Source organism: Acetobacter sp. P5B1 (assembly GCF_018811985.1).
GTDB classification, from domain to species: domain Bacteria; phylum Pseudomonadota; class Alphaproteobacteria; order Acetobacterales; family Acetobacteraceae; genus Acetobacter; species Acetobacter cerevisiae.
The window spans coordinates 1-43916 of record NZ_JACRVS010000023.1; the positions used below are offsets into that span (position 1 = coordinate 1).

Here is a 43916-nt window from a genome sequence, read left to right on the forward strand (position 1 = left end):
TACGCAACCGGGTAATCCGCAGCAGAATGCCTATATTGAACGCTACAACAGAACTGTACGGCAGGAATGGCTGGAGCAGTATTTGTTTGAAAGCATTCAGGACGTGCAGGAGGTCGCAACACAATGGCTCTGGACATATAACCATGACAGACCCAACATGGGGAACAGCGGGCTAACCCCCGCCCAGAAACTAAAAACAGCTGCCTGAATTCTCATTCAATGCCCCACTAAAAATGGGGGGATTACCATCCTGGCTTTCACAGCCAGAAAAGATCTCTCCGGCTTTCTACGTAGTATCGGAAAGAAGAGAGACCAGATGCTCCCGTTACGAGCGAGCATGCAGGGCACAACGCCCCCCCCTGTACTCGTATATAATGACCAGATTATCTTCTTTTAAAACAATCTTACGTTACGGTTTATGCACGAACTGGCTTTGCCGTCCGTCAATACTTACAGGCACATCTCCCTTAACGGTTATACGCCGTAATTCCCGGGCCTGCTGGTCAAAATCTGCGGGGGCGTAATGTTGTGTCGCCCGGTTATCCCATATAGCAACGTCCCCTTCTTCCCAACGCCATGTGACCGTATTTTCTACCTGAGTGATGTAGCCTTGCAGAATATCGACCAGCGCATTGGCTTCACGCGTTGGGAAACCATCCAGCCCAATAATAAAATGACCCAGAATAAGCGTTTTTTCCCCACTTTCCGGGTGTACCCGCACGACCGGATGTTCTGTCACATATAATTTTGAAAGAAACTCCGCACGAAAGGCGGCAATCTCTCCTTTTTTGCCATCAAATTTATAATAGTTCGTATCATAATCATTGGAATGAATGCCCCATGCCGTATCCGCCAGAGCTTTTAAGGGCTGTGGCAAATCATCATAGGCCGTGGCCGTGTTGGCCCAGATTGTGCCGCCCCCATAAGGCGGAATATGAAGAGCCCTCAAAATGGAAGCCTTGGGGTAATCCGGCACAAAAGTTACATCTGTATGCCAGGAATCTGTTGAACGCCCATGCCGGGACTTAAGCTCAAAAGTGTATTTTGTGCCTTTTGGTGCCGCAATGGTTGGATGCAAAATTGGCTCACCAAAAACACGGCTGAGCGCTTCATGCTGGGCATCATCCAAGAACTGCCTTTTAAGGAAAATCACCTTATTTTTAACGAGCTCTGTGCGCAAAAAATCTTTCTGTACGTCTGAAAGCGGCTGTTTGGCATCAATACCATGCAGAACTGCGCCTAAGCGGCTTCCAACTTTTTCGACAGACAGACGTGTTTTTTCAAGAGCAGAAGACATCAGGAAACCCCTTTCTCAGCGTCGCGCAAAAGAAAATGAAGACGGGAGATGAGAACGCGCAGCAGAAGCCGCATCAAGTTCTTCTGGAAGTTTGATAAAGTAGACCAATAAACCGCTTAAGACGAACAACGCCGCATAAACAACCATAACGCCACCAACACCAACAAACGGCTGAAAGACATAAACAATAAGCGGCCCGAGCCAGACACTGCACCCTGCGCCAAAGTTCAGAAAAGACATGGCAAGTCCTTTCCTGTCGGGCAGTAAAGATGGCGCCAAAGCTGAAAGTGGAACATAGCCGGCAAGAGTCAGCCCGAAAAATGCCGCCGAACCGTACAACGCTATGGGAGAGATATGACCGAAATGCGCAGGAACCCAGTAAAGCAATAAACTTGCCAGACCACTCCCTACGCCCCCTACCCACATAATCGTGCCACGCCAGGAAACACGGTCGCTCAAGGCACCGAAAAAGAGATTACAGACAATATTACTCGCAAAAATAGTTTCTAAAAACCGCATCCACTGTGCGCTTGAAAGACCAAGTGTGCTGATGAAGTAAAATGGCATAAAAACAATAATGCCATGCGTTGCGCTCGAATTTATGGCTCGCACAATGCAAGTTAAGACCAGTGAGGGATGAGCACGGATAACACCTACAAGCTCGCTCGGAGCTGGGAGCGCCACCTGAGAAGGAGGAAGAGCGCCTTCGCCTGCCTCTTTATCCCGCAGAACAAGAGCCAGCCCACCGCCTAAAATGACAGCCACAAAGGCCACCCAGAATGTGCCATACTCTCCAAAAACAGGCAGAGAAAAACTGGCCACAACGGTCCCAAGGGTTGGCAGGCCGCATGTAAAGCAGAACCAGAACAGGCCAGAAGCTAACCCCCGCTGGCTTATCCGCACTTCTCTGACCAGCAAGGTCAGAATACCGTAAGCCAGTAACGGGTATCCAAAACCTCTTACGCCGTAGGTCAAAAGTATTTGCCACCCGGAATGGGACGGTACGGCCACGGCAAGAAAAAGAACCTGAGGCACAACCCATAACAAGATGCCGGCAAAAATAACTTTGCGGCACCCAAAACGGTCACACAGAACGCCAGAYCCCCAAGCCGAAACCGCCGCAGCAAGCCCGTAAACTGTAAAGATAAGAGCAACAAAGTGCTCAGTCAGATCATGCCTGACAAGAAAAGGAGAGAGGTAACCAACCTCGACCCCGTCTCCAATCATAAACAGTAAAAGCCCAATATACTGGAAGCTAAAGTCGAAGGGGCTTTTATCGGGAACTTGTGCCAGTCTTGTCATGCCTCCCTCCCCTTTATCCAGCCCGTCTGGCTTCAGGCAGTTCATGCCGTGCAGCCGGGTGATCAGCTGGCGGACGCGCCGTTTGATTTTCAGGAAAAAGAGTTTCCCTCAATGTTGCACCGGCAGAGGCTCTGATACGCCCACGCTTGCGCAATTCCGGCACAACCAGTCTGCCAAAGTCTTCAAAGCTTTCCGGGTTAATCAACTGAACCAGATTAATGCCGTCCGTTTCAGTATCATCAAGCCATTGTTCCAACTGGTCAGCCACATTACTGGCAGAGCCTATAAAAGTGCGAGCCCTCCCAAAACTTCCAGCCGGATTGGCAGCGTTATCCAGGGTCCACTCCCGCCCACTCACGGTCGGGTCAAACTGACGCAGCACAGACTGGCTCGCTTCTGTTTTCTGATAACGAATAACACTCTCGCGTGGAATTTTTGAGAAATCCACGCCTGTCATGGAAGAATAATGAATGATAGATCCTACAGGGTCATAGTATTGATAGTATTCCTTGAACTTTTCCTGTGCGGCTTCATCCGTTTCAGCCACCACAACAGCGACGGCTGTAATGAATTTTACATTCTCCGGCTTACGGCCATGCGTGACCGCTTGCTGCCGAATACGGCGTACATTCCCACGCACACCCTCTGCGCCAGCCCCCACCACAAACACCACTTCTGCATGGCGTGCAGCAAAGTCTGACCCTCGCGCCGATGTCCCTGCCTGCAAAATAACAGGGACGCGCTGCGGGCTAGGTTCTGTGACGTGCCCGTCGGGAACGGTAAAGTAAGTGCCGTTATGCGCAATCGGATGTACTTTATCTGGGTCTGTATACATGCTGTCGTTCAGATCTTTTTCTCGAACAACAGCATCATCCTCCCATGAATCTTGCCAGAGTTTGTAAGTGACTTCCAAAAACTCCTCAGCAACATCATAGCGTTTATCGTGCGCAACCTGCTGCGTTAACCCTAAATTGCGGGCCGCACTCTCTTGTTGAGAGGTCACAACATTCCAGCCAATTCGTCCGTTACTCAGATGGTCTAATGTACTAAACTTTCTGGCTGCCAGATAAGGCTGCTCATATGTTGTGGAAAGCGTAATACCAAAGCCAAGCTTTTCGGTCGCCGCAGCCATGGCAGAAACCAGCAACAAAGGGTCTATCAGGGGGGACTGAATGCCATGCCGCAGTGATGCCTCCGGGCTGCCCCCGTAAACATCTATCTGACCAAGCGCATCCGCAATAAACAGACAGTCAAACCCACTCCGCTCGACTGAACGCGCCAGATCTGTCCAGTATTTTACGCTGGTATAGCGATACGTCTGATCACGCGGATGCCGCCACAAACCATAGTTAAGATGCGAAACGGTCGCCATTGTAAACGCATTTAAAATAATGGGCGCTTGCGTTTTGGCCTGATATGACATTGGTTTACCCTTGAATTCTGGAGGCCGATGGCCGCCGGATAACGCTTTTTCCGAACGGCGCTTTAAACAGCTCCAACCCGCCACTGCTCAGGCGGGAGTTCTCCATTCACCAGAAAATCGCCCACAACCCGTGTGCGATAAACCCTTGGGTTATGACAGCCAATTGTACGGATATTGCGCCAGTAACGGTCCAGCGCCGCCCCACGCAGGGTGGCTGTGCCGCCTAATGTGTCAAACAGTTGAGATGTCGCGTTAAGCGTCAGGGGGAAAATAATTTCTTGCGCCTGCCAGACTTCCAGCTCCGCTTTGATGACAGACGGTCCGCGCTCGTCTTCCTTGCTATCTGCCGCAATTTGCAGCGCATCTGCGGCATGCCGTACAATGGCACGGGCAGCATGCGCGGCAGATGCAACATGGCCTACAATTTCAAGAATTTGAGGGTCATGTGCTGGCAGAGCATGGTTTGCATGGCTAAAGCCGCGCTTGCGGTTTTTAACGGCCTGCGCCACATCCAACGCCGCAGCCTGGGTAATACCGGCGACAGTTGCCAAATGGTACAACTGGAAAAACGCCTGTGAATACGCAAAACCCGTATTGCCTACCCGCAATTCATCATGCTCAACGCTCACATCTCGAAAATGTGCCGTGCCACTCGCAGTCAGCCTCTGTCCGACCCCATCCCAATCGTCGAGAATTTCAAGCCCCGGATCATGCCGTGAGGCAAGGCACTTAACGGTCTCACCGTCCTCATTCGAGCCAGTAACCGTTAGCCAATCAGCATAGAGAGAGCCCGTGGTGAAAAACTTGCTCCCATTAATCACCCAATGACCGTCCTTGCGCGTAAAACGGGTCGCAAACGCATCGCGCGCTGTGCCTTTTTCCGCAGCCGCAGCTCCGGCTGTCTCCCCTTTACCCAGCCGCTCAAACCACCGGCTGGTATAGTCAGATGGCACTTCGGAGCGGAGATGTTCAATAAACCCAAAATGAGCCCGCAAAGCCTGCGCAACATTAGAATCTGCCGTTGCAAGGTCAGTAATGAATGAAAACAGTTCATTCAAAGGTCGACCAAGCCCACCAAACTCTTTGGGGACAGTAAACGCGGTTAAACCACTTTCTTTTAACTGCGCTATCTGTTCAAACGGCAGAATTCTTTCCACTTCCGCTTTTGCGGAATGAGCTCTGATCTCTTCCAGCAGAGATGAGTATTGCGGACTAACCGCATTGTATCCGGTCGAATCCGCCTCACCCCACAGTGTTGCAGCACGGTCCTGCTCAACTGTTCTATTGCGTTTTAACACCCTCATCTCCCACCTTTATGGAAGCAGCCTTTAAAGCCTGCATGCTGACGCAGGGCTTTTTAGAAGCGACTCACGACAAGTGATTTTAGTAAATCAATCAACCCGAATCGCATTTAATCATATTAAACGATTCAAACAAGTTATAAAAATGGCGTATGGAAATTTAATTCACATTGACTCGTGAAATAGACAAACATAATACGATTTTATGTGTGTTAATGGAATCGGAATAATTTAACACCATAAATTATAGTGTAATTGAGCGTGTAGCTCAGGCGGGAGCGTATGGTGGACAGGACATTTTTCGTGTATCTCGTCAGCTCAACAGCGCTGGCCTTCTCTTTCCCTCTTTTGTCGCCTGTCGCAAAAGCACGGGAAACTCTTCTCACAAATCAGCAAGACCAAACCAAAGCCGCAGTAGCGCATCAAAAGGCACGCCAACCCGCACATGCAGGGCGTCCCCATTCGGCCACTAAGGCTCAAACCATTGCACAGGTGGAAGATGTCAACGTGCAGGGGCGCAGGCAGGCCAACTGGGTTGTTACCCCCGTTACAGCCGCAACAATTGCCAATTATGTGCCGGGCACAAACGCACTGAAGGCGCTTACAACCTTGCCGGGTGTTATGTACAATTCAGGAGATCCCCAGGGGTTAAATCTTTGGGGGCAATCTTTCCTGATGCATGGGTTTGACCAAAGCCAGATTGGCATGACACTGGACGGTATGCCTTTGGGGGACCAGCAATGGAGTAACTCCAATGGCTTAAGTCCTTCTGCTGCCATCTCGTCTGAAAATATTACCCGCATGGATGTTTCAGCCTCTGCCGGGTCTGAAGGCGCTGCCAGTATCAGCAATCTTGGCGGCACTGTTCAGTTTGTCTCGCGAGATCCGTCGCACAAAACAGGGGCCACCGTTAACCAAACCTTTGGCAGCAACGCCATGTTTCATACATTTGTGCGTGCAGACAGTGGGGATTTAAACAAACAGGGCACGCGCTTCTGGGTGTCTTATATGCGTAACGACACAAACAAATGGCGTGGCGGCCAAAACCAGTTCATGCAGCAGGTTAACGCCAAATTATTGCATCCCGTTGGAGAAAAAAGCCGCATCACTGCGTTTTTCAACTACGCAGATGAGCAGATGCAAAATTATCAGGACTACAATATGGATATGTTCCGCAATGGCGGCTATCATATTGATAACCTGCTTGGCACGCCTAATGGGTATGAAACGGCTTATCGTCTTGCTCTGGCGCAAAATGGCCGCCCTGGCGGCGCTGTTCCTGCGGCTTACCAAAAACTCCAAAGCCCCTACACCGCCTCTTTCTATGATGGTGCAGGAAGCCAGCGACAATATTTTGGTGGCGTTTCAGCCGACCTGGCCCTGACAGATCGCTTGCGCTGGAACAGCACCTTCTACGGCCATCGCTCGTGGGAGGTCGGGACGGTGACAAGTCCGCTCATTCAGTCCACCAACGGCGCGCCTTTTGTGGAACAGGCCACCATTCCCACAACCCGACGTTTTGGGCTGACCTCGTCCCTCACCTACACCATTGCCCGAAACGAGATTAATGGTGGGGTTTGGTATGAAAATACCCATTTTAATGCCGATAAACGTGCTTATGATGAGCCATTGCTCGAAGATGTTCTGAGCGGTGCCGCAAGACCAGTTGATGGCTTGCACCTGACATCAGATTACCGACGTGAATATGAGCAGGTTTTCAATACCAATACTTTTGTCGCCTATCTGCAGGACACCTACCGTCCAATCGATAGCGTGGCACTCCATTTTGGCTTTCGTTCTGTCTTAAACACCACCCGCGTGGGCCAGCTTGCCAACTGGGAGCCCTACACACGGACGACTGCCATTGCTGGAGGTGCGGGTCTGACAACCAGCAAACCTTTCCTGCCCCATATCAGCGGACAGTGGAGCTTTCTGCCGGGACATCAAATCTATTTTGATATTGCAAATAACGTAAAAGTTCTACCCGTCTCAGGTTATAATAGTGGCGCCTCACCTTTTGCGACCACGCAAGCCGCCTTTGATGCCTCCCGCAACAGCATTACGTCTGAGACAGACTGGAACTACGCTATAGGGTACCGTTACCATTCTCACATTCTTGATGGTAACGTTTACGCCTATCACACTGATTTTTCGAACAGACTTCAGAAAATATCCAGCGGCAGTCCCAATAATCCCTATACTGTCATCAGCAACGTTGGCGCCGTCGCAATGAACGGGGTTGATGCTGGGATTGTTCTGCGTCCTGTCAAAGGCCTGCAAATCGGCAGCAGTATCAGCTACGATCACGCCACTTACTCTGACAATGTAACGCAAACAACAACCGACGGAGTTGTGACGTATGGGATCAAAGGGAAACAGGTCGTTGCCTATCCCCGCTTTATGTATAAAGGCCAGATTTCCTACAGGTGGCAAAATGCAGAAGTCCATGCTGACACACAGTTTATCGGGCAACGCAACCTCAGCTACACTGGCGATGAAAAAGTGCCTTCATATTGGCTGACCAATGCCGGTGTGCGCTACGACCTTACCAGCCTGATTGGCAATGCATCGGCCACGTCTGCTTTCAAACGCATTAGTCTGGACTTGAATGTCTATAATATCACCAATCAGCACTATATTTCCACAATGGGCCAGAATGGCTTTCCTATGTCGGGTGATTATCAGTCCGTCGTGCTTGGTGCGCCACGTCAGTATTTTGGCTCTATTCAGGTTGATTTCTAATGACTCTTACAAAAACAGCTCCGACCTCCACTCATACAGCGCATGTTGACGCTCTCGTCTTTCGCGAAGGCATGTCACGGCTACCCAGTGGCATAACCCTGATTACCACAGGCGGCCCGGCTGGCCTGCATGGCTTTACAGCAACGGCGGTGTGTAGCGTTTCAGACGCACCTCCAACCCTTTTGGTGTGTGTAAACAGAAACACTTCCGCGCATGACCACATCCTATCCCACCAATGTCTGGCCGTTAACGTGCTGGCTGAAGGACAGGAACATTTATGCAGTGCCTTCAGCAGCCGTAAATACACAATGGCAGAACGCTTTGCTCTGGCACGATGGGAACATGGTATAACCGGCGCACCATTACTGGAAGGAGCCGTGGTCTCCTTTGAGTGTCGTGTTTCTCGGGTTATCGACACACCCACGCATAGCATTGTTATCGCTACAGTAGAGCATGTCCAGTGGGACGAGACAGCAGAAAGCGGATTAGTCTGGTTTCAAAAGTCTTTTGCTCTGGCGGAAAAAGTAAGCCAGTAAACTCCTTCTTCTATATGATCCGAGGTGCTAATGGGTAAATCATCCATCGGAAAAAATGCCAAACTCAGTAATCATTCTTTCAAATAAAAGACGAAGGCGGCGGTGACGTGGATTGCGAATCTGCGCCTTTGAAGTCACTGACCAGTGCTGCAATTAAATTCAGACGTATCGTTCTCGTCACCACCGTATTCTTAATTGCAACGATCTCGCTTTACCTCGCCTTTGCACCTGCATAAGGACGTTCATCGGTGTTTTGATGAAACCTCGAACCAATACTCTCCACCAGCCAGTCCACGAACACCCGCACACGTGGAGAAAGCTGCCGGTTGCTTGGATAAAGCACTGAGAGCGGGGTTGGCGTAGGTGGGAAATCGGGGAGGACTTCGATCAGTGTGCCCCTATCGAGGTCCTCCACAAAGCCATAACGCGGAACCTGCACGAGACCGAACCCCTGTCTGGCGGCTTCAGCGTAAGTATCCACACCTCCAACCAGCAGACGCGCCGGAAGCGAGACCTCAATTACCTCATCTCCGCGCGTAAACTCCAATGGCAGGGACTGGCCGGTGCGTGAGGACACGAAGCCGATCATCTGATGCCCCCCAAGATCCTCAGGAGAGGCTGGCGTTCCATACCGCGCCAGATACGCCGGGCTGGCAACCGTCACCTCCTCCATAACCCCAAGTGGTCGGACAATCATATCGCTGTCCGGCAGGTTTCCGGCCCGCACAACGCAATCCACCCCCTCGCGCACCAGATCGACAAACCGCTCACCTTCCCCAAGATGAACGGTCAGCGCTGGATGCCGGGCCAGAAAATCGGGCAGCGCGGGCAGCAGAAGCATCCGCGCCAGACGTCCGATAACATCAGCACGCAACAAACCCGCCACAGCACCACTCGCGCCACGATCCGCATCTTCAAGGTCCGCCAGGATCGCCACGCAGCGGCGATAGTAAGCTGCGCCTTCCTCGGTTGGGCGAACGTGACGCGTCGAGCGGTGCAGTAAGCGCGTCCCTAGCCTTTGTTCCAATGCCTTGATCGCAGCGGTCGCAACGGGGCGGGAGACACCGCAAGAGGCTGCCGCGGCACTGAAGCTGCCACGGTCTACAATGCGGATAAAGAGGTCGAGTGTCGCAAGTCTGTCCATAGGATTATTCCATTGCGCAAAACAATGCTGACGGAAAGAGCACTCTTATCGAACGGATGACAGTGTGAGCAGAATTGCTCCTTCACCAGATGGAGAGTCCCATGCCTGCAACGACCCCGAATCCCATTGCCATCGTCACTGGCGGAAGCCGTGGACTGGGCCGCGCAACCGTTGAGGCTCTCGCCCGGCGCGGCGTTCCCTCAATCTTCACCTATCACACGAACAAATCTGCGGCTGATGAGGTGGTCGAGACTGTCGAACGCTGCGGAGCTCGTGCGATCGCTCTGCAACTCGATACTGGCGATACGCTTGCCTTTCCAGCCTTCGCCGAGGAAATTCGGCGCGTGCTGGCCGCATGGGGCGCCGAGCGTTTCAATTATCTGGTCAACATGGCTGGCACCTCCCATGAGGGGCTATTTGGCGAAGTGACCGAAGAAGATTTCGACGCCGCTTATCGGATTCATGCCAAAGGTCCGTTTTTCCTGACGCAGACGTTGCTGCCGCTGATCGCGGATGGAGGCCGGATCGTCAATATTTCGTCCGGCCTGACACGTTTTGCCTACCCCGGACGAATTACCTACGCAGCCATGAAGGGCGCAGTAGAGGTGATGACGCATTATATGGCTAAGGAACTTGGCGCGCGCCGCATCGCCGTCAACACGGTGGCACCCGGTGCGATCCAGACGGATTTCTCCGGGGGCATAGTGCGGGACAACCCGGACGTCGCCCACCACATTGCAGAAACAACCGCGCTGGGACGCCCCGGACTACCAGACGACATCGGCCCGATGATCGCCTCGCTGCTGTCTGAGGACAATCGCTGGGTGAACGCGCAGCGGATCGAAGTCTCCGGCGGTCAGGTCATCTGAACGATGGCGATTACGGCACTCTCGCATACAGAGTGCCGCACGCCCCAGTGTTTGAGCGGGGCCATAAGAAGGACCCAATGCGACTGATACCATCAGGAGACCAGCAGGCGTTTCCGCGTAATCTTGCCTGATACGGTGGTCGGCAATTGCCTGACGAAGCGGATTTCCCTGAGGCCAATCCACCGGCCAAGCACGTCATTCACCTGCCGGATAATCTCCTCGGACGAAGGAGCACATTCCCTCCCGGCTTCAATCACCACATAGGCAACAGGCCGCTGCCCCCGCAGTTCGTCGGGGGTCGCGACCACCGCACAGGAATGAACCGCAGGATGCGCCGCAATGATTTTTTCAATTTGCACGCCTGAAATCCGGCGCCCTGCAACCTTGATGACATCGTCAGAACGCCCGAGCATATGTACGGCGCGGTCTGCATTGATCATGCCTTCATCGAAGGTGCGATAATACCTGCCGGTCTCATCAAGATAGGCCGTGGGAACATGGACCTCCCTATCCTTCCATATCCCTGCCAGACAACCGGGCGGCATGGGCAGAGAAAGGATAATCTCACCGCAAAGTTCATTGGGCACGGATGACACGATAGCCGGCTGAAATCCCGGCGCAGGCCGCCCGATATCATCCATGAGCGAGACTGGCTCAGACTCAGGCAAGCCAAAGAAGTGGGCGGTAATGCTCCACCCGGTTTCTGTCTGCCACCAGTGATTAACGACAGGTTTGCGGAAATAGGACCGCGCCCAGTCCAGCAAGGTTGGGTCCGCATATTCCCCGGCCACAAAAATACGGGCCAGCGTAGGTAAAACGGGCCCGGACAGATTACGGCTTTCCTGCCGCAGGAGGCGCATCTGGGTTGGGGTGGTAAACAGGCATTTCACCGCATGTTCGTGACAGAGCGCACGGATGGCGGAAGCAGATGCACCGCCTTCGACAATCACGCTGGTGCAGCCGCTGATCAGCGGCGCGTAGACCCCATAGGAATGGCCGACAACCCAGCCCAGATCCGATGTGGTGAAGAAGGTATCAGCGGGTTTGCAGCCATAGATCAGCTCCATGGACAAGGCTAGTGCTACGGCATGGCCGCCGTTGTCCCGCACAATACCCTTCGCATTGCCCGTCGTCCCGGATGTATGAAGAACGTACAAGGGATCTTCGGAACGCAGCATGACCGGTTCTGCTGGCGCGGACTGTTCCAATGTGCGAAAATCATGATCCCGCACCGGCAGAAGCGCGGCCGGATAGGCTTGGCGCTGCGCAATCACGCAGGCTTGTGGTCTGTGCGTCGCTGTGGCCAGTGCCTCGTTCAGGACGGATGCAGACGCCACCGGCGTCTGCCCCTGAAAGCTGCAACTCGCGATGATGACTACCTTCGGAGCCACATCATCAATCCGCCGCGCCAGTTCAGGCCCGGCATAACCGGCAAAAACCACGACATGCACGGCACCGATCCGCGCACAGGCCAGCATGGCGATGGCCGTCTCGACCATGGTCGGCATGGCAATCAGGACGCGATCGCCCTTCCCCACCCCGAGCGAGCGCAGGCCACCGGCAAATCCGGCTACCCGGCCTTGCAACTCCCTATAGGTTACGACCTGATGTTCTCTGGTAGCGCAGGAATGCCAGATCAATGCTGCCTGCGCGCCGCGACCATTTTCAACATGCCGGTCTACCGCGTTATGGCAGGTATTGAGCGTGGCATCGGGAAACCAGTCATGCCAGCCATCCTCCCGCATCCTGCATGCCTTCACAGGCGGCTGCTTCCATGTCACACGCTGCGCCGCAGCCAGCCAGAACGGCTCTGGCTGATTCAGCGCCGCATCGTACATCGCCTCGTATGTTGTCCATGGAAGCATGGCACCTACCTCCGTTCAGGCTACGGGCACATCTTTGCCGGTGATCTGACCAGCCAGCCACGCAGCATCACGCGAAACGCCTGAGAACCGTCCCGATCCCCATGTGTGCAGCCATGGCAAGCCGAGGAAGTAGAAGCCCGGCGCATCCGTCACGCCCCGATGCCAGACCGGCTTGTTGGCCCCGTTGAAGACGGGCACGTCGATCCAGCGATAGTTCGGGCGGAAGCCAATGCACCAGACGATTGATGTGATCCCGGCTGCCTTCAGGTCCAGCGGCGTGTTGCTGCCATCAGGCTCCCACACGGGCACATAGGGAGCTTCCGTCGGGACCGTAATCCCTTCACGGGCAATATACGCATCAATAGATTTCTTGATGTCGGCATTCGTCTTGTCTGCATCATCCAGGTTTTCCTTCAGATCGGGCCTGAACGCCGCCACCTCATCCCGGATTGTCTCCAGCGTGCCGTGCAGACTCACCCCTTCCTTTGCAAAAAGGCGCAGATCAAGATCATGCCCTCCGTTACGGCCCGTGACGTAGTGATTGGTCTTGTCACGGGCTCCGTCGCGCAAAGGGTGATTGTCCACCGTAAGATCGTAAAAACGCATGTCTGCAAGCCAATCCACAACGTCACGCCCACGATAGAAACGCGAGACACGTGGGGCGGAGCCGACACAGAGATGGACCTTGCGTTTTTCGAGAAACAGATCCTCGACAATCTGCGCGCCTGACTGACCACTCCCCACGACCAGAACCGCTCCCTCCGGTAACTGGGCCGCATTACGGTAATCCTGTGAGTGCACCTGAAATATTGAGCGATCAATGGCGCTCGCGTAGCCGGGGATCACCGCGTCCTGATACGCGCCCGAGGCGATGACCACATGCTTTGCGTGCCAGGTATCACCGCCCGCCACTACACGATACCCACCGGCTTCGTGACGTGTGATGGAGGTAACCGCTGTGTGTTCGTGCAAAGGCGGATTAAACGAATTAACAAAGCCTTTGACATAGTCTATTATTTCCTGCTTCACCATGAAGCCGTGCGGATCTTTTCCCTCATACGGATGGCCGGGGAGTTCGCATTGCCAGTTCGGTGTGACCAGGCAGAAATTGTCCCAGCGTTCATCATTCCATGAATGACAGGCGGTTTTTGCCTCAAAGACGATGTGCTCCACTTTCTCGCGGCAGAGATACCAGCTCATCGACAGGCCAGCCTGTCCGCCCCCTACGATGATGACGGGAATGCTTTTTTCGTTCTGTATCATGGTCGTTCTTTTCGTCTCAGGATCTGAAAGACAGGACGCGCACCTGCGCATCGGGATGTGTGAGGAACGGAACACTGGCCTGCCGGATGGCCTGAAGCTGGCCAAGGGCACGGCTGCACGGAAAGCCGTAGCGTGCACGCACGCGCTCACTAGCTTCCGTCAGGGCCGCGTCCGCCTTTTCAAGAAACTCCCGGACCGGATAATCCTGGCCGGGCGTGAAGTGGTCCTGGATGACCAGAGATGGGGAGTAACAATCAGTCTCCTTCCCATCGGGCCAGCGCACACGAAAAGTCATTTCGGGCATGGTGATGACGCTCCGGAAATAGTGGCCTTGACGCGTGGCAGGCCCGCCAGACGCCGATATGCGGGCAGATGCCGACTGGCCACGCTGCGCCAGTCGAAACGGCGCGCCGTTGCTGGGCCGCTGACCTGAAAACGCTCGCGGCTTGGGGTGCTGAGGGCCTCACGCAACGTTAAAAGCAGAGAGTTAGGATCATCCGGCCGGCACCACAGCGCATCCGCTCCCGAAAGATGCTCCGTGAAAGGCGCAATCTCCGGCACCACGGCAGGCGTGCCACACGCCAGAGCCTCCAACGGGCAGAGGCCAAACCCTTCCGTTGCGGACGGATAGGCCAGCACGGCTGCCTGCCGGTAGAAGGACGGCATGTCTTCATCCGCAACCGGTCCGGTTACTGTGACATGATCAGCCTCACCGCTGTCGCGCAGTCGTGCCGTAAACTGAGCGCGATAGGACGAATGATCCAGCAGTGAAGCGCCGCCCACCACAAGCAGATGCACGTCAGGCTGCTCATGGCGCAGGAACAGAAAGGCTTCCAGAAGGTGCAGGGTATTTTTGCGACGCTCAATCCCACCTACGGCCAGGATCAGACGGCGGTCGGCTGGCAGATGATATTGCGCCCGCAGTGACGCATCCTGCATGGTTGGTACGGACGAAAAGCGCAGCGGATCGACGCCATTGCCTACAACGGGGGCTTCACGCCTATGGTCGTCGCGCAGGGTGCGTTCCCACAGCGCACTGACCGTGAACAGTTCAGTTGCAGCCATAAATCCCCGCTCCTGCCGTGCCGCAAGGACAGGATGGGAAAAACGGTCAAGATGGTGGATGGTGCGGGCAAAACCCGCTATCCGCCCTTCTTCCATCAGATCAGCCAGCGCATTGGCGCTGATAGGGTCCTGCGCATGCAGCACATCAAAATGCTCTCCACGCAGAGCGTCCCTGATCTCACCAATGCGGCGTTCCACCAGCGTCGGCAGATCCTGTTCGGGCAGAGCGGGAATGCAACGGGTGGAGCAACGCGGCGTGCGGAAGAAGCCGTTCCCTGTCGTGTCTGGCGCAATCAGAGTGGCAGTGTGCCCGGCGTCGCACAGGGCTTCCGCCAGCGCCATACCATGCACCACGCCACCACGCGGGTTGGTCGAATGCGTCAGGATGCCGATGGAGAACGTCATGGCGCCACCCCCATGAGCGGCGTCCGTGCGAGATCCCAGAAGGTTTCCTGCTCGTCATCCCATGTGACATCAAGCCGCAGCGTGTCCGTCACCTGACCAATCACAGCCGCAGCAATCCCGCGCTCTTTGAACCGGTCCATGACGGCCCCCGCATTTTCGGGGCATGCCGTCAGCAAATAGCCATAGCTGGGGAAAGCCGACAGCCAGCGCTCCATCAGTGCACCCTCAGGACGCGGGATGTCGTCAAGCCTGATGGTCATACCCACGCCAGAACATTCGGCCAGCATAAGGGCAGTTCCCAACAGCCCGGCCATACTGATGTCCTTGGCGACACGGCTCAGACCGTCCTCGGCAATCGCTGGCAGAAGTTCGATATCGCCGCGCAAGCGCACTGCTTCATCGGTGCCACACAGGGCGGAACTGGCGTCCCAGAATGGATGCGGGTCATGCCAGCGGCCCTGCAGATCGATGGCAGCGATCAGAACCTCACCCGGTCGGGCATCAAAGCTGGTCAGCAAATGACGGGCACGGCCAAGGATCGCCACCGAGAGCGAATTATGGGTGCTGCGCATATTGGTATGTCCGCCAACAACCGGCACACCGTAGGTCCGCGCCCCATCATGCAGGCCCATCAGGATTGACGATGCAGCTTCCGATGTCTCGCTCCACAGCGCATCAACCACCGCCACAGGGCGACCACCCATGGCCGCAATATCGCTGACATTGACCATCACGCCGCAATAGCCAGCAAACCACGGCATGGACCGGACAAAACTGTCCTGAAAACCCTCGCTCGCCAGCAGGAGATACCCGTCGCCATCCGGGATCGCTGCGCAGTCATCGCCAAGCCGGATACCCTCACAGGCATCACGCCCCAAAACCGCGACGGCTTCAGAAATATCCTGTTTGGCGGCAAGAGCCCGACCGTTACGGAGCGCACGCAGCAATGTGGCGAGTTCCCCAACCATCACGCCACCTGCCGTGTGCGTGGCTGCGGGCGCAGCAACCATGTCTGGTCCTGCCCGTGTGCCGGATAGCGCGAAAGGTCAGCCTGCATGTCATGATGCGGCAGGCCGTGCAGGGTTATGGTGCCTAGGCTTTTCCAGTACAGGCGGCGGAAAAACAGTACATTCTGTTCCTGCACCTGCGCCAGAAACCGGGTCGCCCCAAGCCCGTGCGCCGTGCTAACCGCCATGCGGATGAGTTCCGCCCCAATCCGCCCCAGCTTGCGATGCTCTGCATGCACAGCCAGACGAGATCCTCGCCAGACACCGGGTTCAGCTTCATGAATGCGTACTGCGCCCACAACCCTGTCCGGCATCCCGGCCATGCAGCAGGCCGCAATGATAGGAATGGCAACGTCGTCGATTGTATCGCGGTCATCCTCTACAAAAACATGCTGTTCTGTGCAGAACACTTCGCGGCGCAGTGCATGATAACCTGCCCGCTCCCACGGCGTGCGGGCAAGACGCACGACATATTCTGTAGGGATGAATGGCCGGTTTTCCAGGCCTTCGAAGATTTTACTCATTGTTCGTACGCCGAAAGCGAGGAACAGGCACCACACCGGCCACATCCTGCCCGGATATCGGTGGATTTCATGTTCGCTTCCCGCAGCATACGCCCAAGAGGAGCCAGAACGGACTTCATGAAATCAGCTGAAGGAGGCGCATGATTTTCCAGAGGAGTTCCGGAGATTGGCACAAATGGCACCACAAAGGGATAGACCCCAAGCGCAATCAGCCGCTCGGCCAGCGCCAGAATGTCTTCGGCACTGTCGCCAAGACCAGCCAGAATGTAGGTATTGACCTGCCCCCGCCCGAAAATGGGCACGGCACTGGCAAACGCGTCCATATAACGCTCAACGCTGACCGTGGCCTTGCCGGGCATGATCTTCTCACGCACAGCCTGAGTGGCGGCCTCAAGATGCATGCCCAGACTGTCTGCTCCGGCATCCCGCAGGCGCTGGAACCAGCCAGGGTCCCGTGGCGGCTCACACTGAACCTGAAGCGGCAGATCAACAGCCGCCCGGATAGCACGGGCTGATTCCGCCAGCACGGCAGCCCCCCGGTCCACCACATTTGGGGTGCCAGTTGTCAGCACCATATCCCGAACGCCATCCAGCTCCACAGCGGCTTTGGCAACTTCGGCAAGCTGTGCCGGGGTCTTGTAAGCGATCGTCCGATCGGCCTCTAGCGACTGGCCAATAGCGCAGAACTGGCAGGACGTGCGCCGATCAGCATAGCGGATGCAGGTCTGATGCACCGTGGTGGCCAGCGTATCTCGCCCATGCAGCAGAGCAATTTTCCAATAGGGAATGCCGTCTGCCGTGTTCAGTCCGTAAAAACGCGGAGCCGCCGGGAAATGGATCGTGCCCAGCGTCTGACCATCACGCAGGAGGGTGCTGGCGCCACTCTGGTCAGGCGGACTGGCCTGAAACGGAGACCGCCGCGCACCGGACGTATAGACCGGAACCATGACGGTCTGACCCGCGATGGTAATCGTCTTGTGGTCGGAAGGACCGGCTCCTCCTTTCCGGGCGATACCGCCAATATCGTCGCCGATCTGAAGCCCGAAAGACTGGAGATCCGTAACGAGCTTACGGCCGGAAAGCGTGCCGAGTGTTGGGACGGTCATGGCTTGGCCTCATCATTGGAGGGACCGGTCGGGTCAACTGCCTCGTGGTCACCGACATAATGCACCGTGCGCGCCGGTCGCCGGTCCTGAAGCAGGCTCAGCAGTTCAGGGCGTGCGTAATGCCCCACGGAATCCATCATCCGCTTGCGCTTGGTGATCAGGGCGAAATCAAGATCGGCAATCACCATCCCCTCGCCTTCCGTCAGTGGTGTGCCGAGCAGTTTCCCTTCGGGAGAGACGATGGCCGTGAAGCACCCACCACGCAGCGGCCCTTCCAGCGCAGGGTCTCGCGCAATATCCTTGATCTGGTCTTCCGTCAGCCACCCCGTGGCGTTCACGACAAAGCAACCGGATTCCAGTGCGTGATGCCGGATGGTCACTTCCATCTGATCGGCAAAAATCTGCCCGACCAGAGAACCCGGAAACTGGGCGCAGTGGATTTCCTCATGCTGTGTCATCAACGCGTAGCGGGTCAGTGGATTGTAATGCTCCCAGCAGGCGAGTGCGCCAATACGGCCAGCGGCACTCTCCACCACTTTTAGCCCTGCCCCGTCACCCTGCCCCCAAACCATACGCTCATGGTAGGTTGGCGTAATTTTTCGGCGCTTGAGCAGGATTTCTCCCGTAGCATCAAAGATAATCTGCGTGTTGTAGAGTGTACCAAAATCCCGCTCATTCACGCCCAGCACCACAACCATACCGGTCTGGCGTGCGGCCTCCGCCACCATGTCAGTCACCGGACCGGGGATGACCACAGCGCGTTCGTAGAGTTCCAGATGCTCGCCGCCGAAGCGGAAAGCGGGCTGGATAAACGAGAAATAGGGGTAATAGGGCACGAAGGTTTCAGGAAAGACCGCCAGCTTCACACCTTTTTCGGCGGCATCGCGGATGGCCTGACAGACTTTCCGGGCAGTCCCCAGACCATCGTCACCCAAGACGGGGCTGATCTGGATGGCTGCGGCGCGAACGATACGAGGCATGGCTTGCGGTCCTTCCTTCAGCCTTCAGAGAGTCCAGGTATTGAGGATGAAAGCGTTATCGCGACGCGCCAGCAGAATGATGTCGAGCACATCCTGCGGATTGATGGGCGTAATACCCGGGATCAGGTTCTGCTCACCGTAGCCGTAAAGGGCCTGAAGCGCGAAGCGGCAGGCATAAACCTTTCCGCCTTCTTCAAGGATTTTCGCGATCTGCTTGTTGCAGTTCATGTGTCCCGGAAAAGCCTCGTCACCCAGACGGGGGAAGCCACGCTGCACGCCGAGGGTCACACCCGGACCATACAGAAGAACTGACGTTTCAAAGCCTTTGCGGATCAGGCGCGTGGCCTGGAGCAGATTTACAAACCCGACAGACCCTTCATTGGCGACAGTATGAAAAGTAATGAGGGCTTTTTCTCCGGGATTGGCTTTGACGTCCTCGAAAACCTTGTTTTCATAATTGACGAAGCAATCACCATCTTTATGCGGAGCGTGTTCGACTTTCGGCATGGTATCTCTCCCGTGTGCTGCGGTCCCGGCGAGAAACCGGGGCTAACCGCGTTGCTGAAGCGAACGTGGCACGGGATGACGAACAGGCAAAATATTGTATGCTCATTAACGACAATACAATCAGATCAAATTATGCCGTAAGGCACCTCTTAATGAGAGCAGTGCCATACAAAAATATGGCTATCACCATACAATGATAAGTTGTTTCCATAACTCTCTGTTTTAATGGGCTTTATTTATCACGCATTCGTGAACTAATGGCCTTTTTGTTTTTCAGAGCATGCACCTGCCACTCCAGAGAATCAGGGTGCACCATCGATTTCAGCCCCCCACTCAGGTCATACAATATCGGCAAAACCGGGAGAGCGTTTGTGCTGCAGGACTGACAGAACTCCTTGCAGAGATTCCTCAAGGCTTGCGGAATCCGGTGCGCTACCCAGCGCAATCCGTGCCCGCTGAGGTGGCTCTCCACTAATGGTAAAAACAGTGCTGGGAACCAGCGCCAGACCACGCCTGCGGGCATAGGCCACAAAATCCGCACTCCCCCACCAGTCCGGCAATTTCAGCCAGACATGCGGTCCATCGGGATTCATGCAGTGCCCCTCACCAAGAACCTTGCGGGCGATAGACTGGCGCAGGCGCAGTTCCTTGCGGATGGCAAGCAGGATTGTATGCGCCTGCTCCGTCTGCATCCACCGCGCGGTAAGCGCACTGAGCAGGCCGGCATTGGTCAGAGCAATCGCTCGGATAGCGGCAGTCACCCTTCGGGCCATGTCTGCATTAGGTAAGGCAACGTAAGCGGTACGCAGGCCCGGACTGAGCGTTTTGGCGAGGGTAGCCACGTAGCTGACACGACTATGATCGAGAGCCGCCAAGGCAGGCAGCGGATCGTCCATCAACAGACTGTAAGGGTCATCCTCGACAATATGGAGATGGTGACGTTGCGCAACTGCCAGAATATCCTTTCGTCTTTGCAGGGACATCGTGGCGGTGGTGGGATTGTGAATAGTCGGAATGCAGTAAAGCAGCCGAGGATGGTGTTCAGCGCAGACCCGGTCGAGCTGGTCAGGCATCATGCCTTCCACGTCGCTGTCCACCCCCACCAGAATAAGATCGAACTGCGCCGCTATGGTCCGGATGCCAGGATAGGCAATACGGTCGGTGACAATAACATCACCGGGCTGGGTGTGCGTGCTGACGATTGCCGCCAAAGCACTCTGGGCCCCCGGTGCGACAAGAATTTCGTCTGTTCGCCGCTGACCGATGACGGGAGCGATCCATTTCGCGCCAAGCTGACGCTCCTCCAATGTCCCACCCGTTACGCGGTAGGACATGAGGCTGTTCAGATCCTGCTGCTTCAGAATGGCCGTAATATCGTTCTGGATGATCCGCTGCAGCGGCGGATCCTGCGGGATGGGCGGCAGATTCATGGTCAGATCGACCACAGCCGGACCGGTATGCCGCCAGTGACTTTCCCCCGCGCCGACACGAATAAAGGTGCCCCGCCCAACCGTCGCATCAATCAGGCCGCGCCGCCGAGCCTCGGTGAATGCACGGGTGACTGTCGTCAGATTGGTACCAAGATACTCCGCAATCGTGCGCTGTGGTGGCAGCTTGTCCCCTTCCCGAAGGTCGCCCTTGCGGATGGAAAGCGCCAGAGCATCGGCCACAGTCATGTAAAGCGCGTTCGGACTCCGGCTGATCTCTTCTTTCCAATGAGCCAGATAAGGATATGCAGACATAGGATGGAACTTCCATACATTCGATGAAAATCCATTAGACCATACGCCATACAATCAGCGCAATCTTAGTGCTTCTTAAAGAGACAGCAGTCGCCCTCTCTGCCCTCTACGACGTCCAGGCTCATCCATTTTCCTGCACTGACCGAAATTTAGCAGGAATCAGCTACAGAGTAGAAATTGCGGCCATCGGTCTCAACCGAGATATGAGACCTCCTACCAACACTCTTCTTGCCTGCGTCATAAGCATGCATTTTACGGAAAACGCCAGAATACCCGGACTGTCAATAATGCGCTGACCAGGTCATCATACCATTTCAGAATCAGCCTGCAACACGGCATGTAACAAGACATTCGCGCCCGCCGTAACGTCATGAGGCTCAGCACTTTCCGCTTCATTATGGCTGATACCTTTCCAGCACGGAACAAAAACCATCGCTGTCGGAACCACCCGCGCAACATAGACGGCATCGTGACCAGCACCCGACACAATTCTGCGGGCGCTATAGCCAAGATTTTGAGCACTTTTTTCAATAAAAGACACGCATAAGGGGTCAAAATGCACGGCGCCCGATGTCCATGTTGAAGAGGTGCTGAACTCCACCCCACAGGAAGCCGCAATCGCCTCCAGTGTCTGGTAAAATTCTTTCTCCATTATTTCCAGAGTGCCGTCCGATGGGTGCCGCAGATCTACTGTGAAATGAACACTCCCCGGCACAACGTTACTACTGCCGGGCAAGCATTCGATGATACCCACTGTACTTAAGCCATCAGGCGCGTGATTCATTGCCACCTGATGCACCCCATCAATCATACGAGCTGCTGCCCATAATGCATCAGACCGCATCGTCATGGGGGTCGTTCCAGCATGAGCGTCCTGGCCTGTTACCGTCACATCATACCAACGCATGGCCTGCACGCCCTGCACCACGCCTATGGTCTTTTCCTCAGCTTCCAGAACAGGGCCTTGTTCAATATGGAGCTCAAAATAGGCGGACGCAGGATGCTTCCCGCAGTCTTCCTTCCCGACAAACCCCGTTTGCTCCAATGCTTCTCCTAGCGTGATCCCATTTTTATCGGGCCGGCTGCGCGCAAACTCTTGAGTAAAGGCACCCCCAAAAACACCAGATGCCAGCATCGGTGGAGTGAAACGGGCCCCTTCCTCGTTGGTCCAATTCACCACCTCTATAGGGTGGCGTGTCGAAATATCAGCACTATGCAGCGCACGCAGCACAGCGACGCCGCCTAAAACCCCGAGAATGCCATCGAATTTCCCACCAGTAGGCTGAGTATCAAGATGGCTCCCAATCATAATAGGAGGCAAAGCGTCGCAAGTGCCGGCACGACGGGCAAACTGGTTACCCATTGAATCATACGTTACAGTGCAGCCCAAAGCTTCACATGTCTGCGCAAACCATGTTCGCACGCTTTTATCTTCATCAGACAAAGCAAGACGACAGATGCCCCCTTTAGGCGTCCCACCAAAACGGGCCGTTTCCATGAGATCGTTCCAAAGAGCAGGACCGTCGATGAGCATATTGCTTTGGGCAGACATTTTTCCGTCCTTGTTCTTAGATAGTGAGGAGAATTCAGTATCCTCTTTGAGGATCACACAATAACGCTGGCTTTTCGCCTCGTTCCATTTGCCCAATCACCTCTGCAACATACTGTGCCTGCATCAAAGGAGACGCTTCTGAAGCAACATGCGGCGTGATGATGATGGAAGGATGCGTCCATAAGGGTGACGCGGCAGGTAAAGGTTCCGGCGTCACTACATCCAAAACAGCACCACACAGAATACCCGTATTTAGTGCATTGATAAGATCCGTTTGAACAACGTGACGGCCACGGCCAACATTGATAAACCCCGCTCCACGCGGAAGTCTTTTAAGGAATTCCTTCGAGATGATCCCATCTGTCTGAGGGGTGCTGGGTAAAAGATTAACCAGAATATCAGCGGTTTCTAAAAACGCCGACAATCCCTCCTGCCCGGCATAAACCGTCACACCAGTCAGAGTTGCTGGAGACCGCTTCCAGCCCGAAACCCTGAACCCAACACGCGCCAGATGGGTCGCAACATATCCGCCTAAATGGCCTAGCCCCATAACACCAATACGCGTTGTATCTGTTGTGCGTGCAATCGTATTGGAAGCCCATCGCTGTTCAGCTTGCTGAAGCGCCCATGTTCTGGCCTGCCTCAAAAGGGCAATGGCTGCCCATGTGACATAATCAGCCATTAATTGACCGGTCTGTTCTCCCCCCATGCGAACCAGAGGGATATGACGAGGAAAGCCGGGGGCATTCAAGAGGTGATCGACCCCTGCCCCCGTGCATAAAATAGCCTTTGCGGTCGCCAATGCAGGATAATGGTCTGCCTCCGGCGACCATACCAGCACATAGTCACTGGGTTGGAGCCGGGTTTGAGACTCATACCACGACAAAACTGACAGGTCCGGCGCAACTTCGGCAAAGGCTTTTTTCCAGATATCAAATTTTTCCGGGCCATCTGCACTGATAATAAGCCGCGCCATACTCTACCTTTCTTTCCTCACGTCATAATAGAAGAAAAACCCTATGATCTTGTAAAGATCATGGAAATTTTTCTTACGCTGACAGTAAAGATTTCCGACGCAGCGGCATAGTCATGCAATGAACGCTCCCACCACCGCGGGAAAACTGGTCCAGTTTCGGATCAAAAACAGTCAGACCTTCTGCACGTAACACGCTGTTGATGCGCGTAGAATGGTGGGGACTAATGACACGACCCTTACCCAACGCCAGGACGTTACATCCCATGTCACGCATGGCTTCCTTGTACGTGACGGGAAGTAGACGAATACCATTCGCCTTGAACCAGTCCAGGTCTTCATCCGCCAGACAATCCACGGCTGCAATGGCCAGATTTTCCGCCACCATTGTGAAAATCACGTCAAGATGCAGAAAATGCTCCGGGAAACGTATCATACGGCACGCCCAGCCAGCCTCTTCAAACCAGCTGATAAACTCCGCTGCTCCAGCTTCATCCGTGCGGCCGCCACTCACACCTACGGCTAACAAACCGGGGCGAATGATATGAATATCCCCCCCTTCTATGTGCCCTTTCGTACAACTTTTCCAGATTTCATCGGGCGCATAAAAAGAGCGGATCTCACCTTCTTCCGCGACACGCTCCTTACGCATAAGCCGCGTTACAACGGTACCAAATGGCGTGGTTTGTGAACTATCGCGCGTATAAACCTGATACGGCATATCTGGATGCGGCTTCAGGAAATGGCATGAAACATCGGCGCCTTTCAAAGACGAAACCAACTCGCCAAATTGTTCGGTCAACGCCGTGCGATCAATGGTTCCACCGTTTGCCATCGTCTGAATGGCAATATCGTTACTCGGGATCCACTGATAGTACTCTGGAGGACAGAGGAGCACATCAGCCAATTCACCGGTCTCGCTATCAATAAACCAGCGGTTTGCTACCATTACCCGAAATCCTTGAGATTGCTACGTTCATCAAGACTGTAACGAATAAGGAATGAGAGCAAAATTAGAATAAACCGGAGTTCACTTTATAAAAACGTTAATTATCTAAATTTGCTACCAAACACGCTAACTGGACGGGATGCTCAAATCGATTTTCTCCGCAGAAAACCAAGGCATGAAACACTTTGATCGCCTATTAAGGCTCCCATCCTCAGAGAAATAAGGCACTGTTTGAACCGCCACCGCCTACTTCCCGACCTTCCCTTCTTACGATAGGGTAACAGACCCAAGCGGGTTACAATTGAGGTGAACACTTGCGCACAGCCTGCCCTGAGCACCAAACGTTTCACGCAACCTGGCCGACTGAGAGAGAGGTTAGACAGATCAGATGCCCCGATCAGCCAACCCCCAACCAGCCCCCCTGCTTCCCACATCTCGCAAAGCAAATGTGCGGCGATCAAAAGGTTTTCGAGGCCAGGTTTCAGAGGTCGACCTACGCTTATTGCGCGTTTTTCATACTGTTGCTGCACAGTCTGGTTTTGCTGCCGCCGAGATTGCATTAGGAAAAAGCAAGTCTTCCATTAGCCTTGATATCTCGGCCCTTGAAACGCGGCTGGGGCTCAAACTCTGCAAACGGGGACGCAGTGGCTTTTCTCTTACCAGTGAGGGTCAGGCTGTTCTGGATGCAACACTTACTCTCATGCAGGACCTCCAGCATTTTCAGCAACGGATCAACCAGATAAGTGGCATTTTATCCGGCACATTCCGGCTGTATGTACCAGATAATCTGCAAACCCATGGCGAGACACCCCTTATCCGCGCAATAGGAACGTTCACGAGCCTCCATCCTAACGTATTCATGACCGTCCATTCCGCGTCTACGCGGGATGTTGAGGTCGCCGTGACAAATGGACAAGCCACCGCGGGTATTGCGCTCTACCCTCAGCATATGCCCGGGATACAAAGCGTCCCGCTCGTAGCAGAGGCGCTTAACCTGTATTGTGGAGCCCGACATCCACTTTTTGAAATGCCGGAAGACGACATTACTCTGGACCTTCTGGCTGCCCAGCGCATAATTGCGGTCTCTGACGCCGCAACATCACCACGATGGAACGAAATACGCACCCACCTTTCTTTCCATGCCTCTGCAGAAAATGTTGATGCACGCGCTTTGCTTATTCTTTCTGGAAATTTCATTGGGTTTTTACCAGAAGCTTTTGCAAAGCCACTCGTTGATCGTCAGCTGCTCAGACGTATCAGTTTCGATGATCTGCAACTGATAACCTGCTTTCACTTTTTGGCCAGACTCTCTCCAGAAACAGAATTAATGGTTGAGACGTTTCGTGCCCTGCTGGAAGAATCCTACTAATGAGCGCCTTTTTCTCATTCATGAAGACTATGGTTTTTCTAGAAAAATATAAGCCTGCGCGACTTACCACTCTCTGTTTGCTCGGTATCGGTCTGGGATTGTCTTCCTACCACTTAGCGTCTGCCCAGACCTCTGGAGAAGAAACGCCCTCCTTTGTGCAAAACGGCACGCTGACGGTTTGCACAAACCCGACCCTGCCGCCCATGACATTCGTTCAGGGTTCAGACGCAAGTAAGCCGGAAGGCATGGATATTGATCTGGCACGCGCCCTTGCAAAACATTGGCATGCGTCACTCAATCTGGTTACCATGGATTTCACAGGCCTTTTCCCAAGCCTTGCGGCACAGAGGTGTGGAATTGTATTAAGCGGCATCATACAATTACCGGACCGTGAGAAGAATTTTGATGCCGTTCCTTATCAAGAGACTGCCTTAACCGTCGTAGCACGCGCCAACACGCTTCCTATAAAAAGCATGGCGGAGCTATCTGGAAAAACCATCGCAGTTCAGTCCGGCACGAGCTACGCCGCGCGCATAGAGCGTGAAAATATTGCTCTGAGTGCAGCGGGCAAGCCTCCCATCACCATTCAACAATATCCGACTGAAGATCAGGTTGTACAGCAAGTGCTCATCGGGCGCGTTTTTGCGTTTGTCAGTCAGGACGTTGAGCTTTATTTCAGACAAAAGCAACTCCATGGCAAAGTCACGATTATTCTTAAGCCTGATTACTCCGATTATCGCCATTTTGCGGCCTATACACGCAAAAACCCACACGACCACGCCCTGATCGCACAAGCCATTTCTGAGCTGGAAAGCGACGGTAGCCTTGCTGGGTACAGACAAAAATGGTCCCTTTCAGCTCAAAGTGAACAAGCCCTTTCGACTGATGAGCGTGGGAGTGCCTTTAACTGGCAGGCTTTTTTTGCCGCGCTAACATCGCTAGCTTTCCTAAAGGGTGCAGCTATTACGCTGTCTGTCGCTCTGCTTTCTCATTTCATTGCAATTGTTATCTCCATTCCGATGGCGATAACGCTTAACAGCCACGGGAAGTCGGCTCTCAAAGTCGTGCTGAAGGCTTATGTGTCTGTTTTCCGAGGTGCCCCGACACTGTTGCAGCTTCTGTTTATCTGGAATGCGCTTCCCCAGTTCTTCCCTATTTTCAGAGAGCAATGGTTTACGCCGTTTTTGGCCACACTTGTTGCGCTTTCCATTAATGAATCAGCGTATCAGGTAGAGATCAATCGTGCGGCCCTAAGCGCTGTCGATGGAGGCCAGGAGCTTGCTGCCGACGCATTGGGTATGACGCGCAAACAAGTCTATCGATATGTTATTTTCCCGCAGGCTCTTCGCGTGGCTCTTCCGCCAACCATTAATGAATTTATCAGCCTTTTAAAAACAACGTCTCTGGCATCAGTTATTTCTCTGCAAGAGCTCCTTGCAATCACACAAGTTCAGGTAGCACGCACATTCGAATTCACAGAATATTATGCGGCTGCACTCATATATTATCTTGCTATGGTTTTTTTCTTTCTCTTCTTACAAAAACGTGTGGAACGCCGTTTCTCCTGGGCCGACCGTAAGAAAGCTTCCGCCAATGCAGCCTGATACATTCTCCGTTCAAAACACTCCGCCCCACGACGACACCTCTATGATTTCCGTGCGCAATATGAGCAAATTGTACGGAGAATTTGTCGCTTTGGACCGCCTGAATTTTGAAGTGCAGAAGGGTGAAAAAATCGTTGTTCTTGGTCCGTCAGGCTCAGGAAAATCAACCCTTATCCGTACGTTCAACCGCATCGAGCCTCATGACAGTGGTAGTATCCTTATCGATGGCAAGGTTATCAATGAAAAAACCAGCCTGACAGAGCTTCGCTGCATGGTGGGAATGGTCTTCCAGAATTATAATCTTTTCCCACATCTCAGCGTTCTGGATAACTGCACTCTTGCTCCCCAACTTGTGCGCAATATTCCCCGTAAAGACGCACACGACATGGCGCGTCATTTTTTGTCGCAGGTGGGGATTCCAGAACAGGCAAACAAATACCCTATCCAGCTTTCAGGCGGTCAGCAGCAGCGGGTCGCTATAGCACGAGCACTCTGCATGAAACCCGAGATCATGCTGTTTGACGAGCCAACTGCGGCTCTCGATCCTGAGGCTATAACCGGAATTGTCAGCATTATGGACACTCTGGCCGAACAAGGCATTACCACCCTGTGCGTGACGCATGAAATGGCGTTTAGCCGCCGTATTGCTGATAAAATTATCTTTATGGATCAAGGCCGTATTCTTGAAATAACACCGCCTGAGGTTTTTTTCACAAATCCCCGGACGCAACGTGCTCAAAGCTTTCTGGATCAGATGATACGGTACTGAGGTCACACACCAGCCCTTGTAAAAGTAAGATTTACAACATTCCAAACGAAAGAGCTCCTCGTTTCATTATTAAATTGAAATGAAGTCGTTACCCGGGTGGATCTGTCCACCCCAGTAGATAAGGGGATCTTATGACCGCCCGCTCTTTCCATTTGCCGCTAACAGCGACTTTAGCCCGCAGAGTATCCCAGCAGACTGCACCCCTTCCCTCACGCACCTTAACGCAAGGAGTGCAGGCATGACACGCCGTTCCCCAGCCACCATCCCGAATGCTCTTATCAGGGGCAGTCAGCAAACAGTTCGGCGTAAACTCGCTCTGACAGCACTCCTTTTGGGTACGACGTCAGCTCTTCCTGCTTTTGCTGCCAAAGTTGATAATCAACTTCACACTTACAGAAGCGGTACCGCGCAAAACAAATCTGTTTCGAAAGTATCCACAGCGTCTCGTTCTAAAGTGCGCGCCCCCCGCAGAAGCACCTCTTCTGAAGATATTCAGGTCACACAAACGCGTACGGCACATTATCATTCTCAGCCTGGCACAGTGAATGTCATGAGCGGAAAAGAGCTTCGTGAGCTGCATGTGGAAAGCCCCAAAGAAATTGCGGCTTACACCCCGGGTGTGACGGCTGTAAATGCGACCTCTGGCAGTTCGCCTATTTTCTCCATTCGAGGCGTCGGATTGGATGACTATGTGGGCACCAATATGGGCGGTATTGGTATCTATCTGGATGGCGTGTTTGCACCATATGCTGCGCTTTATAATGGGCAGATGCTTGATATTGAAAATGTTGTCGTGGCAAAGGGACCGCAAGGCTTTGATATGGGCCGCAGCACAACAGGCGGTAGCGTCAACATTACGTCCGTCAAGCCATCTGACAAGTTTGGCGGTTATCTGGACTGGGGATATAGCAGCTATAATACCAGTACCGGTAAATTTGCCGTAAATGTTCCCATTACAGATAAAATTTCAAACCGAACGGCCTTTAGCTATACTAAAGGAGATGGCTGGCAGCATGATCTGAACACCAATAAACGTTATGGTGCGCAAGATATTCTGGCCATTAGAAATCTAACAAAATTCCAAATTGATGATAAGACATCAGCACTTCTGAATATCCACTATACGCGGGACAGAGGCACCCCCATGTCCCCACAGAATACACAAGCTGATGCTGTTAACGGCTTTCCTGTTGGCACGATTGGGGTAAGCTCAAATGCCTATTACAACAGGGTCAATGTTGGGCAGAACCGGGTTGGCCGTAATGAAAATGGTGGCGGTGCCTCCCTGTCTTTCGAACGTATTTTTGATTTCGGTGTTTTCACTTCACAGACTGCCATAGATCTGTATCGCAGAAATATTTATGACAACTACGACGGTGAATCTGTCCAGGTTTCTGATTATCACTGGAATGATACCTACCTGGCACAGTCACATGATATGCATCTGCGCACCAATATTGCTAAAATATTTCATTTGACAGTTGGTATTTACGAATCTTACGATAAAATTGATGGTGATTATACAAGTAGTCGCGGCTTCCTGTTTGACATGCCCGAAGAAAACATGACCAACCATTTCAGCCAGCAAAACCTCTCTACCGGGGTGTATGTCAACACCGTAACCAATATTACCCATAACCTGGACTTCATCGCTTCGGGGCGCTTCTCTTATGATGAGCGTGGGTTCCATGGGGGCACACGGGATATCAACGGTGCTGTGACAGGCACTCCGGGAGGTACCCTGTCTTACCTCAACACGAGCCATAACTATGAACGCTTCACTGGCCGCGTCGGGTTGCGTTATACGGTCGTGCCCGGCACCTACCTTTATGGTACGATTTCTAACGGATATAAGGCAGGAACGTACTTTGCTGCACCTGTCTCCGCATCGCAGGCCCTTGATTACGTGCGTCCGGAAAACCTGATTGCTTACGAAGTCGGTGTTAAATCAAGTCTTTTCAAAAACAAGCTGATGATTGAAGGCTCTTTGTTTGATTATGAATATCATAACAGACAGACCCTCTTTGTTGCGGAAATGCCGGGAAATATCACGTCCCTGAGCCTGGGCACAATTTCACGGGCCCGAACCAGAGGTGGTGAGGTTTCTTCCACCATACATGATCTGATCCCTAATCTTGATCTCAGGGGATCCTTTGCCTACCTCGACGCTCAGGCCACGTCCCCAGTGAACAATATCGGCGGCCTCCCTCTGCTTTCCAATGTTAATGCCCACTCAGCCCTGCCGTTTGCTCCCCGTTTTTCATGGAGCGCCGTTGCACGCTACGGTATTGATATCAATCGCTACCGCGTGACATTGCAGGCCAGCTACACATGGAAAGACAATATGCTGGTGGCGTTGGGAGACCCCAACGGTCAGACCAACAAGATTGGCTCCATGGGGCTGCGTATGGAATTCGCTCCAAAAACCAGCAAATGGTCGGCAGCCGTTTACGTGGACAATATGCTCGACAAGCACGGTAATGTTTATTCCTTCACAGGGAGTGACAACAGCCGGGCGCAGTATTTGCAAACGCCTCGGTGGGTTGGTGTCGATCTGCACTATAATTTCTGACCCTCTTCGCTGGGTTTAGTGCTCCTTATCTGAACCCAGCTTTTTTCCAGGAATTTTCTATGCGCCTTGAGGTATTTAAAACGTTATGGGGTGACAATCGTCCTTGGCAATTCGCCGCCGAGGAAGCGAAAGCTGCTGGCTTTAATGGTCTTGAGGGCCGAATTCCCTCCACCCACACAGAGGCACGCCGGAACTTTCAAATCCTGACGGATGAGAATATGCCTTATATTGGCATTATCATGACAGGTGGGGGCGTTATACCCAAACAGTCGTGCAGCATAGAAGAGCATCTGGAAGATCTAAAGCAGGGGCTCGAATGTGCAGCCCTTATGTCCCCTCGCTTTATTAATGTTCTTGGAGGGAATGACCGTTGGTGCGCCAGTAAGCAGGCAGACTTCATAAACAAGGCGCACGCCATCGCACAGGCAACTGGAGTTCTTTGTGTGTTTGAAACACACCGTTCCAGAATTCTGGCAAACCCATGGGTCACGCTTGATGTTTTACCTCAGCTGGAAAGCGATATTCTGTTCACGCTGGATATAAGCCACTGGGTTGTCTGCTGTGAACGGCTGCTCAATGAGCCGGAAGATGACTTCAGTGCCTTTTTCGAAAGGGTGCATCATATACAGGCCCGCATCGGCTATGATCAGGGGCCACAGGTTCCTCACCCAGCCGCGCCTGAATATTCTGCCGCCCGGAAGTTCCATCAAAACGTATGGGAACAAATCTGGCTGTCCCAACAGAAACGGGGTTACAGCACGTCCACCCTCACACCAGAATGCGGACCGGATGGATACGTCCATACCCTGCCTTTTACCAACGCTCCCATAGCCGATCTATGGGACCTGAATAAATGGATTGGCCAGACAGAACAGGCCCATTTCAAACAAATCTTCTCTTCACAAGCTGAACTGGACAGATGATTATGACAGAAACCGCTACCTTCACATCCATTCCTGTCGTCGATATCGCTGGACTTTACAGCGATGCTTTGCAGGACCGTATGGCTGTCGCTCAACACCTGGGAGACGCAGCCCGCAATGTAGGTTTCCTATATATTGCAGGTCACCGCGTCCCGGCAGATGTCATTCAAGCTGTGCGTGATGCAGCCAAGGCGTTTTTCGCGCAGCCTTTTGAGCGGAAGATGGACTACTATATCGGCTCTTCTGAAACACATAAGGGGTTTGTGCCTGAAGGCGAGGAAGTCTACGGCAGTGGCCGGCCTGACCATAAAGAAGCTTTTGATATTGGTTTTGAGGTCCCCGCTGACAATCCGCTGGTTCAGGCAGGCACACCTCTGCTCGGCCCCAACAAATGGCCAACTGTTCCAGGTTTCAAAGAGGCTGCACAAGCCTATTACAAAGCTGTTTTTGCTCTGGGCCGCACACTATTCAGAGGCTTTGCGCTCGCTCTTGGTTTGCCCGAAAACTATTTTGACGATCACGCCAACTTCCCACCATCAAAACTGCGCATGATCCATTATCCTTATGACGCCGAAGCGCAGGATGCCCCCGGCATCGGGGCCCATACTGACTATGAGTGTTTTACCATCCTGCTTGCTGACCAGCCGGGGCTGGAAGTTATGAACGGTAACGGAGAATGGATTGACGCTCCTCCCATTCCGGGAGCCTTTGTCGTCAATATTGGTGACATGCTGGAAGTTATGACAGCTGGCACATTCGTCGCCACCGCACACCGGGTAAGGAGTGTTAAAGAAGAACGCTATTCTTTTCCGTTATTTTACGCCTGCGACTACCATACTCAAATCCGGCCGTTACCAGCCTTTGCCAGCGGCAGCCAGGAATATGAAGCCATCACTATTGGTGAGCATATGTGGGCACAGGCACTCCAAACCTATCAATATCTTGCGCGTCGCGTAGAAGCTGGCACATTAGCGCTTCCTGCCGGTGCACGTAAAACAGCAACTTTTGGTCATTTCAAAAAGACAAAAGAAGTGTCCTGAAGAAAGAAAATGACAATGCCGAATATCTCCTCCACAGAACAAACCCTGCGTGAAGATTTAGCCGCAGCTTATCGGCTGATGGCGCTCTTCAACATGACAGACCTTGTTTATACCCACCTTTCCGTGAGACTGCCGGGTGATGACCATCGGTTTCTGGTCAATCCATATGGGCTGTTGTTTGAAGAGATTACCGCCAGTTCTCTCGTCGTTGTGGATGCGGATGGCCAGCCAACGCAGGAAACATCCTGGCCTGTTAATCCTGCAGGTTTTGTCATTCATTCCGCCGTGCACCGTAGTCGTCCGGATGCCGCCTGCGTGATGCATACCCATACTGTGCCAGGCATGGTTGTGGCGGCACAGGACACCAATATTCTGCCCTTGAATCAGATCAATATTGAGTTTTACGGCTCAGTCGGGTTTCACCCCTATGAGGGTATTGCCGCTGATGATAATCTAAGCGAACGCGAACGTCTGGTACGTGATCTTGGCATAAATAGCGCTCTCATTTTGCAAAACCATGGTTTGCTGACGGTGGGGGAAACCGTTGCGCGGGCATTTTACCGCATGTATTATCTCGAACAGGCTTGCCGCATTCAAATTGCGGCACAGGCAACGGGAGTGCCTTTATACACCCCTTCTGAAGATAAAATTCTCAGAACTAAAAAACAATTTGATGAAGATCCGGATCAGGGCCGCATGATCTGGGCCGCGTTAAAGCGCAAACTCGACCGAGAGCAGCCCGATTATAAGATGTAAATTAACAGTCTCTGCTTAAAAACGTAGAAAGTCTGCAGCGTGTGGCCTCCAGATGCGACCAATGAAAGAACAGTCCGGAAGCAGGTGGAGGGATCGAAGAACCGTCGGTTGATGGGGCTTTGTCCTGATTTTTGAGTTTTGGTATGCTGATTGATGGTTGCCATGATGGTTTCTGACCTGCGTTTTGAGCAGATCTGGGAAGATTAACCGCTGGATTGCTATGCTGCTGCGCTGATCCGCTTCAGGAAGAGGAAGCGGCGCATATTATAGACGATATTGGCCAGTCCGATCCTCATTGTGGCCCCGGTGATACCCACTATTCGGATAAACAGCCCGGTCTGTGACTTCTGGTCAGCAAAGACATGCTCGACACGCGATCGGATGACCGATTTTCCAGCATTTGATTTCCGGATATGTCAGGGCATCGGTTTGAGATGCGGCTTTTTCCTGTGGACCTTCGAGACGAACCCCAGCTTGTCCATGAAATCTTCATTGGCCTTTGAGCGACAGGCCGTGTCTACCCAGACCGTTGAAGCCGTATTGGTTTTATCCAACACGCCTTCGCGCAGCCTGGCGCCATCGGTTGTTTTCCATTTGCGGATCAGCCGAAACTTCCGGTCCATGGAGACGTGGGATTTGTAGCCAAAGAACGGGATGGCGAGATCCGTTGCGGGGATCGTCCCGTCATCCTGCCGCTTTGCCTTCGTGAACTTCAGCGTCCAGCGGGCGAGCCTGTCCTTGTGGGATAGTTTGGAGGGCTTGTCCTGCCAGTCCTGTGGGAGCCGCCCTTCACGCAGATCGGCCTTCTCCGCGTTGGTATTGCGCCGCCTCCAATGTTGCGTCCAGGATCTGGCCTGACATCGGCAGATAGTCTGCGTTGCCCAGGGTTGTATCAAAGCGATTGAATAGCCCATCGATCGCACCCGCCTAAGTCAGACGCTCGCGAAACAGCCCTGTGGTTTTGGCATCAGGCACGCGGTCCGACAGGCCCAGACCAAGGAAGCGCATGAAGGAGAGACGGTCGTTGGGCAGGTGTTCTGTCCGCTTATCAGACAAATTGTTCAACGTCTGGATCATCAGGATCTTGAACATCAGCATCGGATCGAATGGCGGTCGGCCACCTTTGCTCCCGTCTGAATAGGCCAGAGCCTTGTCCAGTTCCGGGCGGAACACCTCAAAATCCACAGTCCGGGAAAACGCTTCGAGTTGGTCCCCCCAACCGCTCAATCGCGAAAGCCGCTCCTTAACATCAAAGAAACCCGACTGCTTCATCTCCCCCCCCCCCACTCAAGGCGAAAGATACCGAAACACAGAGAGAAGCCCAAAACCAGAGGGTTTTTCGAACCCTCCATTTCTATTTTTTGGAAAAACTAATGAATAGTATCATCTTTCCTATACCAGGTATTCTTATAAGACGTCATCTCAAGCGAAAAAATATTATTTTAGTTTTAATAAGCCGCTCTATACCAGGTTAGATTTACTCAGTTCTGGTGCTTTTACGATCAAAGTAGAATGGCGTTTTGAATGAAGTGAAGCAAAACAGAATAGAGACCCCACAGTCACCATCATCACTCCTTCCCAGAACGACCAACCCAAAGACGTTTTTAGCCAACATGCTGCAAAAATGGAGGATAAAACAGGAGTAAAATACGAAAATGGAATAATAATGGATGTATTGCCACGCAACAATCCAATATTCCAAAACCCATATCCTAATCCCAACGCCACACTCGCCAGCACAAGATCAGGAAGTGCATGCATGGGGAACAACATAAGGGGACCCGGCAGAAGAAAATACAAGATCCACAACAGGATTGCGGCCAGAACAAAAAAGAGCGCTACAGCATTCTGATCTTTGGCAAAACGCGGTGTCAGCGCACTATAAAGAGCCCATACCACAGCATCGAGAAAAGCCAGAGAATAGCATAGAGGATTTTTCAAAAAATGTTCTGTCAGAGCAGAAAATGAAAAAGAGACACCTTCTCCACCCAATACACGGATGACGCCAAATGTTGCCAGAAGTATGCCAGGAACAATAAAGATTTTAACCTTCTTTCCATTCATAAATATTGAAAACAGAATTGTCAGACTGGGCCAGAAATAATTGATGACCCCGACTTCCATTGCTTCCGTACGAGAGTGTGAAAATCCAAGTGCTAATGCCAAACCAATTTCACAAATGACAAACAGACTTCCTCCCACAAGAAGATAAGGGCGGGAAACAGCGCGCATATCTGGTAAGCCAACAGTAACAAGAAGCAGCAAAGCACCCAATGTATCGACCAACGCAGTTCCACCCAATGGCGTAAACTGCTCCGTCACATAACGCACAAGCCCGACAACTGTACTCCATAGCAAAACGGCCAAAAGACCATATGCTGTGGGTGCATTCACACTTGCTTTAATATTCATTCTTAAAATCCGTTAACCACCATAGAGTGGTTGAGGCTTCCCTGGAATGAGAAGCCTCTTCTTCTTTTAAAAAATTTCTACAAGAAATTTCTTTTTATGACCCTGTCATAATCCTGCTCAAAAACAATACGCCCTTCTTCTTCAACCAGAAGATGCGCCTTCAGGAAGAAATTTTCTTTGTCACAAGTCATTTTAGATTTCAGATCCAGCGTGACGTCTTGGCCTGGACGGGCAAGATGATAAAATTGTGTAAGTTCATAGCGTGCACTCAAAGGATCATCATCATGAACACTCAGATGCCTCTTTAAATTATGCTCAACTGTTGTATCCGTTTCATCATAACGAAAAACACCTGATCCAAAGACGCCACCGACAGCATCCGTCACATAGTCCATGGAGCCGCCAACCCAATCTTGCATGCTGTAACGTCGCAAAGTTCCAATAGAGATTTGTGAAAGAGGTGCTTGATCTCCCTGCTCGGGAGCCTTGAAATGAACAGGCTGCGAGGAGCATCGTGTAGCATCCAGAACAGGCAGGATAAGGGTGCTTCCTGAGTGAACAGAAAGGGTCGCAGCGTATGGCGCTGGCCAGATCAAAGGCCAGAAGGCTGTGCCAATGGCAATCCTTATCCGATTACCAGCAGCAAACCGATGCCCGCAAACTTTTAATGGCACCGTAACATCATAGACTTCTCCTGGAACAAGACATTCCGGGTTTTCATGCCCATTACGATGCGTCAGATTCAGTACCTGATAACTTACGCGCGTGACCTGTCCATCAGGTAAAACTTCGGACAATCTAGCAACAATCTGGGCTTCCGCCACATCAGTTGACAGCCGCAAGCGCACCTCCGGCCTGCCGACAACCGAGACGTCGCTCTCCAGAGGAGCCGTTTCAAAAACCAGAGCCTCGCCGTCATCTAAACGTTGATCTGCCGGCATTTCACCCGGACAGCCAACGCCCATCCATTCCCCCCCTGTGCGGCCGTGACTTTGCGGAGACCGCACCGTCCAGACGTCTGTATTCTGCTCACTCTGAGGTGTTTCAGTGGAAAGACGTCCCCCCTTTCCGAAGAAGAGCGACTGCACCTCCATATTTTTATCTGGCCAGTTGGGAACACCGATCCAATGCCCGGCGCTTTGTTCCCGCGTTGTGGAAGGGGGCATAGGGTCTTCCAGCCAGAGACGGAGGGCCGGATCATCCATCACACCCGTTTCCTCATCCTTCAACCATTTGTCCCACCACCGGAGTGCTTCCTGCAAAAAGCCTATTGCAGGGCCAGGCACACCATCATGCGGGTAAACATGCCCCCACGGACCAATAATTCCACGGACAGGAACAGAAAGATGTTCTAACAAAGAGGGTACCGTGTTGGTGTAGCTATCAGCCCAGCCACCAACAGCGAGAACCGGACAGGCAATCGATGCATAATCTTCGCAAACAGAACCATGCTTCCAGTAGGCATCGTAAGTTTGATGCTCCAGCCATTGCGCCTGGAAAAACGGAAGAGACTTCAAGCGCTCCATCCAGATTTCTCGCCACGCAGACCCGACAATGGCTGGATCTGGTGGTCTCGACTGGAACATCATCATGATACTACCCCACCAGAGGTTATCATTCAGCAGGCAGCCACCCATGTAATGAATGTCACCTGCGTAGCGGTTATCTGTTGAATAGACAGTAATAATCGCCTTCAATTCTGGGGGTCGACGCATGGCAACCTGCAGGCTGTTAAAACCTCCCCAGGATTTACCCATCATACCAATGCGACCATTGCACCATGGCTGAGCAGCAAGCCAACGCATAACCTCTAGTGCATCATCCTGCTCCTGCTTCAGATATTCATCAGCAAGATGCCCCTCAGATTCGCCACTACCACGCATATCAACGCGTACGGCCGCATAGCCATTTTGAGCAAAATAGTTATGCATGGGCTCATCGCGCTCACGCGTTCCATCCCGTTTGCGGTAAGGAATATATTCAAGAATAACCGGAACAGGTGATGTATCCGCACTGTCCGGCTTCCATAGCCGAGCCCCAAGACGGCATCCGTCTTCCATAGGGATCCAGAGATGCTCTTCAACCGAATATGTCATAAAAAACCCTTTAGAACAGAGACTTATTCAAAACCTACAGGAAAGAAAAATCACAGCTACACTGCGGAACACGATTTTGGGCGAGCATTCAAAGACGAATAAAGGAGTATCCCCAAAAACCCCACCAAAGTAGTGGCAAAAATGAAGCACCAGTAAAGGGCTGGAGACATGTATCCCCACCACCCACCAATTGCGCCGCTCAAAATATTTGCTGCAAAATATGTCAGATACCACAAAGCCATGGACACCGCATTTCGGCCTTGCTGCCCGATACGAGAAAAAACACCCATAGCTGCTGGACTAAAAAGTAAGTCTCCAATTTCCCACATCGCCATATAAGCCACAACTAACATCAGAGAGGGTGGCTTCTGACCACTAAAACTTGCGATGCACAATAAAGCGGCCTGAGCCCCGGCAAGAACTGCCGCCCCCACAACCATTTTCCAGACAGGACCGGGCTCCATATTTTTACGACGGCATAGAGACCACAAATACATCACGCATGGTGTTCCCAACAGCACGACAATAGGCGGTACAGCTTGAATCCAGACGGAAGAGACCTGCTGGCTGCCACCGGAAACAAGCCAGCGCATCAAGGCATTTGCCTGTTGCTCATAACTGATCCAGATCAAGACACAGGATATGAGCAGACAGAGAAAAGGCCATACTCTGTAAGAGGACCTTCTCTTATCAGGGCTGACCGTCGGCAATGCCTCTTTCAAAATTTCCTGAGGTAATAAACGAAAGCTTCCGGCAATATAAAGAAGCAGCCCAAAAATCATACCCACAGATGTTGCTGCAAAAGCAACATTCCACCCGAAGTATTGTGCAAGTAGACCACAGACAATGGGCGCTGCGGTTGCCCCTATATTAATTCCTACATAAAAAAGGGAAAAACCCTGCTCTCTCTGGTTATCATGCGCTTCGTACAAGCTTCCAATCTGGGCTGCGATATTGCCCTTTATGCCACCCGTACCCAGAACAATAAGCATCAACGCAATTAAAAAAAGTGCTGGCGTTGCTAAAATAAGATGACCGATAACTAGCAGGATACCCCCGCTTACAATAAGCGCTGTCTTACCAAACCATTTATCCGCAAGAAAGCCGCCCAGTAAGGGTGTGAAATAGACAAATCCGGAATAAAGGCCATAGAGGCAGGAGACTAAAGAGCTAAAATCTCCAACATCAGGATGCAGTCCTACCAAAGAACAAAATATTGAAAGACCGAAAATTTCATTGTGATGACGTGGCAGAAGGTCTGTCACCATATAAAGAACAAGTAACGCACGCATGCCGTAAAAAGAAAAGCGCTCCCACAACTCCACCCCTGCGAGCAAAAAGAGGCCCGCAGGATGCCCGAACCATTTTGGACCTGCGACTGATGGCCGGTCGTAGCTTAGCATGCCACTCATCCGATAAAAAAAACTGAAGGGTTTAGGAAATTTTCATTATCTCGTTTCATTTCCTCAAAACCTTCAAAAATTCATCTCACTGATCCAAGGGTAACCGTTGTGAAAACAGGGTGATGTTAAACATCCGGAACATCTTCATGGAGGGACTTTTTTCCATTTTTATTTAAGATGCAAGCTCAGAAAAAATTATTCTTTCTATGATGTCAGGTTATGGAAGCTCTGTAGCACTTGATGAATGGCTTCATACTTCGCCCTTCACCGTGGCCATCACGTCGTCTTCAAGCCCAAACTGCTCTGCCAGCCATAGAATAAAATTCTCTGTTGCCTCATCGCATTCAGCATGACGCGGCAAAACAAGATGGTAAGAAGCAGATGAGTTCAGGGACAGACCAGACAATGGCACAAGTTTCTTCTTTGCCAGCAGATCTTCCAAAATAACTTCCCAACCCAAAATAACTCCTTCACCTGCCAAGGCAGCAGAAACACAATCTGTATAATGACTAAAGTGCAGGGAAACGGATGGCTCGGACCGAGAAATCCCCATACAGGCAAACCACTCCTTCCATGACATCCAATTCTCATAGGGAGCGTCATTTCCAATAAGGGGCATGTCTAAAATTTTTTGTGCTGAGATCGTCCCTTTATACCGGGCGAGAAATTCCGGAGAACACACAGGAAAGACCCTATCCTTCCGCAACAGGAAAATTTTATCGCGCTGCGTGCGGCCAACGCCAAACTGGACGCCAACGTCCACTTCATCTGCCTGCAAGTCAAAATACGTGTCCTGCGAAACAACACGCAAAGACAATTCGGGGTATCTGGCACGGAAGCTCTGCAGACGGGGCAACAACCAGTATTGCGTAAACGCAAGGCTTGCCCCCACAACAAGCGCCTTCTTCCTTTTGGAAGACCTGAGCGCATCCATTGCTTCAACAATCAGAGCAAATGCACTTGTTAATCTTTCCCCTAACTGATGGCCGCTAACGGTCGGAATGACTGAGCGGTGTGCCCTGACAAACAGATTGCACTCCAGATCCTTTTCCAATGCGCTGACCTGTCGACTCACGGCGGCCTGACTGACTCCCAACTCCTCCGCAGCCCGGGTAAAGCTTCTCATTCGGAATGCAGCTTCAAATGTAACGAGTGCATTTACAGACGGAATTTTCTTTCTTAGTGACATTAGCCATCCGAAGGTATGATTGAAACAGGCGGGCTATTTTCCTGAAAAACATTCCCCGTCCTTCTCCTGGCACAGCGAACCAGGTCTCGTATCCTTATGACATGAGCCCCCTTTAGATAACATGAAATTATGCATCCAATAATTTCTTTGATGCAATGATAGAAAATCATGTCAATATTTCTCAAGCGTTTCAAAAAATATTTTCAGCATTCATGTGACATTTGACCCACAATCACAAAAATTCCCTTTTTCATTCCGGCTGCGTGTGAATAATCCCCACTCGCTACTAAAAAAGAGGCTGGCTATTTTGTTGCGCACGCAGGGGGTTGAGAGACAGATTTTTTCAAAGTGCCTCCGCTCAAGTTTCATTGCCATTTCGCAACTTAATAACGACTGCTTCGCTTTTTTCTCATCGCTTGCTACATTCGGAGCCTAAGGAATGAAGACCCACCCCTGCCAGCATATTGCGCTGGTAACTGCTCTTCTGATTTCATGTTCGTATGGAGCGCTTGCAAAAGCGGAGACTTCAGCCAAACATCCTGCCAAACCTAAAGCCTCTGATCGGTTACCGCTCCCGTCCCCGGCAAACCATTCCTCTTCTACCCGACAGCACAAAACACTCACGCCACGCATGGCCGCACCAGAAGAACTGAGCGTACAAGCGTCCCGTTCTACGCCGCATGGTAGCAAAACCGTTTTGACTGCAAAAATGCTCGAACGTTCTGTGCCGGGTACCAATCCATTAAAAGTGCTCGCCGCGCAACCTGGTGTCATGTTCCAGTCGGACGATCCACAAGGCATGGATACATGGTCTAACCAGTTTTATATGCACGGCTTCATGCAAAATCAGATTGGCATGACACTCGATGGCATTCCTCTTGGGGATCAGGAATTTCACTCGGCAAATGGCCTGAGCAATACGGCAGCCATTTCATCAGAAAATATTGGCCACATGGATGTTTCCATGAGTGCTGGCGCTGAAGCTGTGGCTAGTACCAGCAACCTGGGGGGATCTGTAGAGTATTTTTCTGCCGATCCATCCCACAAGCGTGGGGGCACCATTGCCCAGACGTTTGGAAGCAATGCGACTTACCACACGTTCGTACGCCTGGAGAGTGGAGACCTCAACAAGACAGGCACCCGCTTTTACACCTCCTATATGCGCAACGATCTCGAAAAATGGAAAGGCGGCGGCAACCAGTTTGCCCAGCAAGTTAACGCCAAGTTGCTTCAGCCCATTGGGCAGAATAGCAAATTTTCCGTTCTGTTCGACTATGATGAAAAGCAGTTGCAGAACTATCAGGACATGTCTTTCGACATGTTAGAAAATGGCGGCTACAATCTTGATAATTTCTATGGTGTAAGGAATGGATACGCCAAAGCTTATCGCTCTGCTCTATCTTTAAATGGTTTGCCTGGCGGCTCCCTGCCTGCTGGCTACAACAAAATGTCTGACCCGTGGGATGCCTCCTATTATGATAGCGCCACTCTCTCACGCGACTATCTTGGAGGGGCCAATCTGGATCTGGCGCTCACAGACCGCTTGCGCTGGAAAACCGTCGTCTATGGTCATGGGCAGTATGGTCGCGCCGCATGGACAAACCCCTATCAGTCCTCACCTGCTGACGCTGATGGAGATGTTGCGCCCCTGAGCGAACAGATTACGATCAGTCACAGCCAGCGCTACGGCGTGACGTCTGGCGTGACCTATAATGCTGCACACAACGTGATCAGCGCCGGTGTCTGGTATGAAAATTTTCATAACGAAATAGGACGTAACGGCTACGCTCTGCCGGTTCTGGGCAAAGGTGCCCCCTTCAACTCCATGGGGTCCCTGCCCTCTCCCTACACGACATACTGGGGACAGTCCTTTAACTCCAACAGCTTTACCGCTTATGTGCAGGATACGTATCACCCGCTGGCAAATATTTCGCTCCATTTTGGCTTTAAATCCCTGCTTCAAACTGTGCGAGGTGGCGAAGACGCCAACCTGTATTCCTACACAAACTGGGGTGGGCTTGCTGCGGGCAGCATGACAACAGCAAAAGCCTTCCTGCCTCATATCAGCGGAGACTGGCATTTCCTGCGTCATCATGAACTGTTCTTTGATGTTGCAGAAAACGTAAAATCTTATCCCGTTTCAGCATATAAAGAAGGTCCTTCACCATGGGCTGTCAGCCAGAGCACCTTCAATCAAATCCGCGGTGGTCTTCGTCCGGAAACAGATTGGAACTATGCCGTCGGTTATCGTTTTAATGACAAACTAATTTCTGCGTCTCTGTATGCATATCATACGGATTTTCATAATCGCATTCAGCAGATTAGCTCTGGAACAATCATCAATCCGGTCTTTAGTGTAGCCAACGTCGGCAACGTCAACATGAATGGGGTAGATGCCGGCATTACTTTGCGTCCCATCAAAGGGCTCGAACTCATCAATACCGTCAGCTACAATCACGCCACTTATGGGAGCAATATTGTTGAACAAGGAGTGACGTATGCAACTCATGGGCAGCAAATTGTGAACTATCCCCGGTTTATGTATAAAGGCAGCATTTCCTATACATGGCATGGCGTCGATATGCATGTTGACACGCAGTATATTGGAAAAAGAAACTTCAGCTATACTGGAGACATGAAAGTTCCAAGCTACTGGGTTGAAACACTTGGTGCGCGTTATCAGTTTGGCAACATGGGTCGCTTCAATAAACAACTCGGTTTCATGAAAAACCTTACTTTCTCTTTCGATATCTATAACCTCACAAACCGCCGCTACATTGCAACCATGGGAGAAGAAGGAAACCCCATGCAGGGCGACTATCAATCCTTCCTCGTCGGTGCTCCTCGACAATTTTTTGGTTCTCTAAAAGCGGACTTCTAGGCTCAGGACCTATTAATTTATTGAACTGAGCGAGACGTTGTGATTCACAGGCTTACCAATGGAGGAGAGGCTGTGAGTGAGTTGTTTTTGATTTCGGAGAGCCAGATGGAGGGTTCGAAAAACCCCTTGGCTCTGAGTTGTTCTGTGTGATTCCATTTTTTTGGCGTTGATTGGGGATGGAGGAAGATGAAGCAATCTGGTTTCTTTGATGTTGAAGAGCGTCTTGCTCGGCTGAGCGGGCTTGGCGATCAACTGGAGGCCTTTTCCCGGACTGTGGATTTTGAGGTGTTCCGCCCTGATCTGGAGCTGGCTCTGGCCTATTCAGACGGAAGTAAAGGCGGACGTCCGCC

At 52.3% G+C, this 43916-nt stretch carries 34 protein-coding genes and 2 pseudogenes; 13 read left to right on the forward strand and 23 right to left on the reverse strand.

Features of this window, described 5'->3' with window-relative positions; translation table 11 throughout:
- Positions 1-208, forward strand: a 208-nt coding sequence (locus tag KP703_RS12210) for an integrase core domain-containing protein (RefSeq protein ID WP_215754309.1), incomplete at its 5' end; no start/stop codon positions are given.
- Positions 209-409: 201 nt separating this feature from the next.
- Here the strand turns inward: KP703_RS12210 and KP703_RS12215 are convergent.
- The 4 genes from KP703_RS12215 to KP703_RS12230 all read right to left on the reverse strand — a co-directional run bounded on the left by KP703_RS12215 (position 410) and on the right by KP703_RS12230 (position 5326).
- Positions 410-1297, reverse strand: a complete 888-nt coding sequence (locus KP703_RS12215) for a TauD/TfdA family dioxygenase (RefSeq protein ID WP_215755141.1) — start codon at positions 1295-1297, stop codon at positions 410-412.
- Positions 1298-1312: 15 nt separating this feature from the next.
- A complete protein-coding gene (locus KP703_RS12220) occupies positions 1313-2599 on the reverse strand; it encodes an MFS transporter (protein ID WP_215755142.1) in 1287 nt (428 codons plus the stop codon).
- Positions 2600-2612: 13 nt separating this feature from the next.
- Entirely contained in the window at positions 2613-4022 is a 1410-nt protein-coding gene (locus KP703_RS12225) for an LLM class flavin-dependent oxidoreductase (RefSeq protein ID WP_215755143.1), read from the reverse strand.
- Positions 4023-4084: 62 nt separating this feature from the next.
- Complete coding sequence (locus tag KP703_RS12230; RefSeq protein ID WP_215755144.1) at positions 4085-5326, reverse strand: acyl-CoA dehydrogenase family protein; 1242 nt, start codon at positions 5324-5326, stop codon at positions 4085-4087.
- 300 nt (positions 5327-5626) lie between these two features.
- Between KP703_RS12230 and KP703_RS12235 the strand changes: the two genes are divergently transcribed.
- Together KP703_RS12235 and KP703_RS12240 are read left to right on the forward strand one after the other, a co-directional pair.
- A complete protein-coding gene (locus KP703_RS12235) occupies positions 5627-8065 on the forward strand; it encodes a TonB-dependent receptor (protein ID WP_373687490.1) in 2439 nt (812 codons plus the stop codon).
- A complete protein-coding gene (locus tag KP703_RS12240) occupies positions 8065-8601 on the forward strand; it encodes a flavin reductase (protein ID WP_215755145.1) in 537 nt (178 codons plus the stop codon). The genes KP703_RS12235 and KP703_RS12240 overlap by 1 nt, the downstream gene beginning before the upstream one ends.
- A gap of 211 nt (positions 8602-8812) precedes the next feature.
- Here KP703_RS12240 and KP703_RS12245 read toward each other — a convergent pair whose 3' ends face one another.
- The gene (locus KP703_RS12245; protein WP_215755146.1) at positions 8813-9745 is read right to left on the reverse strand and encodes a LysR family transcriptional regulator; all 933 of its coding nucleotides are present in this window, start codon (positions 9743-9745) and stop codon (positions 8813-8815) included.
- A 101-nt stretch (positions 9746-9846) separates the two neighbouring features.
- Here KP703_RS12245 and KP703_RS12250 point away from each other — a divergent pair, with 101 nt between their 5' ends.
- The gene (locus KP703_RS12250; protein WP_215755147.1) at positions 9847-10614 is read left to right on the forward strand and encodes an SDR family NAD(P)-dependent oxidoreductase; all 768 of its coding nucleotides are present in this window, start codon (positions 9847-9849) and stop codon (positions 10612-10614) included.
- 92 nt (positions 10615-10706) lie between these two features.
- Here the strand turns inward: KP703_RS12250 and KP703_RS12255 are convergent, their stop codons facing one another.
- From KP703_RS12255 to KP703_RS12315, 13 genes are all read right to left on the reverse strand, one after another.
- Positions 10707-12479 (reverse strand): AMP-binding protein, encoded by a 1773-nt coding sequence (locus KP703_RS12255; RefSeq protein ID WP_215755148.1) that lies wholly within the window; start codon positions 12477-12479, stop codon positions 10707-10709.
- 15 nt (positions 12480-12494) lie between these two features.
- Positions 12495-13742, reverse strand: coding sequence for an MSMEG_0569 family flavin-dependent oxidoreductase (locus KP703_RS12260; RefSeq protein ID WP_215755149.1), 1248 nt, complete (start codon positions 13740-13742; stop codon positions 12495-12497).
- A gap of 16 nt (positions 13743-13758) precedes the next feature.
- Positions 13759-14046 carry an MSMEG_0570 family nitrogen starvation response protein gene (locus tag KP703_RS12265; protein ID WP_215755150.1) on the reverse strand — a complete coding sequence of 96 codons (288 nt, stop codon included), beginning with the start codon at positions 14044-14046 and terminating at the stop codon, positions 13759-13761.
- A complete protein-coding gene (locus KP703_RS12270; RefSeq protein ID WP_215755151.1) occupies positions 14034-15212 on the reverse strand; it encodes an MSMEG_0565 family glycosyltransferase in 1179 nt (392 codons plus the stop codon). Before KP703_RS12270 ends, KP703_RS12265 begins: the two co-directional genes overlap by 13 nt.
- Complete coding sequence (locus KP703_RS12275) at positions 15209-16183, reverse strand: sll0787 family AIR synthase-like protein (protein WP_215755167.1); 975 nt, start codon at positions 16181-16183, stop codon at positions 15209-15211. Before KP703_RS12275 ends, KP703_RS12270 begins: the two co-directional genes overlap by 4 nt.
- Positions 16180-16743, reverse strand: coding sequence for an MSMEG_0567/Sll0786 family nitrogen starvation N-acetyltransferase (locus tag KP703_RS12280; RefSeq protein WP_215755152.1), 564 nt, complete (start codon positions 16741-16743; stop codon positions 16180-16182). Before KP703_RS12280 ends, KP703_RS12275 begins: the two co-directional genes overlap by 4 nt.
- Positions 16740-17849, reverse strand: coding sequence for an MSMEG_0568 family radical SAM protein (locus tag KP703_RS12285; protein WP_215755153.1), 1110 nt, complete (start codon positions 17847-17849; stop codon positions 16740-16742). The genes KP703_RS12280 and KP703_RS12285 overlap by 4 nt, the downstream gene beginning before the upstream one ends.
- Positions 17846-18829 (reverse strand): Nit6803 family nitrilase, encoded by a 984-nt coding sequence (locus KP703_RS12290; RefSeq protein WP_215755154.1) that lies wholly within the window; start codon positions 18827-18829, stop codon positions 17846-17848. Before KP703_RS12290 ends, KP703_RS12285 begins: the two co-directional genes overlap by 4 nt.
- Positions 18830-18853: 24 nt before the next feature.
- Entirely contained in the window at positions 18854-19336 is a 483-nt protein-coding gene (locus KP703_RS12295; RefSeq protein ID WP_063908307.1) for an MSMEG_0572/Sll0783 family nitrogen starvation response protein, read from the reverse strand.
- A gap of 338 nt (positions 19337-19674) precedes the next feature.
- A complete protein-coding gene (locus tag KP703_RS12300; RefSeq protein WP_215755155.1) occupies positions 19675-21078 on the reverse strand; it encodes a PLP-dependent aminotransferase family protein in 1404 nt (467 codons plus the stop codon).
- 304 nt (positions 21079-21382) lie between these two features.
- Positions 21383-22630, reverse strand: coding sequence for a M20 family metallo-hydrolase (locus KP703_RS12305; RefSeq protein ID WP_215755168.1), 1248 nt, complete (start codon positions 22628-22630; stop codon positions 21383-21385).
- Positions 22631-22664: 34 nt separating this feature from the next.
- Positions 22665-23516: a glyoxylate/hydroxypyruvate reductase A gene (locus tag KP703_RS12310; protein WP_306789701.1), complete on the reverse strand. Its 852-nt coding sequence runs from the start codon at positions 23514-23516 to the stop codon at positions 22665-22667.
- A 163-nt stretch (positions 23517-23679) separates the two neighbouring features.
- Positions 23680-24552, reverse strand: a complete 873-nt coding sequence (locus tag KP703_RS12315; RefSeq protein ID WP_215755157.1) for a dimethylarginine dimethylaminohydrolase family protein — start codon at positions 24550-24552, stop codon at positions 23680-23682.
- 388 nt (positions 24553-24940) lie between these two features.
- Between KP703_RS12315 and KP703_RS12320 the strand changes: the two genes are divergently transcribed.
- The 7 genes from KP703_RS12320 (at position 24941) to KP703_RS12350 (ending at position 33585) form a co-directional block, all read left to right on the forward strand.
- Positions 24941-25921 (forward strand): LysR family transcriptional regulator, encoded by a 981-nt coding sequence (locus KP703_RS12320; protein ID WP_082779454.1) that lies wholly within the window; start codon positions 24941-24943, stop codon positions 25919-25921.
- A 29-nt stretch (positions 25922-25950) separates the two neighbouring features.
- Positions 25951-27525 carry an ABC transporter substrate-binding protein/permease gene (locus KP703_RS12325; protein ID WP_215755169.1) on the forward strand — a complete coding sequence of 525 codons (1575 nt, stop codon included), beginning with the start codon at positions 25951-25953 and terminating at the stop codon, positions 27523-27525.
- 43 nt (positions 27526-27568) lie between these two features.
- Complete coding sequence (locus tag KP703_RS12330) at positions 27569-28294, forward strand: amino acid ABC transporter ATP-binding protein (RefSeq protein WP_215755170.1); 726 nt, start codon at positions 27569-27571, stop codon at positions 28292-28294.
- Between the two features lie 238 nt (positions 28295-28532).
- Positions 28533-30866 carry a TonB-dependent receptor gene (locus tag KP703_RS12335; RefSeq protein ID WP_215755158.1) on the forward strand — a complete coding sequence of 778 codons (2334 nt, stop codon included), beginning with the start codon at positions 28533-28535 and terminating at the stop codon, positions 30864-30866.
- A 59-nt stretch (positions 30867-30925) separates the two neighbouring features.
- Positions 30926-31789 (forward strand): sugar phosphate isomerase/epimerase, encoded by an 864-nt coding sequence (locus KP703_RS12340; protein WP_215755159.1) that lies wholly within the window; start codon positions 30926-30928, stop codon positions 31787-31789.
- A 2-nt stretch (positions 31790-31791) separates the two neighbouring features.
- Complete coding sequence (locus KP703_RS12345; protein ID WP_215755160.1) at positions 31792-32829, forward strand: isopenicillin N synthase family oxygenase; 1038 nt, start codon at positions 31792-31794, stop codon at positions 32827-32829.
- 15 nt (positions 32830-32844) lie between these two features.
- Complete coding sequence (locus KP703_RS12350; protein ID WP_373687491.1) at positions 32845-33585, forward strand: class II aldolase/adducin family protein; 741 nt, start codon at positions 32845-32847, stop codon at positions 33583-33585.
- Between the two features lie 218 nt (positions 33586-33803).
- On the opposite strand, the pseudogene KP703_RS12355 reads toward KP703_RS12350, so the two are convergent.
- The 5 genes and pseudogenes from KP703_RS12355 to KP703_RS12375 form a co-directional block, all read right to left on the reverse strand.
- Positions 33804-34857 (reverse strand): annotated as a pseudogene (locus KP703_RS12355) (IS5 family transposase).
- Between the two features lie 189 nt (positions 34858-35046).
- The gene (gene yddG, locus KP703_RS12360) at positions 35047-35997 is read right to left on the reverse strand and encodes an aromatic amino acid DMT transporter YddG (RefSeq protein ID WP_215755162.1); all 951 of its coding nucleotides are present in this window, start codon (positions 35995-35997) and stop codon (positions 35047-35049) included.
- A 77-nt stretch (positions 35998-36074) separates the two neighbouring features.
- On the reverse strand, positions 36075-38093 hold the full coding sequence (locus KP703_RS12365) for a CocE/NonD family hydrolase (protein WP_215755163.1): 2019 nt from the start codon (positions 38091-38093) through the stop codon (positions 36075-36077).
- A 56-nt stretch (positions 38094-38149) separates the two neighbouring features.
- Positions 38150-39496, reverse strand: a complete 1347-nt coding sequence (locus tag KP703_RS12370; RefSeq protein ID WP_215755164.1) for a peptide MFS transporter — start codon at positions 39494-39496, stop codon at positions 38150-38152.
- Positions 39497-39746: 250 nt separating this feature from the next.
- Positions 39747-40685 carry a LysR substrate-binding domain-containing protein gene (locus KP703_RS12375; protein ID WP_215755165.1) on the reverse strand — a complete coding sequence of 313 codons (939 nt, stop codon included), beginning with the start codon at positions 40683-40685 and terminating at the stop codon, positions 39747-39749.
- 439 nt (positions 40686-41124) lie between these two features.
- Here KP703_RS12375 and KP703_RS12380 point away from each other — a divergent pair, with 439 nt between their 5' ends.
- Together KP703_RS12380 and KP703_RS12385 are read left to right on the forward strand one after the other, a co-directional pair.
- Positions 41125-43566 (forward strand): TonB-dependent receptor, encoded by a 2442-nt coding sequence (locus tag KP703_RS12380; protein WP_215755166.1) that lies wholly within the window; start codon positions 41125-41127, stop codon positions 43564-43566.
- Positions 43567-43752: 186 nt separating this feature from the next.
- Positions 43753-43916, forward strand: a pseudogene (locus KP703_RS12385) (IS5/IS1182 family transposase); the annotation flags it as partial.

Bases quoted from the DNA above. Each gene is read 5' to 3' on its own strand.
- KP703_RS12215 (WP_215755141.1), bottom strand. From the start codon at position 1,297: ATGTCTTCTGCTCTTGAAAAAACACGTCTGTCTGTCGAAAAAGTTGGA.
- KP703_RS12225 (WP_215755143.1), bottom strand. From the start codon at position 4,022: ATGTCATATCAGGCCAAAACGCAAGCGCCCATTATTTTAAATGCGTTT.
- KP703_RS12230 (WP_215755144.1), bottom strand. From the start codon at position 5,326: ATGAGGGTGTTAAAACGCAATAGAACAGTTGAGCAGGACCGTGCTGCA.
- KP703_RS12240 (WP_215755145.1), top strand. From the start codon at position 8,065: ATGACTCTTACAAAAACAGCTCCGACCTCCACTCATACAGCGCATGTT.
- KP703_RS12245 (WP_215755146.1), bottom strand. From the start codon at position 9,745: ATGGACAGACTTGCGACACTCGACCTCTTTATCCGCATTGTAGACCGT.
- KP703_RS12250 (WP_215755147.1), top strand. From the start codon at position 9,847: ATGCCTGCAACGACCCCGAATCCCATTGCCATCGTCACTGGCGGAAGC.
- KP703_RS12255 (WP_215755148.1), bottom strand. From the start codon at position 12,479: ATGCTTCCATGGACAACATACGAGGCGATGTACGATGCGGCGCTGAAT.
- KP703_RS12260 (WP_215755149.1), bottom strand. From the start codon at position 13,742: ATGATACAGAACGAAAAAAGCATTCCCGTCATCATCGTAGGGGGCGGA.
- KP703_RS12265 (WP_215755150.1), bottom strand. From the start codon at position 14,046: ATGCCCGAAATGACTTTTCGTGTGCGCTGGCCCGATGGGAAGGAGACT.
- KP703_RS12270 (WP_215755151.1), bottom strand. From the start codon at position 15,212: ATGACGTTCTCCATCGGCATCCTGACGCATTCGACCAACCCGCGTGGT.
- KP703_RS12280 (WP_215755152.1), bottom strand. From the start codon at position 16,743: ATGAGTAAAATCTTCGAAGGCCTGGAAAACCGGCCATTCATCCCTACA.
- KP703_RS12285 (WP_215755153.1), bottom strand. From the start codon at position 17,849: ATGACCGTCCCAACACTCGGCACGCTTTCCGGCCGTAAGCTCGTTACG.
- KP703_RS12290 (WP_215755154.1), bottom strand. From the start codon at position 18,829: ATGCCTCGTATCGTTCGCGCCGCAGCCATCCAGATCAGCCCCGTCTTG.
- KP703_RS12295 (WP_063908307.1), bottom strand. From the start codon at position 19,336: ATGCCGAAAGTCGAACACGCTCCGCATAAAGATGGTGATTGCTTCGTC.
- KP703_RS12300 (WP_215755155.1), bottom strand. From the start codon at position 21,078: ATGTCTGCATATCCTTATCTGGCTCATTGGAAAGAAGAGATCAGCCGG.
- KP703_RS12305 (WP_215755168.1), bottom strand. From the start codon at position 22,630: ATGTCTGCCCAAAGCAATATGCTCATCGACGGTCCTGCTCTTTGGAAC.
- KP703_RS12315 (WP_215755157.1), bottom strand. From the start codon at position 24,552: ATGGTAGCAAACCGCTGGTTTATTGATAGCGAGACCGGTGAATTGGCT.
- KP703_RS12320 (WP_082779454.1), top strand. From the start codon at position 24,941: ATGCCCCGATCAGCCAACCCCCAACCAGCCCCCCTGCTTCCCACATCT.
- KP703_RS12325 (WP_215755169.1), top strand. From the start codon at position 25,951: ATGGTTTTTCTAGAAAAATATAAGCCTGCGCGACTTACCACTCTCTGT.
- KP703_RS12330 (WP_215755170.1), top strand. From the start codon at position 27,569: ATGATTTCCGTGCGCAATATGAGCAAATTGTACGGAGAATTTGTCGCT.
- KP703_RS12335 (WP_215755158.1), top strand. From the start codon at position 28,533: ATGACACGCCGTTCCCCAGCCACCATCCCGAATGCTCTTATCAGGGGC.
- KP703_RS12340 (WP_215755159.1), top strand. From the start codon at position 30,926: ATGCGCCTTGAGGTATTTAAAACGTTATGGGGTGACAATCGTCCTTGG.
- KP703_RS12345 (WP_215755160.1), top strand. From the start codon at position 31,792: ATGACAGAAACCGCTACCTTCACATCCATTCCTGTCGTCGATATCGCT.
- KP703_RS12350 (WP_373687491.1), top strand. From the start codon at position 32,845: ATGCCGAATATCTCCTCCACAGAACAAACCCTGCGTGAAGATTTAGCC.
- yddG (WP_215755162.1), bottom strand. From the start codon at position 35,997: ATGAATATTAAAGCAAGTGTGAATGCACCCACAGCATATGGTCTTTTG.
- KP703_RS12365 (WP_215755163.1), bottom strand. From the start codon at position 38,093: ATGACATATTCGGTTGAAGAGCATCTCTGGATCCCTATGGAAGACGGA.
- KP703_RS12370 (WP_215755164.1), bottom strand. From the start codon at position 39,496: ATGCTAAGCTACGACCGGCCATCAGTCGCAGGTCCAAAATGGTTCGGG.
- KP703_RS12375 (WP_215755165.1), bottom strand. From the start codon at position 40,685: ATGTCACTAAGAAAGAAAATTCCGTCTGTAAATGCACTCGTTACATTT.
- KP703_RS12380 (WP_215755166.1), top strand. From the start codon at position 41,125: ATGAAGACCCACCCCTGCCAGCATATTGCGCTGGTAACTGCTCTTCTG.